Below are 57671 nucleotides of genomic sequence, written 5' to 3'. Positions count from 1 at the left end.
CGGACTCCGGCCCGGGCACGCCGGCCGTCTCCTGCCCGGTGACCACCCTGGCCCCGGGCGCGTCCACGACCTGCACCGCGACGTACTCCACCGCCGAGTCCGACGTGCAGGCCGGGAAGATCACCGACACCTCTACCGTCACCGGCACCACCCCCGACGGCACCCCGGTGACGGCGACCAGCAACACCGTCACCATCGTCGCCACCCCCTGCGAGGACCAGGACCACGGCGGCTGCGACGGCCACAACCCGGGCGGCCACGGCGGCTGGGGCGACCACCCCAACGGCGGGATCGCCCTCGCCCACGCCGGCACCCAGGTGCGGACCGCCGGCATCGCCGGAGGCTGGCTCCTGGCCGTGGGGGCACTACTGACCTGGTTCGTCCAGACCCGCAAGCGCCGGAGCAACGGCACCAGGTAAGCCCGGAACACGGCACCGGCCAGGACGACCCACGGCCGAACACCGGATGCCGGATGCCGGATGCCGACGGAACACGCGGCCCGGGAACCCCAGGTTCCCGGGCCGCACCACCACCCGCGACGAACACCGGACCACGCCGCCACAGCCACCCCGCACCACCCCTGTCAGGGCGCAGCGGCTCCCGGAGCGGCCTGCTCCAGCACGTGGGCCACCGCCGCGGACAGTGCGCTACGCACGGCCTGGGGCGCGGTGAAACGGCTGCGGTTCGTCGCGCCGTGGTGCAGGATCATCAGCGTGGCGGCCCCGAGGTGCGTGTCGGGGTGGCCGGCGGTGGCCGGCAGGCTGCGCGACCTCTCAGCTTCAACGCCCAGGGGATCAAGGCCGAATGGAGCAGTTCGGCGGGCAGCTGTGTCTGGCCGAGTCCTAGCGTGAGACTCCAGGAAGCATGCACAGAGATGGAGATCACTATGGGATCGCTGAAGACTGCCACCGGTTTGATGGCCGGCGCCCTCGCTTTCGCGGGACTCTGCGCTCCCACGGCTCAGGCCGCGGCCGCGACCCCGTTCCCGGTCACCATCGATATCTTTCCCCTCGTCACTTATGTGGGGAACGCTGCCGGCGTGGGGTTCACCTACAACTGCTCGGTGTCGGTGGGGAAGCTGCGCATCGTGGCCTCGTTGACGCAGCCGAGCGGCGCAACTGGTTCCAACTTCGCCACCAAGTACACCTGCACCGGTCAGCCGAAGACGGTGGTCATCTCCGTGAACCCGAACGGGGGCACCGGTAGCTGGGTGGTCGGGGCGGGAACCGCCTCAGTCAAGATCCAGGGAGCCGGTTACACCCCCACCACGGTCACCAGCCCTGTTGAGCTCCTCTGACGAGACCGGCTCGATCACGCGTCGTCAGCAGGGGTCTTTCGACCGCACGACCCGGGAACGGCACTGCCGCGGCCAGGGCACCGTGCACGCACAACCCGCGTCAAGCCGTAGTGGCCTCGCAGGTCACGCTGCCGACGGACGTGGATACCACCCCCGTGAGTGTCGTCCCGTACCGCTCGCCACCAGGGTGTCCCAGAGCGGGTCGGGCTGGCCGGGCACCGTCCTGTCCATCGCCCGCCACGCGGCGGCCAGCTCCGCGTAGATCGGTTCGCAGGACGGGGCCAGGGCCGTTTCGGCCGCAGGCTGTGCGCCGGCGGTGATCGACTTCCCGGTCGCGTCGTACCGGCCGGGTGCCGGCGCGGGGCGGTGACGGCCCGCTGGCGGCAGTGCTGTGCTCACCTGCGTTTCAACGAGCCGGCCGGGGCGCGGGTACGCGCCCCCGGCCATACAGGGGACGCGGGTCATGGGGTTTGGGCCGTTGGTGGCACGAGCGGATGCCTGCCGTCCCGGTGCGCCTGCCCCCACGCTCTGCGGCGTGGCCGAGTTCGTGAGTGAGCGACAGCGCGGGCTGGCGGACGCGTCCTCGGGAGCGGGTTGTGCGCGAAAGGTTCCGTGTGCGGGCCGAGGGTTGCTGAATTGAAAGACATCTCCCGCCCGGGGGCCTGGTGCGCGGGTGTGGGCGGTCGTGCTGAACACGACCGCCCACACCCCGGGGTGCCGGAACCGGGTCCGCATCGCGGCGCGATCGTCGCGGTGCGGACCCGGTGGGCCTGTCGGTCCTAGCTCAGGATCGCGGTGATCCTGACGAAGCCGTTGCCGCCCGCCGCGCCTGCCACGCCCGCACCGGCGGCCGCGGCGGCGCCACCCTTTGTGGGGTCGATGCCGGAGGTTCCACCGGCACCTGCTGATCCACCGGTGGTGCCGGTCCCGCCGGTGCCGCCGTTACCGCCGATACCGACTCCCGGTACCGGAGCGGCGGGGCCGGTCGGCACCCCGCCGGCCGTGCTGCCCGGCCCGCCCGCGCCGGTTGTCACCCTGTTGTTTCCGCCCGTGCCGTCCGTGCCGCCGCCACCGGCGGTGCCGCCGAAGAACGTCGTCGCGGAACCCTCGGGGCACACTGCTCCCGGCCGGGTGGCGGGTGCTCCGCCCGTCCCGCCCGTCCCACCGTTGCCGTTGGCGCCGCTCGCGCCGGGTGTGCCGTTCGAACTGGTCAGGATGCTGCCTCCACCGCCTCCGCCGCCCGCGCCGCCGGGCCGCCCTCCGGTGCCCTGGTGGCCGCCGCCGCCAGGGCCGGCGAACGCCAGTTCCAGGGTGTGAGGCGGAACACCTCCCCGGAAGAACACGCGTGACTCGCCGCCGTCCCCGCCGAAGACGCCTTGCGTGCCGCCGGCGCCGGTAGTGCCGTTGCCGCCGTTGACGCCGAGGTTGTTGGTTCCCTCTGTCCCCCCGGTGCCTCCCGTCCCACCGGGGCCGCCGGCGCCGTCACGTGCGGCGACCCGCCCGGATCCGACGTGCACCGTCACGGTGAGGGGCTGGGTCTCGTCCAGCGGGAACACGCACTTGGTGTAGGCGCCGCCCCCGCCGGCCCCACCCCCGCCGCCGCCCCCGGCATTGCCGCCGCGGCCCCCGTCGCCGCCGTCGGTGCGGGTGGTGATGGACAGGCCGGTACCACCCCCGCCTCCTCCTCCGCCGCCACCGGCCCCGCCGCCGCCGCCCGCGCCGCCGCCACCCGCGCCCCATGCCTCGATCTGCAGGGAGGTGACGTTCGGCGTGATCACGTACGAGCTGTCACCCGGCGTCGAGAAGTCGGTGACCTGCTGGTTCTGCCGGGGTGTCGCCTGGGCGGGCGTCGGCGCGATCGCCCCGGCGGTCAGCACGCCGCCCAGCGACAGCGCGGCACCGACCCGCACCCACCCCCGCTGTCCGTTCTTCGACAGCCCGCCTGCGGGGCAGACGGCGGGTGCCTGCGGCAGCGCGATCATGCCACCGGTCCGTTCCTTGCGCTTCCTGATCATCTGTGGCCAGCACTCCGTTCATGGTTCTTCGAACCGCTGCCACCCGGCAGCGCAGACCATCCCTACCTCCAGGGAGCCCGCGCCGCGGCACACCGAGATCCGAACACCGCCCGCCGTCCACCCGGATGACGCAGCGGCATCGACCGAACGCCCATTCCCCTGCTGCGTCCGGGTCTTCGGGCGGCCGTCCAACCGTGAGGCCGACGTGCCTGGGCCGGTGAGGGACGGGTGTTGGCAGGTGAGCGGTGACAGGGGCCGGGCGAAGCGGAAGGGGGCGCGGCCGAATCGCTGGAGGTCGTCGCGGAGCCTGCCGGGGTAGGTGATGTCCTCGATCGCTTTCCAGTGGACGCTCATCGGCGACACGTTGAAGACGGTGAACCTCCGGGCCGCCACGTCCTTCCCCGCGACATCGACGCTGACGAAGATCAGGTAACCCTCTGCTGCGCAGGACAGCGCGGTCGGCGAATTCCCGGGAGGGGACCTTGTCGGAGGGGGCGCTGTCGAAGGGAGCGTTTCCGGAAGAACCACCCTGTGCGGGGAATCGACGGCGTCACCGGGTGATCGGGGTGGGACGACAAGCGTGTGACACTCGCGGACAGCGGGCTGATATGAAGATCGGCGACATCGGCAACATCGGCGACATTGGCAACATCGGCGGCAACCCGGCCCGGCCTGGCGATGCACCGGCCCGGCGGCCAGGGGCTTGTATTCGACGTCGACGCGGTGGGGACCATCCACCAGCAGGTTCCCGGAACCCGTGGTCTCGCGTGAACAAGTATGGTTCGCAGCAGCAGAGTTGAATCGATCGCCGAGAGCGGGACCGCCTCCCTCGGCTCTTACCCTGCGGAGGGGGCAAAAATGATCGAAAATCCCGGTACGGACGCGCCACCGCCGACCGCCCAGGCCCAGGTGGGCTGGCTTGTGGACGCCTCGGCCCGGGTGCCGATGACGGACACCGAGATCCACGACCACATAGCGGCGCCACTCCTGGCTGCCAGCGGTGGTCTGAACGCTTTCAACGCAGTGCTGCACCAACTGGGTCCGCTCACCCTGAACAAGATCGTCGAGTCGGGTCGGGATCACGCGCAGGCGGCGGTCAGTGGCCGTGACGGTGACTACCTTCTACGGGTGTGTGTGGCTCCCTCGGGCCTGGTGAATGATGTGAGCCTCACTCCCGACGCGGCGCCGCTCTCTTCGTGGACCCAAGTCGACGACATGCTGGCCGAGTTGGGAGCCCGCGTGTCGTTCGCAGCATCGCGGATCGGCCCGGATGGGCGCTGCGAGCTGGTGCACGGTGTGCGCGCCGACACCCAGCGGCCGATCGGCTCGGCGTTCAAACTGTATGTGCTGGGCGCGCTCGCGCAGGCCGTCAGCGAACAACGAGCGTCCTGGGACGAATCGCTGGTCATCCGCGATGACCACAAGAGCCTGCCCTCGGGCCGACTGCAGGACTACCCGGCCGGCACCGCGGTCACGATGGCCGAGTCCGCCGACTGCATGATCTCCCTCAGCGACAACACCGCGACCGACCACCTCATCCACCGGCTCGGCCATGACGCGGTGGCGCACCAAATGGACCTGTTCGGCCACCAGCAGCCCCGAGCGAACATTCCGTGCCTGACCACCAAGGCGTTCTTCCAACTCAAGGCCAACCAGTACCCGGCCCGCGCGGACGAGTACCTGGCACTGCCCGAACACCACCGCTCCGCCGCGCTGCGGGAGCTTGAACGACTCCCCCTGCCCGACGTTCGCGAGACCTGGCCCCAGCCGAGGAAGATCGACCAGATCGAATGGTTCGCCTCACCGATCGACATCTGCAACGCCTACGCGGCGCTGTGGCGGTTCGACCAGCCCGAGATCGAGCACGCACTCACCCTTAACGACGACGGACTGAATCTGGCCCCGTCCCGATTCCCGACCGTCTGGTACAAAGGCGGCAGCGAACCCGGCGTCATCACGCTGAACTACCTGGCACACACGAGCGACGACCGCACTCTGGTCACCAGCCTGATGGTCTCGGACGCCGGTACAGCCCCTGACAAGGTCGCCATGGCGCTGAAAGGCCAGGCCATCATCCGAGGCGCATTCGACTTGCTGACCTCACAGGATTGAACCCTGTCTGTCCCGGGCCTTGATGCCTTGTGTGAGCCACGGTCGCTGCGGCACCGCCGAACCGCCACCCGGCTCCTGCTGAGGGCCTCACTTGGGGCACGCCTGCCGACCTGGACATCCGCCGTACCGCCGCGTACGGGACTGTGGGGCGCCACGCTCGAACCGCCGTATCCACTGCCGTTGGAGATTGACGATTGCTCTGTCGACTTCACCGCGGGCCGGACCTCGCCCAGGACCTCACGGCTCAGCGATGGGTCGATCCGCATGCGGCAGCGGACGAGTCACAGGTCGTCGGACCATGAAGAGGCCGGTCGAGCCGACATGACGTCGGATCGACCGGCCTCTTCGCTGTCCGGAGGCCCCGGGGGGCCTCCTCGTGGTTTCGAGGGGCCCTCGGGGATGGCGCTGCCCCGGCGGGGCCGGCTCCCGGCGGCTGAGGGTCAGCCCTTGGTTCCTCCCCGCAGGCCGTCCAGCACAATGTCCGTCAAGCGCTCCGGCAGATCCGGCTCGATCGGGCGGTGGCCGAGCAGGCAGCGGGTCTGGAGCGGGGCGCAGAGCAGTTCCAGTGCCAGGGCCGTGTCGGTGTCCGTCGGGAGTTCCCCGCGTTCGACGGCTCGGCTGACGATGACGCCGGCCTGGTCGAGGCGGGACTGCCAGAAGGTCTGCCAGGCCTCGGCGAGGTCGGGGTCGTCGGAGCTGAGTGCGGCCGCCCGGGCGACGGACCGGCCGGTCGGGGTGGCGAGGTACCCGGCCAGCGCGCGGGCGAAGGCGGCCAGGTCGGTGCGGACGGCTCCGGTGTCGGGGACGGGGATGCCTTCGTTGCTGCCGGTGAGCATGGCGTCCAGTACGAGCTTCTCCCGACTGCCCCAACGCCGGTACACCGTGGTCTCGTTGACCCCTGCGCGGGCCGCGACCCCGGCGATGCTGAGCCGGTCGATGCCCTCCTCGGCCAGCACCTCCGTGGCGGCGGCCAGGACGGCCTGGCGGACGCGCGCGGCACGGCCGCCCGGGCGGCGGCGGATCGGCTCCGGCGTCGGCTCCGGCCCTTCTTCGGTCATGTGTCGATCACCTCGGCCACCACATTAACGCAAGAGTGCTTGCATTAGGCGCCGCTCGGGCGCATAGTCACTAATGCAAGCGTCCCGGCTTTAAGCGCAGCAGGAGGCACCACTATGTCCTTCACCTGGCCCCTGGACCCGCAGGACCTGTTCGTCGAGCGCTACCCGCAGATGACCCTCGGCCTCCCCGCCGACGAGGTGGACGCGGTCCGCGCCGCCGTCACCGAGATGTGGCCCGACCGGCCCGGCGGCTGGGTGTACGAGTGGTCCGCCCTCGCCGCCCGGCACGCCGAGGCCGGGCGCCACCGCCTGGCCGCGCAGGCGTACGGCTGGGCCAAGTTCCCCTCGCTCGCCGACGAGCCGAAGCGCACCGCGCTCGCCCGCCAGGTCGAGCAGTACGTCCTCGCGGCACCCGGCTTCCCGGTGCAGTTCGAGCGCCGCACGCTCACCGTCCCGTACCGCGGCGGCGACGCCACCCTGCCGATCCACCTGATGGCCGCCCCCGGCCTGCCCGCCGACGCGCCGGTCGTGCTGGCCAGCGGCGGCGTGGACTCCTGGAAGACCGACCTGCACGGCATGTGGGAGCAGCTCGCGTTCACCCTGCCGGCGCGGCTGCTGCTGTTCGACCTCCCCGGCACCGGCGAGACCGCCCACCTGCCGATGACCCTGGACGGCGGGGCCGAGGTGATCGCCGGACTGGTCTCCTTCGCCCGCGCGGCCGGCAACGGGAAGGTCGGCCACTTCGGCATCTCGATGGGCGGCTACTACTCCGCCCGGACCGGACTGACGGGATCGGTGGACGCCTCCGTGGTGCTCGGCGGCCCGGTGGAGCGCTCCTTCGCTCCCGGTCGCGGCTTCGCCTTCGGCATGGACGGCATCGTCGGCAACGCCCTGGGCTTCGACGCCGCGCCGAGCAGGGCCGAGCTCGACGCGGCCTTCGCGGCCTTCGACCTGCGCCCGCTGCTGGACCAGGACGCCAACGGGCCGATGCTGGTGGTCAACGGCACCGAGGACGTCCACGTCCCCCTGGACGACACCCTGGTGTTCCAGGGCCGCCGGGACACCCGGGTCGAACTGATCACGGACACCGGCCACTGCGCCATCTCGCGCTTCGGCGAGGCGATGGCCGTGATCGCCCCCTGGCTGAAGGGCGCCCTGGGCGGCTGATCCGGTGCGGTGGTGGATCGCTGCTGGTCCAGGGCTCGGGTAGATCGCTGCTGGCCTGGCGCTCGGGTGGATCGCTGCTGGTCAAAGGATTGTGCCGATTCGCCGCAGCAGAACGGCCGGTCGACTCGACAGCCGACCGGCCGTTCTGGTTCCACAGTGGCGACTGGGTGTCGATCGCGCCGACATCCGGAGCCGACCGCCGATCAGGCGGGGATGGGGCGGCAGTTCTGGCCGTTCACCCACAGGGAGCCCTCGGCCCAGCCGGTCTGACACTGGTACGCCGCGCGCGTCGTCCGGTCCATGACGACGAAGTCGCTCAGCGGGCCCCAGGTGGTGCTGTCGCAGGAGCGGCCGAACACGTTCGGCGGCTCGCTGCTCACCTCATCGCACCGGATCACTCCACCGACCCGCTTGCCCGGGGCGCCGTGCACGCCCCCGTCGGCCCCGTCGGCCGCGCCGGCGGCGCCGACACCGGTCAGGCTCAGGACGGCGGTGGCCATGCCGGCGGCGAGGAGCAGTCGTTTCATGAGGGGACCTCCTGGGTGGGGGACGGGACTCCGCAGACAGTTCCCCTGCGATCCACCTGCGTATCGGCCCATTCGCATGAACACGTCATGATGTCGCCGCCCCGGTGACGACGGGAGCGAACCGAGGAGGCCGGTCGACCCGGCATCACGTCGGGTCGACCGGCCTCGTTGCGTGTCCGGAAGGGTCAGTCGATTTTCACGCTCGCGCCGAATTCGAACGTCCCGCTCTCGCCCGGCGGTACTACAGCGATGACGGACCCCGCGCAGCCCGGCTGGTCGTAGACCTGGGCGGACTTGTCGGTGCGGTTCTCGACGATGAGGGGCCAGATGTCGCTGCCGTAGCAACCCGAGGGGTTGTTGTAGGACTTGAAGCCGACCCGGAGCTGACCGGTGGCCGCCTGGGCCGAGCCGGGCACCGCCACTGCCACCACCGCGGCCAGGGCCACCGCGCCGAGCGCCTTGCTGATCCGTCGCATGTCGTCACTCCAGAGTGTCCGGGGAACCGCCGCGGATGGCGGCTGCGCCGGAGGACTGCCCCGATTCGCCGCAGGTCACGGCCCTGCGGCGGCCGAATCACCTGATCGGGTGCCCCGGCCCGCCGCGCGGTTTGCGGCCCACCCGCCACCCGCCACCCGCCATTTGCCACTCGCTAATCGCCACTTGCTACTTGGCGAAGCGAACCTCCGGGAAGGCCGTCGAGGGCCCGTCCAGCAGTCGGCTCGGGCGGTTGAGCAGGTGCCGGTCGAAGAACGCGCCGAGGTACGCCCGGGTGGCGGCGAGCGCGCGGTCGCCCTTGATGGTGCCGTACTGCTCCGGGGTGGTGTCGGGCGGCAGCTGGTCACGGACGCCGAGGGAGTCCACCAGCCAGTGCATGTCGCAGAACGACAGGTGGCCGGCCTCCGGCAGGTCCAGCCAGCGCTTCCAGCCGGTCAGGCGCTGCCAGGTCTCGTCCCAGTTGGCCGTCGCGGGCCTGCCGGCGTGCCGCTGGGCGCCGAGCAGCAGCACCGGGCGGGCGAGGCCGTCGGCGGGCAGCGGGGCGAAGAAGTCGCCGTCCAGGTTGGCGGCGGCGCGGATCCGCCGGTCCTCGCTCATCGCCTCGACGGCGCTCGCGCCGCCGATCGAGTGGCCGGCCGCGCCGATCCGGGAGCGGTCGACCTGCAACCCGCGGACCAGCCCCGGCCCGGGCGCGGTCAGTTTGTCGATCAGGAAACTGATGTCCTTCGCCCGACTGCGGGTGACCTCGGCCGCCCGCCGGTCGTCCACCTGATCGCAGATCAGGCAGGTCTCCACCCGCCCGTCGGGGAACTGCACGACCGTCTCGTACGTGTGGTCCAGCGCGGCCACCACGTAGCCCCGGGCCGCGAGGTCCTCGGCGAGGGCGGTGAGCGAGGTGCGGCTGTAGCCGTAACCGGGGGAGAGCACCACCACGGGGTGCCGCCCGGGCGCGGGCACCGTACGGGCCTTCACGCCCGTCCGCACCTCGCTGACAGCCGGAGTGCCGAACAGGGCGGACGACACCTCTGGCGAGACGTAAGGCAGTTGCTCCCCGTGCTCCCCGCGCGCGGACTGCGCCGGGTACCAGAGGGTGGCCATCAGTTCACGGCTGGCGACGTCCGCCCGCCAGGGGTCGTGCCGGGCCTTGTCCACCAAGTGGACGGACGTGGCACCGATCGCCCGTCGCGTCGTCGGCGCGGGCACCTGCGGTACCTGTGGCACCTCGGCCGCCGCACTCAACGAGAGCGTTCCGACCGTCGGGGAAGCCGCCAGCGCGGCCTGCGGACCGGCCAGCGAAACCAGGACGGCAATGGGCACGGCGAGCAGAACAGCATTCCGCCACCGAGAAGTTGTCGACATACCGCCACGCTAGGCCCGCCCCCACCCCCACCGCGTCCTGCCCGCGACGTAACCCCCTCCACCCCAGGTCGCACCCGCCACACCGCCCACGCCCCCCACCCGGACGACCCCACCTCCACCTGCCCGCCCTTGCGTAAATCGCCCATCTTTGCGCACAGTTGGCAGCCCCGCCGGCCCCACCCACCCTGCGGCACATCGGAGCTCGCATCGGCCGCGCCTCCGACTCCGGGCGCCTGCTGGCGGTCCCCTCGACGCTGTAGACACACGAACCCTGAACCTCGCCCGGGCTGACTGCTGGACCGTGACCCTGGATTGCACCCATCTCGCGGGGACAACTCGGCACCACCTGCCAGTGCTGCACCTGCGGCCTCGCTTCCGCCTGCGACCAGCCCCGCTGCTGCACCACCGGCACGTGCTGCGGCAAGCGGCTCTCCCCGCCGACCCTCGCCTACATCCACTCCGTGCTCAAGTCCGCTCTGGAACGCGCTGTCAGGGAGGAGGAGATCCCGCGCAACGTCGCCCGCGCCCTCCTCACCGCTGCCCAGGGCCACCGCCTCCACGCGCTGTTCGTCGCCCTTGCGCACCGGGCTGCGCAAGGGCGAACTCCTTGGCTTGCGCTGGGAAGACCTCGACCAGGGCAGCGGAACCGCCAGCATCCGCCGCACCCTCCAGCGCACCCGCACCGGCGGCCTCACCACCCTCCCCGCCAAGACAGTCAGCTCCGAACGCCGCATCGCCCTCCCGGCCCCCTGCCTGCTCTCACTCCGCGCCCACAGGAAGCAGCAGGCCCAGGAGAAGGAGAAGGCCGGCGCGGGCTGGGTGGATAGCGGCCACGTCTTCACCCGACCCGACGGCCACCCCATCGAACCAGCCACCCTCACCCGGCACTTCAACGCGCTCCTCCACCGCGCAGGACTCCGCCAGATCCGCTTCCACGACCTTCGACACTCGACCGCGACCCTCCTCCTGGAACAAGGCGTCGAACTCGTCGTCATCAAAGAACTCCTCGGCCACGCCCACATCGGCGTCACCGCCACCGTCTACGCAAACCCTCGGGAATTGCATCAGATGGGCGAGAAACCGCAGGCTGCGAGGTCAGAGCACTGTCTGACGGGGGCTCGATCCTCCTTCAGTTTGGCTGCCTGAGCTGGGAGTTTGGCAGCCCGATCCCATCTGATGCAGGATTTGCCCTCTGGAAGGGAGGGCGGAAGTGGGTCTTCAGCGACGTGCCGACCTGGCAGGGGCGGCGCATCTGGAGCTGGTCTCCGGGGTGGTCCAGCTGCGTCTGCAGGACGCGATGGTCGAGGCGATGCTGCGGGGCTGGCGGGCCCAGCAGGCCGCCCGCGGGCTGCGCGAGGACACGGTCACGCCTCGGGAACGGCTCGTGCGCCGGTTTCTGGAGCACACCAACGAGTACCCGTGGGCCTGGACGCCGGGGCATGTGGACGAGTGGTCACTGTGGTTGACCAGCGAGAAGCACCTGGCGCCGTCCACGATCCGCAGCTACCAGGGCAGTCTGCGGCTGTTCAGCGAGTTCCTGATCGATGGCCGCTACGGCTGGGCGGTGGCCTGCGAGGACGCCTTCGGCACCCATCCGGTGGCGATCTGCCATGAGTGGAAGTGCGCCACGAGGCGCTGTTGTTTCCGAATGGAGGTGCAAGACCATCCATCTTCTCGCCGTCGTAGCGGCGGGATGAAGCTGGAGGCAGCCTGACCCGGGGATCACCGGGGAGGGTGGGAGCAGCCTCGACAAAGTCGCGTCGGTTCGGAACTGCCGGATGAGCCGAGCGCGGTGAGCGAGACGGGAAGGTATACGCGAGGAACCGGTGTCGTTACACCTCTTGACGTGGCACCAGCTCAAACCCGGTGGATATGGGCTGGTTAGCGGTGCGCACTCGTCTTTCGTTGGGCGAGGAACTCCTGGTCGGGTCTTTCCAGTTCGGGTCAGGAGGCCACGGTGAATGTCTACGGCGTAGCCGTGGCGATGCCGCAGGGGTAGAGCCGGGTACCTAACCCGTCGATCGGACAGCAGTGAACGTGGGAACCATGCGGGACCGTTCCACGTCATCGGCCGGCAGCCAGCGGCCGGGATGGGGATAGGCGTGATGCCTGCCGAAGGCTCGTATGGGGCGGAGCCGCCGTAGTACTCCGACCCGGGGAAAGCCCGGAGCATGGGGAAGGGCGGCAGCGTGCCAGTTGAGGAGAGTATGTAATGTCCGAAGATGCGCTGGTGAATGCTAGCGCCGTGCAGTGGCCGGATGAAGATTCGGCGCACTTCGCGGTACGGAGGATGCAGATCAAATTGCACCAGTGGGCGGGTGAGGACTCTACCCGCCGATTCGGTGATCTGTTCAACCTTGTTTACGATCCGGCGTTCCTGATGCACGCGTGGGAACGCGTGTCGAGCAACGTCGGAGCGCGGACTCCAGGGATCGACCGGGCGACCGTTGCCCAGATCAAGACCTGGATCGGGGTGGAGGTTTTCCTGGAGAGTATCCGGGACTCGTTGAAGTCCGGCGTGTTCCGGCCGGTCGAGGTGCGACAGGTGATGATTCCGAAGGCGGGCGGGAAACTGCGCAAACTCGGTATCCCCACCGTCGCTGACCGGGTAGTCCAGGCAAGCCTCAAAGCAGTGTTGGAACCCATTTTCGAGGCAGATTTCAAGCCTTGTTCGTATGGGTTCCGCCCGAATCGACGGGCACACGACGCCATCTCCGAGATTCACTTCTTCACCTCTAACCCGCGTCGATACGAGTGGGTATTGGAGGCGGACATCAAAGCCTGCTTCGATGAAATCGATCACACGGCATTGATGGACCGTCTGCGGAGAAGAGTCAAGGACAAGGGCGTTTGCGCTCTCGTGAAGGCGTTCCTGAAGTCGGGGGTCATGACGACCGCTGGCGACAGGGAAGAAACACTCGCAGGAACCCCGCAGGGCGGGATTCTCTCGCCGTTGCTCGCCAACATCGCCCTGTCTGCGCTGGACGAACATTTCGACCAGCAATGGCAGCAGGAGATGGGGACGGACGGAAAACGGCGCACGCGCAGGAGGCACGGCCTCGGGATCTGGAAGCTCATCCGCTACGCGGATGACTTTGTCCTGGTCGTGTCGGGGCAGCGGCATCATGCCGAGGCCCTGCGCGAGGTAGTGGCAGACGTGCTCGCGCCATTGGGGCTGCGCCTGTCGCAGGAGAAGACACGCGTTGTCCACATTGACGAGGGCTTTGACTTCCTCGGCTTCCACATCCGGAGACGGCAGAAGCGAGGCACGTCGAAGCAATACGTCTACACCACCCCATCCAAGAAGGCCGTTCAGGCCATCAAGGACAAGGTGAAAGAGAAGACGTACAGATCGACCCGGCATATGGACCTGGACGAGCTGCTTAGCAGCCTCAACCGGACTCTGCGCGGGTGGGCAAACTATTTCCGATACGCGGTGTCCAAGCACGTGTTCGGCGCTGTTGACAGCCTCGCTTGGGGCCGGATCATGCGCTGGATTCGTAGCAAGTACGAGAGTGGGCGCAATGCGATCGGGATGAACGAACTCCGTCGTCGCTTCTGTGATCAGGGGTGGCGGTTCGCCTACCGGGGAGTCGTATTCAGCGGCGCATCCAGCGTCGCGGTGACCCGTTACCGCTATCGCGGCAACACCATCGCGACCCCTTGGACTCTGAATGAGGTGGCCGCCGCGTGCGGCTGACCACTGGGCAAGGCACGTGGAGAGCCCGATGCCGGGAGATCGGCACGTCGGGTTCGGGTAGGCGGTCCGGGGAGACGGGCCGGTGGCAACACCGGTACCGCGCCCTGGGCCGACCTCACCACCATCGCCCACTTGAACGACTACGAGGGCAAGCCGGAGGCGAGGCCGTTCACCTGGGAAGAGATCCAGCGGTTCCTCGACTACGCCGACGACCAGGTCGACCGGGCGGTGCGCGCGAAGCGCAAGGGAGCCCTCGCCGCCTACCGGGATGCCACCCTGTTCAAGGTCATCTACGGGTGGGGCCTGCGCCGCACCGAGGCGGCCAAGCTTGATCTGGTGGACTTCGGCCGCAATGCCTCGGCTCCTCAGTTCGGCCGGTACGGCACGCTCAACGTCCGTTACGGCAAAGCGAAGAAGGGTCAGCCGCCCAGGCGTCGGAACGTGCTGTCGGTGATGGACTGGGTGGTGGAGGCCGTCGCCGACTACGTCGAGAACGTCCAGCCGCGGTTCGGCTGCGAGGAACACCCCGCGCTGTGGGTGACCGAGCGGGGTGGCCGGATCAAGCCGGCGGAGATCAACGCCCGGTTCGTCGCCTATCGAGACGCGCTGAAGCTCCCGAAGGAGTTGGTCGCCCACTCCGCCCGTCACGCCTATGTCACCCACCTCACCGAGGACGGTGTCGACCGCCGCTTCATCCAGCAGCAGGTCGGTCACGAGAACGACAGCTCGACCGCCATCTACACCCACGTCAGCGACGACTTCATGAACACCATGCTCCATAAGGCGCTCGCGCCCGTGCTCGCGCCGACCACCTCCGCAGACAAGGACCGCTGATGGCCGCCAAGCTCGACTACCACTGGCACCTGCGCAAGGTCATGGCCGACCGAGGGCTGTTCTCCACCACCGACCTCATCCCGCTGCTGGACAAACGCGGCATCACCTTGTCCTCCAGTCAGGTCTACCGACTCGTCGTCGAGCGCCCTGAACGGCTCAGCCTGAGGATCCTCATGGCCCTGCTCGACATCTTGGACTGCACCATGGACGACCTCATCGAACCCGTGGCCGCGGCCGGTGCCGGAGCAACCAGCCGAACAAAGAAGGCAGTCGGCGCCGAGGCCGGTGTTGGTGATCTTCGGCCCAAGCGGGCCCGCATCCGTGGTGTCGAGCGACCGTGACTACCACGGGACACCCTGATCGGGCGGTCTCCGATCCGATCGGAACGATCGTGGACTTGGTCGCGGCCATCGAACCTCAGCTGGGGACCGAGCAGATCCGCACCGTGGTCACCGGCATCGCGGGCGGCCGGGCGAAGGCCCGCCGTCTCGCGTCCCACTTGGCTGGGCGTCCCGGCGTGTTGACCGACGGCCGCTCGCCGGCGCCCCGGGCCGTCGGTGACCTGCTCATCGCGCTCCGCGAGGCAGGCGCCTCGCACATCTCGCCTCCCTGTTGCGCCGACTGCGGCAAGTCGATGCGAACCCTCCAGCGCCGTGGGCAGGACTGGTACTGCTGGATCTGCGGACCGCAGCCCGAGCCCTGCGGCGCCTGCGGAAACACCCGGCGTGTCGCGACGCGGGATCGCGCCGGGCGGCCGCGCTGCAAGATGTGTCCGGACCTCGACGACCGGGATCCGATCACGGTCATCCAGACGCTGGTCAGCGCTCTGGACCCGGCCGCCGATCGCGGGGCGATAGCCGACGCGGTCCGCCGCTCGGCACCACGCCCCTCCTACCAGCAGAAACTCGCCTGGGCCCTGGAAACCGATCCCGGCCTGCTGACCGGGGACGGGCACCTCGCACCCCTTCGCGCCATTCTGCGGCTGATCGACCTCCTGCACACCGCGGGCATCGCCGGAGTCGTCCAACCCGCCTGTCCCCGCTGCTGCAGAGTCGTCCGCATCGACAAGCCACTCGATGGTCAGCGGGTCTGCCGCACCTGCATCGCCCACAGCCGCCTCCAGGACTGCTCGCGCTGTGGGGCCCACCGTGAACCCGCCACCCGCGACGACCAGGGCCGACCGCTGTGTCCGAACTGCCTGATCACCGACCCCGCGAACCTCGAAACCCGCATCAACTGCGGCCGCCTACGTCTGGTGAACACCCACACGCCAGACGGTCCGATCTGCCCGAGCTGCCCCGCTCTGCGCACCGCGACCTGCTCCATCTGCGGCGAGAACAGACCCTGCGGCACCTCCCGCACCACCGGTCGCCCCTGGTGTCCTACCTGTCAACGCCGCACCGCCTCCTGCTCGGCCTGCGGCCGCCTCTCAGCGGTGATCTCCGGGACCCTCGCCGAACCCCTCTGCGCCGACTGCACCGCCCCCGAGGTCTGGCACACCTGCCCCACCTGCACCGATCCCGACCATCCGCACCCGGGCCAGTGCGCCCGCTGCCTGATCAACCAGCGCCTCAACGAGCTGCTGGGGCCTCCAACAGCGACCCTCCACCCCGGGCTCCAGGCCCTCCGGCACAACATCGCCACCGCCGAATACCCCATCACCGCCAGGCGCTGGCTGAACAAGCCCTCCGTCGCCCCGGTCCTCGCCGACCTTGCCGCAGGCCGACGTCCACTCACCCACCAAGCCCTCGACGAACTGCCCGACACCCAGCCCCTCGCGCACCTGCGTCAGGTACTCGTCAGCGCCGGCGCCCTGCCCGAACGCGACGAACACATGGCCCGCACCGAACGCTTCCTCGCCGACCTGATCACCTCCCAACAGGACCCCGACCAGCGCAGACTCCTCCACCGCTATACGACCCGACACCTCGTCAGGCGACTGCGCGCCAAGAACAACGGCCAACCCGCCACGCTGCAGCAGTTCAACTCCATCCGCCAGCGCACCCACGCGGCCGTCGCCTTCCTGAGCTGGCTCTCCACCCACAACCTTGCCCTGGCCACCTGCGGACAAAGTGACCTCGACCGCTGGCTCACCGACGACTCCGCCACCTACCGCAAGACCGCCGGCCACTTCATCCGCTGGGCCCGCACCAACAAGCTGACCACCATCCACGCCCCCGCCCACCGCTGGAGCGGCCCGACCCAGCCCCTGGACGACCAGCACCGATGGGACACCGCACGCCGACTCCTGCACGACGGCGCTCTCAAAGCCGAAGACCGCCTCGCCGGACTGCTTCTCCTCCTCTACGCCCAAAGACCCGCAGCGATCAGCCGCCTCACCACCACGGACGTCGAAGCCGACGCTCAAGGAGTGCGCCTCCACCTCGGCCAAGCCCCTATCCAGCTGCCCGAACCAGTAGCCGCGCTCGCCCGCGCCGTCACCGCGAACCGCAAAGGTCACGCGACCATCGGGGCACTGACGCCATCGCCCTGGCTCTTCCCCGGCGGCCAACCCGGACGCCCGATCAGCACCACACAACTGGCCCAACGGCTCAACAACCTCGGAATCCACCCCAACCAGGCCCGCAGCACCGCACTCTTCCAACTCGCCACCGAGATCCCCGCCGCGATCCTCGCCCGCACCCTCGGCATCCACACAGACGTCGCCGTCACCTGGCAGCGACTCTCCGCCGGCGACTGGACCAACTACGCCGCCGAAGTCAGCCACCGCATCAACCACACCCACCAACACGGAGACGATGATCATGCCCCTCGATGACCAGCACATCTGGGCTCTGCTGAGGGACCTCGACGATCCCGACCACATGGAGTTCCCTCAGAACTACGACCACGCCGCGACCCGGGCCCGATTCGACCAGCTCGCAGCCAGGCTGAATCAACGGTTCCAGTGCACCTGCTCCGTCGATCGAGGCGTCCAGGACGCCAGCCACCACGGGACGATCGTCATTCCCACCACGGCGACGGCCAGCGGCGACCACATCGCCATCCGTGTCAGCAACTTCGGCGCCCTCGTCACCGTGACGCTGGGGAACCCTGGCAGCTACGACGAGGAAGAAGAGAACCTCCTCTTCGAGACCGCCGACCGGCGCCGCATCAAGGACGAAGTGGAAGCGCTCGGCTACATCGCGGTCTCCGAGCACCTGCTCTGGACCCGATACAACGGCACCAGCAATCTCGCCGCCTACTACCCACCCGAGCACCCACCAACCTGGTGGACCCGCTTCTTCGACTACCTGTGAGCCCGCTCCACCCAACTCTGCACGCAGGCATTCGGACAGTTCCAATACCCGACGTCACCATTACACGTCCGACTCCACCTCCAGCGCGACGCCATCGACCTCCTCGGCCGCGTCCTCCACAACCCCTCAGAGGCCACCGCCGGGCCCGACGACGGCGATGACCCACCACTCTGTGCAGCACCCGTCCGCTGACGTTGCCGTCAACTACTGCCGTCAAGACGCCTAGAAGCCCCGCCGATGATTTTTCGGCGGGGCTTCTAGCATGGGATCTAGTTCGACTGAACTTAAGACTGGGACGCCGAGGCAATTCTCCGGATAGCCGAATCGCTGGCGATTACCCATTCAGGCCACCCCACCGACCGATCCATGTTCAGCTTGCCGGCATAAGAGGATTCTCGGCCTCAAATTCAAACGTTTCTATCGCGGCGCCGATCGGAAACTCCGAATGGTCTCGCCAGATTTTAGCGACAGAGACCAGAAGGTTCCATGAGGCAGTCGCGTGAACCTCAGATACCGCAGCAGTTTCAGGCGGAGAGGCGCGGTAGTAGCGAATAGCCGCAACCTGCTTGTCTGTAATCAGACGGAGCGCAGTGGCCGTGCGGTGGGCTTCATCTTCTCGAAGTGAATCGGCACCGAGGATTCGAGCATATACAAACTTGACCAGTTGCGAAATCTGCCCATCAGTAATCCGCTCCATTTCAGCCTCTCAAGCACTCGATTTTGCACGAAAATAATAACTAGCTCCCCCACCATCAACCCGCAGGGTTGCAGCAGCTGAAACGCGGCACTCGCAGGAAATCTGATTGACCATCAGATTTGCGGCTGCAACCCGTGATCGCCCAACCGCTACTGGATAATATCAACCCGTCACCACGCATCAGAAAACATGACGGCCGCCGCGCCCTGAGAGCAAGTCGCCCGAGGGCCCTTGAATTACCGCCGCGCAAGAGGCCGACCGGAATCACCCGGCCGGCCTCATGCAAGATTACGACGATTCATTCACTCGGTCAGGCCGCGCGGGATCTCTTTGCGCTAGCAGCCCGGCGTGTATAGCTTTATGTTCTTGTAGTTGTGATTGTCCACCCAGCCAATATCACCATACCTGTTCACGAGAATCCGATACTTATTTTTCCCATCACCCATGTCGTAGATCAACGCCGAGTCGTTAGCCCCGGGCGCCGAAGGTCCCCACTTTCGCGCGTGCGCGCCAGGGGTGGGGTTATTTCCTGTTCTGACCTCGAACCTGTCAGGACCGGTGCCAGCACCATTCGGCCTTGGTTGCGCTTGCCCAGCCAGGATTTCCTGAATTCGCTGCTGGACAATGTTCGGAATTGCCGGGTCATCGCCGCCAGCGTTATGCACCAGCACCGGAGTCTCGCCCGCCAGCACATAGTACGTGTGGAGGTTGGCGACGGTGAGGTTGTAGGCCGATTGGGGATTGGTGTGGTACGTGCTGACCTGGAGAACGGAGACGGTCTTTCTGTCTGCAGTCAGCAGTTGCTCGCTGGTCTTGACGTCTCCTGCTTCGGTCCAGCGCCGTGTGGTTTCATCCCAGTAAGGGTGCCCTTGGGTGGAGGTGATGGTTGAGGTCTTGGTGGGATCGGCCAGATCTGCGACTGTCAGATCAGTGAAGTCACGGTCGTCTGATCCTGTGATGGTGTTGGTTACCGGTTCGGCGTTTGTGCTCCCGGATTCCGGATCGGTGGCGACGACCTTGTCCCCGGGTTTTACTTCGCTGATGGGCTTGGAAGTTCCGTCGGCGAGGAGAACTGGTGTGTCGGGTGTGAAGCTGTTTCGACCGCCGCAAGCCAGCATCCGCGCCGCTGTTGCGGTTGTGGCTATTCCCGCGCCGGCGAGGGCCGTGCTGCCTGCCGCAGCTTCTCCCGAAGCAACGTCAGCAACCAGGGCGCCGCACTCGATGATGGCTGCGAGGCAAGCCGGGGCCGCTTCGACGGCAATAGGAGCGGCGATGAATGCGAGGCTGATGATCCCGACTGCGCCGACGAAGACCTTCTGCCAGCTTTCCAGTTTTCCCCTGTCGACCTTCATGTAGGTCGACGGGTAGTTCCAGTTCGTCGACCCCGTGGACACGCCTGACCCGCAGTTGTACTTGGCCCCCATGGCGTAGTAACAGGTGGGCTTGGCCTCTTTCGGCTTCGCGACCCGGTCCTGGGCAATGGCGGATGCGGCCGGGTGGCTGAAGTTGATGTACTGGGTGGTGATGACGTAGTCGTCGTTGTCCTCCGCCACCTTGATGTTGGCGTATTGGTAGTTGCCGGGGCCGCCTGCCCAGAGGTCGACGCTGCCGTCGACGTTGGCGCAGTTTCCGCTGCACTTGCCCTCAGGGCGAAGGCCGCTGGGGTCGGAGAGGTTGACGGGGTTGTTGTTGCTGTAGGCGTAGCCGTTCCACTGCTGGGGGTCGGCTGTGTCGAAGATGGGGTCGGGGCTGATGAAGCGTCCGCGGACGGGGTCGTACTGGCGAGCGCCGAGGTTGGTGAGTCCGGTGGTGTCGTCCTTTGTGCCGCCGACGAAGCCCTTGGTGCCGGCCCACTGGTTGGTGCCAGGCTGGGTGCCGCGGGGGTTGCCGAAGGGGTCGGTGGGGCGGCGGGTGACGGTCTGGGTCGCGTTGGTGTTGACCTGGACGCCGTTGGTGCCGTGCGGGTCGGCGGCCTGGATCAGGACGGTGCCTCCGCCGATGGCGGCGGTGACGCGTGTGTAGGTCAGTCCGCCCGGGGCGGTGATGGAGCGGACGTTGCTCGTGGAGCCGCTGGCCGTGTCGAGGGTGAGCTCGTCGGTGGGCAGGTTGAGCGTGGTCTTGCCGGGGTTGCGGCGGATGAGCTGGTTGCCGTCGGCGTCGTAGAGGTAGGTGGTGGCAGCGGCCTGGCCGGTCTTGGCGAGCGAGTCGAGCCTGTCCTCGCCGTTCCAGGCCAGGGTGGTGGTGCCGCCGGTGTCGGTGATGGCGGTGGTGTTGCCCTTGGCGTCGTACTGGTAACTGACGGCCTTGGTGCCCGCTGGCCCGCTGGTGGTGGAGGTGAGCAGGGCATGGGGCCCGCCGGTTCCGCCGCCGGTGTTGGGGGCGCTGGTGAGGGAGTTGGTGCTCTTGGCGGCTCCGAAGGTCTGGGTCGTGGTGATGTCGTTGAGGCTGTTGCCGGTGATGTCGTGCTGCACGAGGCCGGTGCGGTTGCCGGTCGCGTCGTAGGTGTAGGTGTTCCAGTAAGGTGCCGGGCCGCCGATGGTCCGTCCACCGGGGTTGACGGTGGCCGGGCCGTTCGCGTTGTTGCAGCCGCCGACACCGGGCACGGTGGTGGAGCTGCCGGTGCCGTGGACCTCGCCCGAGGAGTCGGTCCAGTCGGCGGTGGTGAAGGTGCCTGCGGTGTCGGTCCAGGCGCCGGTCAGCCGGCGGAGGTGGTCATAGGTGAAGCACTGGGTGTCGGTCGCCGAGGCGTCCTGGATGGTGGTGGCCGAGGTGATCTGGCCGGACTGGGTGTAGGTGTAGCTGGTCTGGTCGACCGAGACGGTTCCGACCTGACGGTCGGTGAAGCTGTTGATGACCCGTCCGGTGGCCCAGTCGTACTGCTGGGTGGAGACGACCTGCTTGCCGTACTGGCCGACCGTCGTACGCACGGGGCGCGCGAGCGCGTCGTACTCGACCTTGGCGATGACGGCCTTGCTGAGGCTGGCGGCCGCGGTGAGCAGGCCGGTGATGGTCCGGCCGTAGCTGACGGTTTCTGCCGGCAGGCCGCCGGCGGCGGGGACACTGACCGTCTTCAGGGAGCCGATGACCGGGCTGTAGGTGTTGGTCGTCGTGTAGGTACCGGCGAGTGCGCCCTCGGCGGACGGGATGGTGATCGATGAGCCGAGAGGACGGTAGGCGGTGTCGTAGTCGGTGACGGCCTTGGTGTAGGCCGTGCCGCCGGCTCCGCCGACGTAGCGGGTCGAGGAGGTGGGCTGGCCCTTGACGAGGGTGTCGTAGCTCCAGGAGGCCAGCTGGTTCGCGGGTGCCACGGCACCGTTGAACGTGCCGGTCTTACGGTTGAGCAGATCGTAGGTGTAGGAAAGTGTGTTGTTCTTGGCGTCGACGATATGGTCGACGCGCGAGTTGACGTCGTAGAACGTCCGGGTCACACCGGTGTCCGGGTCGGAGGCCGAGGTCTGACGCCCAAGCAGATCGTAGGAGTAGTTCCAGGCGTTGCCGCTGCTGTCGGTCCGGGACGCGGTGAGACCGGTCGGCGTGTATCCGTAGCTGGTGACGTCCGCGTCGGCCAGGTCCCCGGTTGCAGTTGCCGTCCGGTACTGCCCCAGAGCGGTGGTGCGGCCTCGGGCATCCGTCACGGTCGAGGTTGGCGTGGAGCCCGAGGGAGGGGTGACGTCGGTGCGGTCAGCGCCAGGGTAGGCGGTGCTGGTGGCCCACTGGAGGTTCCCGTAGGAGCGGAACTCCGAGCGCACGACGCGCCCGTTTCCGTCGTAGGTGTTCCACGTCTGGCCCGGGACCTGGCCGTCTGCTGCCGGGACGAAGACGGAGTTGGTGGGGAATGACCCCTGTTCGTAGTACGGGTCCGAGGTCTTGATCACCCAGCCGTGGGTGTCGTAGACGGTGTCGGTGATCAGGCGCCCGGTCGGCTTGGCGGCGCTGGTGCTCTGGGTCTGCCGAGGCCGTGCCAGGCCGTCGTAGATGTCGATGCTCGCGGAGTAGGTGACCGCGTCGTCGTTGATCGATTCGGTCTTGACGGTGGACGGTGCCTTGGAGCCGTTCAGGAGGTAGGTGAACTTCCGGCTCGGCAGTTCCTCGGTCGGCCGGTCGGGCTCCCAGACTGCGGTGATGCGGCCGAGGGCGTCGTACTGGGCAGTGGTGACCCGGCCGTTGATGTCCTTGCTGACCAGAAGTGAGCCGCGGGCCGGATCCTGGGTGACGGAGGTGGTCCAAGCCGCTCCCATCGGTCCGGTGGTGCGGATCTCCGTCGGCAGCTGTCCGGCGGCCGGGGTGCGGGCGAGCGACGTGATGGCAGGCGTGACCGACGGCCCGCTCAGCTGGGCCCCGTTGCGGTCATAGGTCGAGCCTTCGGTCGTCGCAGTCGTGACGGAACGTCCGTAGGCATCGAAAGCTGAACTACCGTCATGAATATAGATGGGGTTGCCCGCTTGGTCGAAATGGTCGAGGACCTGGGCGCTGGTCGGGTCGCCGGCTGGACCGGCCTGTTTGAAGTCCTTGCCGTCATAGATGATGCGGCTGCTGGATAGGGTGTTGGAAGCCGTGGCCGTCGCGCCGCAGGACCCCTGGAAGGTGGTCGTTTCCGACGCCAGGGTCAGGAGCTGGGGGTTGTCACTGACCGCGTAGCCGGTGGTCGTGCAGGTCTCGGGAGTGGCGGCGGTGCCGTCGCCCTTGTCGTCGACCTTGACGACGCGGTTGCCGTTGGCCGGCTCGCTGGTGGTGACCGTCGTGGTCGTGCGCCAGCTGCCGTCGGCGAGCCTGGCCTTGGTGATCGCGGTGGTCTCGGAGTCCTTCCGCCAGGCGAGGATCTTCGGCGCACCCGCAGTTTGGGCATGCGTCGCGGAGCTCGTCTGCCCGTTGTAGGTCTTCCCGGCCACCGCCGTGACCGTCCCGCCGGCCTGGTCGTAGACCTCGGTGGCGACGACGCGGCCGGACAGCTGGGCGCTGTCGGTGACGGTGCCGCCGAGCGGGCTGGGGACCTGGACGCTGCGTTGGGTCTTGCCGTTGGCGAGGTAGTCGTCGTTCATGCCCCGCAGGTAGGTGACCTTCTGCTGGGTCTTGGGGGCCTCGCTGGAGCCACCGCTGCCGGTGGTGGTGGTGACGGACTGGTAGCCGCGGAACTGGTCCCAGGTCCGGGTCTTGGAGTCGGTGAACTCCGCGTCGTTGCGGTGCCAGGCGGCCTCACCGTTGTAGGTGTACTCGGTGGTCTTGCCAACATTGGGTGTGCTGACGAGGTCCAGCTCGACGATGGTCTTGACGAGGGGCTTGTCGAACCAGTCGTTGACCGGGTCCTTCGAGGACAGGAACGTCGGGTACCACTTGACGGGCATGCAGGCCATCGTGTTGCTGTCCTCGGAGGACGGCATGTGGTTGTTCACCCGGGAGCATTCGGGGTCGGCGTAGATGACGCCGATCCGCCCGCCGGTCTCGGTGGTGATCTCCTGGATGCGCGGGCGCATGTACATCTTTTCGCCCAAGTCCAGGCCGTCGACGCGGTTGGCGCGCATCGTGTACTTGAACTGGACGGCGGGCAGGTCCTCGATCGCCGCCTGTCCGTTGCTCGGCACCCGCTGGACGGAGTCCAGCTGCAGGATTCGCTTGGTGGCGTCCCCGGGATCGGCAAGTTCCTGGTTGAGGTTCCAGGTGTCGACGGTGCGGTAGGCGGAGCCGACCATGACCTGTGTCGAGATCCCGGTCAGGCGCTTGGTCGTGAAGAAGGTGGGCGCCGAGTTCACGCACGAGCCGTCGGTGCAGATCTGGTCGATCGGCGTATCGGGCCAGGCGTCCGCGTTGGCCGCGGTGCGCTGGGCCTCGGAGCAGGTGATCGCACCGCTGGGTATGCAGCGCTCCGCGACGGTGAACAGGACCTTCGCCGCCGGGTTCGCGCCGCCCTTGGCCGCCTTCTGCTCGTCCAGGCGCTGGCCGTAGGCGATCTCCTTGAGGTAACCGGCCCGCTGGTAGTCGGAGAGGGTGCCGGTGCCGCCGTTCTGGACGCGGCCGCGGTTGTACTTGTTGCCCTCGGCGGCGTACTTGTACGTGGTCAGGTTGCCGTGCGGGTCGACCACGTAGTCGAGCTGCCAGCGCCAGGCCATCTGGCACCAGGAGTTGTTACCACTGCCGGAGTTGTAGCAGGGGTCGCCGCTGTTGGGCGAGTACACCGGCAGGGTCAGGACGGAGTTCGCGGCAGGATCGCTGCCGTCACCGCCCGGCAGGTGGTTGAGGCCGTAGTAGTACTGGACACCGTCGGGTGTGGTGATCCGCCAGTACTCCATGCCCTGGTAGTCGACATCACCCGCCGCCTTCGGAGCACCGGTGAGCTGCTCGACCTTGGTGCCGTCATCACTCTCCAGGTGCCAGACGTGGGTGTCGTCGTCGCGCACGATCGCACCGGCCCGGCCGCCGAGGGAGAAGGTGGCGTTCTGCCCGCCCCAGCACTGGTCGCCCGAGCCGGTGATGCCAGCCTTGTCGCAGCTGCGGTAGGACCGCTCGATGTAGCCGGGCTCGTAGCCCCAGCCGTCGCCGATCCACGAGGGCTGCGCGTTCGTGGACGACGTCTTGCCGTCCACGTTCGCCGAGTTGTAGCTCAGCGCAACGGTGGGTGCGGCGCCGCCGAGGGCCGGCGGTGTCTGGATCGGGTAGCTGTAGGTGAAGCTGCCCGTGTTGGAGCCTGCGGACCAGGCCACCGACGACGACAGTGGTGTCGCGGTGAAGTTGCCCAGGGGACCGGACGGGGAGGCCGCGGGGGCCAGGACCACGGAGCCACCGGTTCCCCCGGCGCTGCCGACGGTCAGGGCCTGCGCAGGCGCCTGGGCGGACGAATTCGCGGTGGTGAACGACGCCTTCACCGCACCGCCCTGGGCGTTGCCAGGTGCCGCAGGGGGAAGGGTGACATCCGCAGTGATCGTGCCGGAGCCGTCGTTCTTCACCGGAACCGGGGTCTGCGTACGGCACTCGGGGCGTTCCGGCGTGGTCAGTGAACAGGCCGGGAGCGAGACGAGGCCGGCACGGTCCGACCACCCGCCCGCCTGCAGGGCCTTCAGGTCCAGGGCGACGCTCGCCTGCCGCCCGTCGCCACCGACCGACGCCTTGGCGTCGGCCAGCGCCACCAGCGGGCCGCTGACGCCTGCGGCCTTGCCCTTGTCCTGTCCGGCCACTTCGACGGTGACGGCGTGCGCGCTCTCACCCTGGCCGGTTCCCGGTGCGACCCGGACAGCCAGATCTCCGGCCTTGGTTCCGGTCATGCCACCGGAGGCGGGCGAAGCCCCACCGGTCGCCCTGCGGGCAGCCTCGGCCTCGGCGCTGTCGGAGCCGAGCACGACCGTCGCGGTGCCGGTGACGATCGGCGGAGCGGTCTCCGGCTTCCAGTTCGCCGCCTTGCCCTCCGACTTGGCGCCTGGCGGCTGGGCATCGTGTCCCTTGACGGAGGGGGTCGCGCTTCCCAGGGGCGTGTTAGGAGGAGCCCAGACCTCCCCTTCGGGCTCGGGGTAGGTCCATGCCACCGCCGGCGGCACGCTCACCCCGGTCAGTGTCAGGGCGACCAGGGCCGCCACAGCCGGCGACCGCCATCGGCCGCCTATTCGTCTTCCGGCCCGTTTCCGGGCAGGCCAAACCACCACAGTGGTTTCTCCTCACTCATTGTCGACACAACGTCATATGGACAGGGATGTGCCAGGATCGAGGTGACGATATGTGCACCCACTGACACACCACCAGGTCGCACGAGTGCCGCACATGAGATGTTTATGAAGTCTTGATCTCTTGATCTGCGGCTTATCTGGACACATCGGCACGAACCGACAAAGGGTTTGACCGATCCGTCGGCCAGCACGCATCGTTCCCACCCGAACGCACCCCATCGAGGGTGCGGCCCGACCGGGAGGGACCCCGCAATCCGCATGACCAGCACTCCGCGCACAATCGCGCACACGCGACCAACACCGTCCATACGCAGGCGCATACTCGCGCTGACCGCCCTCGGCACCGGCTGCGCCCTGAGCCTGGCCCTGCTCAGCGCGCCGGCGGCGCTCGCGGCCGACACCGTCCCCGCCCCGCCGACCCACGGCCCGGTGGGTGGACTGCCGCCGATCGTCCCCTCGTCACCGGCACCTGCCCGCACCCCCGCGCAGCAGGCCATGCTGGACGCGCTCGCCAAGGCCAAGACGACCGGCAAGCCGGTCACCGTCGAGACCTTGACCAATGAGGCCTCCAGAACCATCGCCAACCCCGACGGCACGCTGACCAGCACCGACAACGCCCAGGCCGTACGGACCAAGCGCGGAGGTGCGTGGGCGGACATCGACTCGACGTTGCGGGCCAACGCCGACGGCACGTTCAGCCCGGCCGTCGCGACGACCGGGCTGAAGTTCTCCGGCGGCGGGGCGGGCCCGATGGCCACCGTGACGACCGACGACGGCAAGAGCCTCGCGGTGAACGCCCCGTTCGCCCTGCCCAAGCCGTCCGTGACCGGCGCCAACGCCACCTACTCCGACGTCCTCCCCGGTGTGGACCTGCAGCTGACCGCGCTGTCCCAGGGCGGCTGGCGGGACGCCATCATCGTGCGGACCAAGGAGGCCGCCGAGAGCGCGGCGCTCAAGTCGCTGACCTTCCCCGTCTCCGCGCAGGGCCTGTCCATGGCCAAGGACCAGTCCGGCGGCATCACCGTCGTCGACGACAGCGGTGTCACGCGCTTCCGCGCGCCCGTACCGCTGCAGTGGGACTCCAGCAAGCCCGCGCCTTCGACCGCCACCGCCGACCGGGCTTCCAGGGACTCGGTGCGTGCGGCGTTGGCGGCCGCCCCGACGCCCGCGCCCACGGGGAGTGCGAGCGGGATTCCGTCGACCGCCGAGGAACCGGGTGACGGCGCGAACGTGGCCGCCATCACCACCAAGATCACGCCCGCGGCGATCGAACTGACGCCGGACCACGACGCCCTCGGATCCGGTGACGGCCCCTGGTACCTCGACCCGTCCCTGGTGGCGGCGACGAGCTCGGTCCAGGGCTCGGTGGAGGTCCAGGAGAACCACAAGACGGCCGAGAACTTCAACAAGAAGAACAATCTGGCCACCGGCTACTGCGGCTACCACAGCAGCGACCCGAGCCTGGACTGCGGTGACCTGGGCCGCCAGCGCGCCTACTTCCAGTTCGGCATCAACCCGGTGCTCTACACCAAGCCGGGCGGTGCGGAGAGCCCGCCGACCATCTTCAACTCCACCCTCAACTTCCAGGTCACCGGCGCCTCCAGCCCGGGCACGAACTCGCCGCTCGTGGTGTACTCGGCTCCCAAGCCCATCCACGAGCACACCAGTTGGAACGACCAGCCCTGTGGGGACAGCAAGACCGTCGTCATGGAGAACTGCCCGACGGTCAACGGTCAGTGGATCACCGGCACCGGCCCGCTGGCCGTCGACGTGACCGACATGATGAAGCAGGCGATCGCCGGCCAGTGGCCCTGGTGGACCGCCGCCATCGCCCCGATGGGCAACGAGTGGGAGAAGCTGTACCGGCACTACATCGCCAACAATCCCTCCATCACCACCACTTACGACATCACTCCGACCGTCTGGTACCCGCGCACCAGCCCCGCCCCCGGCTTCGCCTGGAACAACAGCGCCGCCGAGTGCACCACCGGGGGCGCGCACCCCTGGGACAACCCCGGCTGGATCGGCGCCAACCAGAACATCAACCTGACGGCCAACAGCTACTCGCCCGCCGGGCAGACCCTCCACACCGACTACCAGATGTGGGACGACAACGACGCCAACTTCAGCTGGTCCCAGGGACGTTGGGGGGCCAGTTACAACGACCCCGGCCCCTCCGTGAGCGTGGGATCACTGTCGGACGGCCACCAGTACGGCTGGACCGCCCGCGCCACCGACGAGATCCTCACCTCGCCCATGACCCCGTGGTGCTACTTCCGCGTCGACAGGACCAACCCCCGCGTCAGCATCAGCTCGACTGACTTCCCGCCGTCGGGCACCCCCAACCCCACCCCGGCCAAGTACATGAACGACCCGGGTGCCTTCACCATCAACGCCGAGGACCCCGCCCCCGGCGCCGGGCTCCAGGCCTCCGGCGTCGCCTGCGTGCGCGTGAGCACGGACCCTACCCCGGTCGTCGGCTGGCGCTGCGGCCAGAACGGAACCCTGCCCCCCGGCCAGCCGTACACCTACAAGCCCAGGGACTGGGGCACCAACACCCTGTACGCCTGGGCCATGGACAACGCCGGCAACTACAGCCAGCCGGCCGTCTACAACTTCTACGTCCCCTGGAAGCCCGACACCCAGCCCCTGTTCGGCGACGTCGACAACGACCAGAAGCCCGACGTCATCACCGTCGACAGGAACGGTGACCTGCGCGTCATCGGCGGCACCATCGACCCCACCACGTCCCTGGCCGCCCCCGCCGCCGCTGCCCCGGGAAACCGGGACTACGGCGCCACCTGGTCCGACTACCAGGTCAGCCACCACGGCACCTTCGCCGTCGGACAGGCCGTCGACGAGATCCTCGCCCACTACACCAAGGACACGACCTCCAAGCTGCGCGAGGCCCTCTACCTGATCCCCAACAACGGCACCGGGCGCTTCGACACCCTGACCCCGATCGCCCTCAACCGGCCCGCCTGCACGACCTACGAGACCGGCAAGCCCTGCTCCGGCTACAACCAGAAGAACTGGAGCGGCGCCTCGCAGGTCATCGCGATCGGCACGCCCGACGGCGAGGCCGTGGGAGGTGAGCCGGGCAACGAAGCGCGCAAGGTCATCATGACCCAGACCTCCATCCTCTCCCTGGAGAACAACAACCTCTACCTCTTCCAGCCCAACGGTCTCGCCGACTCCCTCGACGCGGCCACCTACATCCCGGCCGTCTCCGGCAGCTGGGCCGACCTGGAACTGCTCAACCCGGGTGCGGCCAACGGGGCGACCGCCGTCCCCGGCACCACCGACCCCACCTACCAGACCACCATCTGGGCGCGGAACCGCACGACGGGTGACCTCTTCGCCTACCCGCTCGGCTACAAGGCCGACGGAACGGTCGACTACTCCGCCCTCACCAAGCCCGGCCAGGGGATCAAGCTGGACGTCGGCCAGCCGGTCAAGGCGGGCGACTACCCCCGGATCGGCGCCGGAGACCTCAACAACGACGGCACCCCCGACCTCTGGGTCATGGACAACAGCAACGCGATCGCCATCTTCGCGGGCAAGAGCAACGCCGGCACCAAGGGCAAGGTCGACGGCTTCGTCCCGCCGGCCTTCGCCGGCTTCTCCGACTCCAGCGTCACCATCCACTCCCAGCTGGTGAACTGGCTGTGCGCCGACTCCATCGGCGGCCCCAACGAAGGCACCGAGGTCGCCGCCTACGCCTGCTGGCAGACCATCAACCAGCGGTTCAACTTCGCCACCGACGGCACCATCCGTTCCGGCAGCTGGTGCGTCTCCACCAAGGGCAACGCCCTCGGTAACGGAACCGGCCTGATCCTGTCCCGCTGCGTGGGCAACACCGGCCAGAAGTGGGCCGTACGCCCGGACGGCCGGATCTACCTCCCCGCCACCGTCACTGCGGACAACCCCGGCGGCCGCTGCCTCGAACTGCCCGGATGGGCCACCGACCAGGGCACCCGGCTCGGGATCTGGAACTGCCCCGGTCTGCAGGCCAACCAGCAGTGGAGCCTCAACTACGAGCAGCACGCGCCCTGATGGCGCTCTCCGTGGGGCGAGCTGAACCGATCTGAACAACGTGAACAGCCTGTAGGCAGGCCGGTGGGCCTCGACGCCGCGTCGAGGCCCACCGGCCTGTGGTGGCCCATCTGGCGCGGGCGCTCTGCGACGGCTGGGGCTGCGCGTAGCGGGGGTTGTGGGGGGAGGTGAAACTCCGTTGTCCGGGGGTGGGGCTCGCGGCGATGATTTCGGGTGTGGCTGACACCAGGTTCGAAGGCTCCGCGTTGCGGCCGTACCCCAAGATCTCGGCGAGGGGGCGGCTCTCCGCGTCCGGGAACCGGGAGTGGGTTGCCGTGGAGAAGGTGCACGGGGCGCACTTCGCGGTGGTCTGTGAGGGGGGTGCGGTCCGTCCGGCCAAGCGGCGGGAGCTCCTGGGGGAGGACGCGCTGGACGGCTTCTTCGGCGTCAGCCGGGTCTGGCCGGCGCTGGCGGTGGCGGCCGCCCGGTTCGCCTCGGCGGTGCGCGAGGCGGCGGGCGGGGGCGCGGGCGGGGGCGCAGGTGGGGGCGCTGTGGTGACTGTTTACGGTGAACTGGCCGGCGGGTGCTACCCGCACCCCGATGTGCCCGCCGTCGCCGGAGTCGAGCCCGTACAGACCGGCGTCTGGTACGCGCCGGGGCTGGAGTGGCTGCTCTTCGATGCCGCCGTCGACACCGCCGAGGGCCGGTCCTGGATCTCCGACCGTGACCTGCGTGACGCCGCGGGCACCGCCGGACTCGCCTGCGCCCCCTCGATCGGGCGCGGTGCGCTCACCGTGCTCCAGGAACTTCCGGCCGCCTTCCCCACCCTGGTCCCCGCGCTCCTCGGGCTCCCCGAACTCGCCGACAACCTCGGCGAGGGCTACGTTCTCAAACCCGCCGGTACCTGGCGGGAGACGGGTCCCGAGGGGGTCGGCGCGCGTCCGGTGGTGAAGGTGAAGCAGCGGGCCTTCGCCGAGGACGAGCGCTACGACGGTGCCCGCCCGTACCTGCCGCCGCCGCAGGGCGCGGCCGGGGTCCCCGCCTGGCTCCTGGTCCAGGCCGCGGCACTCCTCACCCCCGCCCGCGCCGCCGCCGCCGTCAGCAAGCTCGGTCCGCGTGCGCCCGAGGGCGTCGTGGCGGCGGAGCTCACCCGGGACGTGGCGGAGGAACTCGCCGAGGCGGTGGGGGGATTGGACGGTGACGTCCTGCGCGCGCTGGAAGCCGCCCTCGGGCCCGGAGCGCGCTCCCTGGCGGCGTTCGACGCCGAGGACCGGCGCTCGCCGACGAGCCGGGCCGGGCTGACGGGCTGAGGGGCCGAGGGGCTGACAGGCTGAGCGGTCGGGCTGGTCAGGCCGGTCGGGCGCGGAAGGATTCCTGAAGAACGTCGCCCGCCCATGCGGAGGGCCCGTCGCCGGCTCCGACCGAAGGGTGACAGCGCAAGGGTGGGTGGGGCGTGGAAGTGGGAGGGGTGTTCGGGAAGAATATGTCGGTCGGTCTACTGATTCCTTGCCGCCGCCCGGGTGGTGCGCGCAGGAAGTCGGCCTGGTCGACTTCCTGCGCGGATGGAGGCGGTGGAAGTGGCGGCGATGGAGAAACTGTAGACCGGTCTACATATTTCTTGCCGGAGAGGGCGTCGGCGGTCGAGGGTGGGTGAAGGGGGCGTCGAGAGGGGCTTCCGCCCGGGGTGGGCCGGGCCCATCATGGGCTCCCGGCCCCAGCCCCCGGTCGAGGGCTCCGGGTGAGGCTCCAGGAGGCAAGTAGAGATGGCGATTCCCTTCCCTGTCCGGATCCAGTCCGCCGTCGTCCGGGGCGCGTACGCGCTGCCGGAGGGGCTGCGGCGGGCGATCGCGGGCGCGCCGGTGGTGCGGGACGGTCAAGTGCTCTCGCTGGACGCGCAGTTGATCCTCAAGTTGCAGCGCCTGTCGAAGGCCGCCCTGGTGCTGCCCGCCGGGGTCGGGCCGTCGCGGGAGGCGATGGAGCACGCGCGGTACCTGGTGGGCGGGGCGACGATCCAGCCGGTAGCCGTCCGGAGCGTCGGAATCCCGCAGGAGTACGGCGAGTTGGCGGCCACGTTGTACACGCCGGGCGGGCTGGCGGCGGGTTCCGGGCTGCTGGTGTACCTGCACGGCGGGGGCTGGGTGGTCGGCAGTCGGGCCAGCCACGACCACGTGGTGCGGTTCCTGGCGCAGCGGGCGCAGGTGCGGGTGCTGTCGGTGGAGTACCGGCGCGCGCCCGAGCACGCGTTCCCGGCGGCTGCGGACGACGCGCTGGCCGCGTTCGACTTCGCGTACGCCAAGGCGGCGGACCTGGGCGCGGATCCGGAGCGGATCGCGATCGGCGGCGACAGCGCGGGCGGGAACCTGGCGGCTGTCACCACACAGGCGGCGGTGCGGCGGGGCGGTCCGGCGCCGGCGTTCCAGTTGCTGCTGTACCCGGCGGTCGACGCCTCCGTCCGGCGGCCCTCGCGCGACCTGTTCACCGACGGGTTCTTCCTGACCAGCGCGGACATGGACTGGTTCCTGGACCGCTACGCGCCCGCGCCGGCCGACCGGACCGATCCGCGTCTGTCGCCCCTGCTCGCCGCCGACCTGTCCGGGCTTCCGCCCACGTACGTCGGCACCGCGGGCTTCGACCCGCTGCGGGACGAGGGCGAGGCCTACGCCGAGGCGCTGAAAGCGGCCGGGGTGACGGTGCGCCTGAGCCGCCAGCCGGACCTCATCCACGGTTACGCCAGCTACCTCGGCATCGGCCGCCGCTTCCGGGAGGCGACGGCGGAGGCGGCCGAGGCGCTGCGGCAGGCGCTGGGCGCCGCGTAGCGCGCAACCAGGGGCGGTACGGCTCGGCGCAGCACCGGGCGGGGGCCCGTTCGGAGGAATCAACGGCCCCTGCCCGGCTGCTCGTTCAGGCCGGGATCCGCCGTGCCTCGGCGAGCTCCGACGCCTGCGCGCCGTGCGCGAGGAGGTACTCCGCCACCGATCCGTGGTGACTCCGGATCGACAGCAGCGCGCGCCGCAGATGCACTTCGCGTACGGGCAGGGCGTTGTGCGCGGCCCCGGCCGGCGGCGGTTTGGCCAGGCCCAGTTCGTCGTTCGAGCGCAGGAAGTCCTGGAGGACCTCCGCCTCGGAGGCGCCCAGCAGCGTCTGCAGGACGGCGACGACGACTCCCGTGCGGTCCTTGCCCGAGGCGCAGTGGACCAGGACCGGCGCGGCCCCGCCCCCGCCGACGAGCAGTCGGCGCAGGACGGCCACTGCCGCCGCGCCGGCGCGTTCGGCCATCAGCGGGTACAGCTCCAACTGGTCGGCAGGCCAGCGTCGTTCGGTGAAGATCGGTGCGTGCAGGTACCGGGCGTCGACGAGGTCGACGGCATCCGGGCGCTCCGCCACCTCCGGGTCGCTGCGCAGGTCGACGACCGTCCGCAGGCCGAGGCGCCGCAGCGTGTCCGCGCCCTCCGCCGCGAGGCCGTGCAAGCTGTGCAGGGCTGCGGAGCGGTACAGCACGCCGCGCGGCAGGGAGCCGACGCCGCCGGCGTCGCGGAAGTTCCGTACGCCGGTGGGGGCGACGCGCTCCGGACCCGCCTCGGGCTGGTTGGCGATCACGTCTCACTGTATCCGGGGGACGGAGAGGGGCGGAGGGGGCGGCTGGGGGAGGCCACGGACGGGAAGGGGCGCGGGAGTTGTGGTCGTGCGCCGTCCGGCGCTGCGCAAGGGGTTCTCGGCGGCGGGCTCTTATTGTACTGTCCGTCTAATAAGCGGGTGAGCGGGCACCCGTAGGGGCAGGCATCTGGAGGCATCCATGGCTCTCACCAACGCGGCGGCAGGGCGGGCGGTGGGTGCGCACGGCCACACCGCGGCCGACGACGACGTCTCGAAGCGGCTGCTGGAGTCCGCCGCGACCCTCTCCTACGACCCCTCGACCGAGATCGACTGGGACGCACCGCTTCCAGCCGACCACTACGGCCTCAACCCGGAGTGGAGCACCCTCTACGGCACCCGGCTGTGGGACGAGATGACCGAGCACCAGCGGGTCACCCTCACCCGGCACGAGGTCTGCTCGATCATGAACACCGGGATATGGTTCGAGATGATCCTCCAGCAGATGGTGCTGCGCGATCAGTACCTGAAGAACCCCGCCAACGCCGAGTTCCAGTTCGCGCTCACAGAGATCGCCGACGAGTGCCGCCACTCGATCATGTTCGCCCGCGCCTGCGAGAAGATGGGCGTCCCCGCGTACCGGCCGAACAAGGTCATCGCCCAGGCCGGGCGCGCGTTCAAGGCCCTGGCGAAGGGTGAACTCGCCTACGGCGGCATCCTGGTGGCCGAAGAGGTGCTCGACGTCATGCAGCGTGACTGGATGCGCGGCGAGAACGTCCTGGACATCGTCCGCGGCACATCCCGGATCCACGTCGTCGAGGAGTCGCGGCACATGAAGTTCGCCCGGCAGGAGATCCGCGAACGGGTGCGCCACGCCGGCCCCGCCCGCCGCCGCACCTCGGCCACCGGCATCGCCGTCGGCGCGTACGTCATCGTCTCCAGCATGGTGCACCCCGGGGTCTACCGGGCCGCCGGGCTCGACACCCAGCGGGCGATCGCCGAAGTGCGGGCCAACGAGCACCGCAAGGCGATGATGCGCACCAGTTCCCGGCACCTGATCGCGTTCCTCGCCGAGACTGGATTGCTCACCAGCCGCTCGGCCGCCATCTACCGGCGCATCCACATGCTCTGACGACACGTCAAAGGCGGACACGTCAAAGCGACACGTCAAACGCGACACGTCAACAAAGGCTCCGACTCCCGCACTTCACCACCTGTAGCGAGGGACCCCACCCCGGCCATGGCCTACGCGATCACCCGGACCTGCTGCAACGACGCCTCGTGCGTGTCCGTCTGCCCGGTCAACTGCATCCACCCGACCCCGGACGAACCGGAGTTCGGCACCACCGACATGCTGTACATCGACCCGGCCGCCTGCATCGACTGCGGCGCCTGCGCCGATGCCTGCCCTGTGGACGCGGTGTTCCCCGTCGACCGGCTGCGCGGGCCCGACACCGTGTTCGGCGACCTCAACCGCGACTGGTACCGCGACCACCCCAACGACCACGCCTGGCGCGCTCCCACCTTCCCGCGCAGCCTGCCCGGCGGGATCGGCACGCTGCGCGTCGCCATCGTCGGCACCGGCCCGTCCGCCGGGTACACCGCGCAGGAACTGCTGCGCAGCACCGGCGCCGAGATCACCATGATCGACCGGCTGCCCGTCACCGGCGGCCTGCTGCGGCACGGGGTCGCGCCCGACCACCAGTCCACCAAGCGCATCGCGGACAGCTTCGCCGGCGTCTTCCACGACCCCAGGCTGCGGATGCACCTCAACGTGGACATCGGTACCGACCTCACCCACGAGGAACTCGCCGCCCACCACCACGCCGTCGTGTACGCCGTCGGCGCGGCCGCCGACCGGCGGCTCGGCATCCCCGGCGAGGACCTTCCGGGCAGCCTTCCCGCGACCACCTTCGTCGGCTGGTACAACGCCCAACCGACCGTGCCCGCCGACGCGGTGGAGCTGTCCGGGCCCGGCGCCGAACGGGTGGTCGTCATCGGCAACGGCAACGTCGCCGTCGACATCGCGCGCATCCTGCTCACCGACCCCGACCGGCTCGCCACCACCGACATCGCCGACCACGCCCTCGCCGCACTGCGTCGCAGCCGGGTGCGGGAAGTCGTGCTGCTCGCCCGGCGCGGGCCCGCCGAAGCCGCCTGGACCAAGGCGGAGTTCCTGGCGCTGCGGCAACTGCCGGGCGTCGAGGTGGTGGTCGAGGACCACCCGGAGGTGCGGGCGGCGATCGAGGCGGCCACCAGGGCGATCGCCGCGCCGGCCGACGGGACGGAGGACGGGGCGGCCGCTGCGCCGACCGCCGGAACGGCCGCTGCGCCGACCGCGTCGGACGCGCGGGCCGCACTGCTCGCCGGGCTGCCGCTGGTGCCGTTCGACGGGGGTGCCGGGCCGGCGCCGGGCCGGCGGATCGTGCTGCGCTTCCTGTCCGCGCCGACCGCGCTCACCGCGTTCACCCCGCCAGGCGAACCCGGCGAACCCGGTGAACCCGGCGGGCCCAGCGCGTCCACCGGGGGCGGGCGGGTGACGGGCCTGACCGTCGCCCGGACCACCCTCGCGGGCGGCCGGGCAGCCGAGCCGACCGGGGAGGCGGACACGCTGCTGGCCGGCCTGGTGGTGCGCTCCATAGGGCACCGGGGCGTACCGGTGCCCGGGCTGCCCTTCGACGAGCGGGCGGCGACGGTCGCGCACCGGGGCGGGCGGGTCGTGGACCCGGCGACGGGGCGGCCGCTGCCCGGTACGTACGTGGTGGGATGGGCCAAGCGCGGGCCGTCCGGCGGGATCGGCGCCAACCGGGCGTGCGCCCGCGAGACCGTGGACGCGCTCCTGGACGACGCGGCGGCCCACGCGCTGGCCGCCCCGGCGGCGAGCCGTACGGACTTCGACCGCCTCATCCGCCACCGTCGCCCGGACGCCGTCGGGCTCAAGGGACTGCGTGCTGTGGAGCGGGCGGAGCGCGCCCGGGGCGAGGCCGAGGGCCGCCCCCGCGTCAAGCTCGCCACCGTCCCCGCCCTGCTGGCGGCTGCCCGTCGGCGGTAGGCGGGCAGCGGGTTGGCGCTGGTCGGCGCGAAAGAATATGTCGCTCGGTCTACTTAATCCTGGCGCGCCGCGCACAGGAAGTCGGCCTGTCCGACTTCCTGTGCGCAGTTCCAGCAAACAGTTAAATGTAGACCGGTCTACATATTTTTTTGACTCGCTTCGGCCGGCGATCCGATCAGCTGCCCAGCCGGATCGTCGGCCACCCGGTCGGACGGTGCCGCTCGCAGTGTCGGACCCGTTGCCTAGGCTGCCCCCGGTGGCTCACGGGATGGGCGGAATGTACGAGTACGAGGACGACGAGTACAGCGACCTGCGGTGGTTCGTGGACCAGGCGGTCGAGGCCCTGGAGCGGTGGCTCTCGTACGAGCGGGACCGTGACCGGTTCGACGACCGGTACCGCAGTGAGTCGATGGTGCTCGTCCGGCACACCGTCGGCGCGAAGGGGTTCCGGCGGTCGCTCCGCGACACCGTCGATCTGATCGAGACGGTGATCGACACCGTGGACCTGATCGAGCGGGCGGCTGTGCGGGCCGAGGAGCTCAGCCTCTTTCCGGCGCCCCCGGACCTGGACCAGTGGTTGGGATCGCTGGCGCTGCGGATCCACGGGTGGCAGCGCGACCTGTGCGGCCTGCGGAGGACTCTCGGCGGCCTCGAGCGCCACTACTGGGCCGGACGCCTGGGTGAGGCGGCGGCGGAGAGCGGTGGCGAGGCCGCGCCCCCGGGGGATGCGGACGGCCTCGGCCTCGGTGAGATCGACCGGCAGGCGCGGACCGTCGCTGTCGAGGTGGTCGCGAAGCTCGGCCGCCGTCAGTGGCACCGGGACGATGACGGGACGGTGGACGGACGGACGTTCGACGAGAGGATGCTCGACGAAAGGATGTCCACCGAGGCGTTCTCCAAGCGCAGCACGATCACCCTGGGGCAGATCGACGACGGTCACTTCACGACCTTCGAGCACACCGTCGCGGCGCTGCTGGAACGGGACGGGTTCACCGTCACGCGGGTGCAGGGCGGCGCCGGTGACATGGGCGGCGACGTCCTCGGGGTCACCGACCTGAACGTCCCGTTCATGGTGCAGTGCAAGCACTCCGGTGACCCGAGGGCGACGGTCGGCCAGCCGGTCGTGCAGCACGCGCTCGGCGGCGCCAGGGCGGTGTTCCAGGCCGGGATCATCCTCATCGTGACGAACCGCGGGTTCTCGAAGCCGGCGCGCGAGTTCGCCGCCCTGCCGACGGTGGGCGCGACCTTGATCGACCGCGAGATGCTGGTGTCCTGGGCGGAGCGGCGGACCCCGCTGGCCAAGGTGTTGGCCCCCCAGCGCGACTCCGAGGCGTCGACCCCCCAGCGCGACGCCGAGGCGTCGACCCCGTAGCGCGGCGCCGAGGGGTCGAACCGGCCGCTGACGCGGGGAGCGCCGCCGGGCGCGTCACCCCCGCCACGTGCGCTTGAGCTCCTCCCAGCGGGTGGCCTGGGCGGGGGTGAGGCCGCCTCGGAGTTCGGCCAGCTTCAGCAGTTGTGCTTCGGCGTCGGCGCCGAGGGGCTGGGCTTCGGCGCGGTAGTGGTCGGTGAGGAGGGCGTCGAGTTCGGGGCGGGTGAGGGCCGGGTCGAGGCGCTGGGCGAGTTTGGCCATGTTGCGGTAGGAGCCCTGGAGGAGGAACGGGGGTTCGGTGCGGGTGCGGTCGTCCTGGGCGGCGGAGGCCAGGTAGGCCCGGTTGACGGCGAGGACGGTGCCGCGCAGGTGGAGCAGTCCGGCGAGGACGGCGGTCATCCGTTCGGCCTCGGCGGCGGGCCAGGCGCCCGCGAGGGTGCCGCCCGGGGTGCCAGTGGCGCGGGCCAGCAGGGTGTCCAGGTCGGCGCGGTCGGCGGTGGCGAGCGGGGCCAGGTGCGGGTTGGCGGGCAGCGTGTTCTCGACGAAGCTGAGCGCGAAGAGGTCCTCGCGCCCGGCGATGACGTCGCCGAGGTTCCAGACGTCGGCGCGGTTGGCGAGCATGTCGGGCAGTCGGAAGAGGCGGCCGGACTCGGTGTACGGGTTGGCGGCCATGACGACGGCGAAGCGCTTGCCGCGCAGGTCCCACTCGCGGGCCTCGCCGTCCCACACCCCGTCGATCCGGCGCTGGGCGTCGCAGAGCGGGATGAAGCGCTGGAGGAGCTCGGGCGAGGTGTGCTGGACGTCGTCGAGGTAGAGCAGCACGTTGTCGCCCGCGTGCAGGGCGAAGTTGAGCTTCTCGATCTCGCGGCGGGAGGTGGCGTCGGGGGCCTCGGCGGGGTCGAGGGAGGTGACCCGGTGGCCGAGCGCGGGGCCGCTGACGGTGACCAGCAGCAGGCCGAGCCGTTCGGCCAGGTACTCGACGAGGGTGGTCTTGCCGTAGCCGGGCGGGGAGACCAGGAGCAGCAGGCCGCTGCGGTCGACCGGTCCGCCGGCGTCGGCGGTGCCGAGCTGTTTGGCGAGGTTGTCGCCGACCAGCGGCAGGTAGACCTGGTCGATGAGCTGGTTGCGGACGAAGCCGTTGAGCGGGGCCGGCCGGTACTGGTCGAGTCGTAGCCGGGTGTGCTCGGCGGCCAGCAGGTCGGCGCGCAGCCGCTGGTAGGCGCGGTGTCCGGGGGCCTCGGTGGCGGCGAACTCGGCGACGCGGGTCAGGAGTTCGTCGAGGCGAAGGTCGAGTGCGCCGCCCGGGAGCCGGGGGTGGTCGCCGAGCAGTCCGGTGAGGCGGGTGGTGGCGGCGCCTTCGGCGGGCCGGCGTGGCAGGGACGGGCAGAGGAGCGCGGCGGCGGCCTCGGCGAGGTCTCCGGGGTTGGCGTCGACGGCGCTCGACTCCAGCCAGGCCTGGGCGAGTTGACGCCGGGCGGGCAGCAGGGCGGGTTCGGCGGGCAGTGCGGCCAGCGCTTCGGTGAGGCCGACGGATTCGGGTGCGGCGTGGAACTTGTCGAGCAGCGCGGCGGCCCCCGGCGCGTACGCGAACGTGGGTGTGGCGGCGGCGAGTTCGGCCACCAGGTACGGGCCGGCGGGCTGCGGGCACGAGGTGAACTCCGTGACGGCGGAGCTCAGTTCGTCGGACAGGACGGAAAGCGCGGCCAGGGCCGCGGGTGCGGCCGGGTCCGGCGCGGTGGGGTCCGGCGCGGTCGGGTCCGATGCTGTCGGGTCCGATGCTGTCGGGTCCGGCGCGGTCGGGTCCGGTGCGGTCGGCTTCGGTGCGGCGACGAAGGCCTGTCGGGCGAGGGTGAGAGCGAGGGCGAGCGAGCGGGCCCGGGTGTGCCAGACCAGTCGCTGCCGCTCGTCGGCGCCGTGCGCCCAGTACAGCTGCGCGGCCGCCCGGGCGGCCGCCGGGTGGCGCAACAGGCCTGCCTCGGCATGGAGTTCGAGCAGGGCGCGGAGCAGTAGCGCCGCGTCGTGGTCGTGGACGCCGCGCTGGTAGCCCTCGTCCGGGCGCTGTTCGGCGGCGCGGCGGACGAACTCCAGCAGGTCGTCCTCGGTGCGCAGGGTGTCGCGCAGGGCGTCCAGCCCGTCCGGTTCGGCGGCCAGCAGCAGGCTGGCGGCGAGGTATTCGGACCGGTAGAGCGCGGGGGTCTCGGAGGGCAGCGGTCGGCCCCAGTAGCGCTCGGTGGCGGCGAACGCCGGGTCGGTGACGGGGGAGCGGTAGTCGGTGCCGGTGAGGGTGAAGGCGGGGCGGCCGTGCCAGGGGACGAGGGTGAGTTCGGGTCGCTGGGTGGTGGCGGCGAACAGGTGGCGGCCCAGCCGCAGGGTGCCGGGGCCGTCGCCGGCGAGTTCGGCGCGGTCGCGCCGGGCCCGGTGGGCGCGGCTGCGGGCGGCACGCAGCCGTCCGGTCAGCTCCTCGGCCCGGACCCGGTCGCCGAGTGAGGTCAACTGGGCGGCGAGGTCGCGGAGTTTGACGGCGGTCGGGTCGGCGGCGAGGGCGGCGTCGATCTCGGCCGCGGTGTCGAGGGCGGTGAGCCGCCGGTGCAGGGTGTCGAGGATGCGTGCGGCGGAGGCGGCGATCCGGTCGGCGCGGCGGGCCCGTTCCTCCAGCAGGTGCTGGCGGCGGGCGGTGAGGGCGTCGTGGATTCCGGTGCGCCGGTCGGCGAGTTGTTCGCCCAGCGCCGGGTCGGCGTCGGCGAAGCGGGTCTCCAACTGTTCGATCCGCAGCAGGAGTCGGCCGAGCTGGTCGTCGCAGGCCTCGGGGGTGTCGGCGGCGGCGAGCGCGGCGGTGGTGGCCTGGGCGAGCAGGGCGGTTTCGGCGGCGAACTCGGCGGCGGCCTCGCGGGTGCGCAGGCCGCGGCGGCGGACGGTGAGGGCGGCGCGGGCGCGGTTGAGCAGCCCGAGGACGTCGGCGAGCCGGTCGAGGATGGCGGTGCGGGTGGTGGCGTCGGCCAGGTCGAGGGTGCCGACGAGCTCCGAGACGGTCTGCAACGCCTCACTCTGCTCGGAGATCTGGAGACCCAGCGGCTCGGCTTCGGCGGCGGTGGCGAGGGCGGCGCAGCGGTCGGCGAGTTCGCCTGCGCGCCGGCGGTGCGGGGCGAAGGCCTCGGGTTCGGCGAGGTGTCCGACGGCGCGGGCGGCGGCCTCGGTCAGGCCCTCGGCGAGGTGGGCGGCGAGCGCGTCGATCCGGGCGGGGTCGGCGCGCGGCAGGTCGCGCAGCGCCTCGATCCGGCCCTGGGCGCGGCGCAGCCCGGCGAGCCGGTCGACCCATTCGGCGGCGTCGGCGAGGGTCTCGCCGCGGGCGGTGCGCAGCAGGCCTTCGACGTGCTCGGTGGCCTGTTCGGTCTGCCGGGCGGCGTGCGCGGTGAGTTCGGCGACGGCCTCGTACTCGGCGATGACCTGCCGGGCGGTGTCGCGGATCTCGGCGAGCGGGGCGGCGAGGTCGCCGAGGCCGGGCTGGCCCAGCCAGTGGTGCCGGTCGGCGGTGCGGGTGCAGGCGGCGAGGACGGCCTGGTGGCCGGCCGGGGTGTCGGCGCCGGCGGCGGCGAGCCGGGCCAGGGAGAGGCAGTCGGCGAGGCCGCGGACGAGGTCGGCGTTGCCGATCCGGGCGAGCGGGCCGGTGCCGGGCGGCTGCGCGGCCGCGTGGCGCTCGCTGGTGAACGGGGTCTGCCATAGCTGGACGGGGTGCAGCCGGGTGGGCCCGTCCTCGGCCGGGCGGAGGGCGATCAGGGTGCCGTCGGCGAGCAGCGCGTAGCCCTGGCAGGGCAGCGGGGCGGCGGCCTCCTGGCGGACGCTGTTGTACGGCTGGAGCAGGGCGCGGCCGTCGGCGGGGGAGCGGAACTCGTACAGCACGTCCTCGCCGTTGGGCGAGACGAGGGTGCGCTCGTAGGCCAGGCCGTCCACCGGCTGGTCGTAGCTGCGCACGGTGCCGTCGGCGAGGTGGCAGCCGCCGGGGAAGGCCACGCCCTGGTCGGCGGGCAGCCGCAGGCAGGCCTGGCCGAGTGCGTCGATCCGGGTGACCCGGCCGGTGGGCAGGTGGCAGACCAGGTGCCGGACGGTCTCCTCCTGGTACGGGCGCACGCGCACCAGCAGCAGGGTGCCGAGCCGGGCGTGGGCGATCTGGGCGTCGGCGAGGGTCTGCAGGGCCTCGGCGAGGGGTTCGTGGTGCAGCTCGCGGCCGTCGGGGGCGGTGACGGTCAGCCGGCCGCCGTCGATGCCGAGCCGGAGTTCGCCGCCGAGGTCGGCGCGCGGTGGGCTGTCGGGGGCGGCGGGCAGCTGGTCGTCCCGGGTGAGGGTGGTCCAGGCGAGCTGCTGGCCGTCGGCGGCGGTGTGGTCGCGTTCGCCGCGCCCGTCCTGGTAGGCGGGGTGCCCGTCGTCGGCGAGGTCGTCGACGGGGCGCCAGCGCAGCACCCGGACGTCGGCGGCGGCGGGGCCGGTGCGGAAGACGGCGAGCAGGCGGCCGCCGATGGGGCGCAGCCGTTCCAGCCGGGCGTCGCGGAAGTAGCGGTGCAGGTCGGCGAGGTCCTGGCGCAGGCGCGGGTCGTCCAGCAGCGTGCCCTCGGTGGGGGCGGGGGTGAGGTCGGGGTGGTGGACGCTCAGGACCTCGCCGAGCGGCCCGGCGCCCGGGGAGCCCTCGGACGGGGCGCCGGCGGAAACGGAGGCGGAGACGGAGCCGGAGGCGGAGATGGTGGCGGAGACGGTGGAAGCGGAGACGGCGGTGTCGGGCGCGCTGCCCGGGCGGGTGCCGAGCAGCAGCAGCCCGCCGGCGGCGGTGAGGTCCTGCGGGAGGCAGGCCCGGCCGGTGGTGAGCCGGCCGGTGCCGACCAGCCGCAGCTCCCCGCCGCCGAACTCCTCGACCCGGTGGGCGTTCAACGCCTGCGCGCGGTCGGCGAGTTCGGCGGCGGACCGGGCGAGTCGGCCGCGCAGGACCTCGTAGGTGCCGGCGTCGAGCCGGGCGTCGAGGGCGTCCACCACGTCAGTTCCTCAACTACTCGGTTTCTCAACTGCTCAGGAGATCGGGTACTCAGGCGACTCAGGCGACTCAGGCGCTCACTTGGAGCCGTTGACCGACGCCAGCGCCCCGATCGACGTCTCGGCGATCCCCAACTTCTGGGCTGAGGTGAGCAGTTGCCGCAGCTGCCCGGCCTGCTCGCCGCCTCCGGCGCCGATCATCCGCATCAGCAGCGCGGACACCGTCAGGTTCTGCACGTCCGCGGTGGACACCGAGGACAGCACCCGGGTGAGGTCCTCGGTGAAGCTGGCGCTGCCGTCGAGCCAGGGCCCGGCCAGGGCCTGGGCGGTCTGCGAGTGCCCGACGAAGGCGTCGACGCTCTTGGCGGCCGTCACCGACTGCACCAGGCGGTCGAAGAACACCCCGTCCCCGCCGACGATGTCGATCTTCGCCTTCTCCAGCCCGGCCGCGACCAGCGCGGCCTGCGCCTCGGCGATCTGCCGCTGGGTGTCCAGCCCGGCCAGCCGGACGTCCTTCTCGGCGGCCAGCCGCAGCCGGTACTCCTCGTGCCCGCGCGAGGCCTCGTCCAGCTTCGCCATCGCCGCGGCCTTCTCGGTGAGGCCCTCGGCCTCGGCCTTCAGCTTGGCGCCGATCTCCAGCGCGGCGGCCTTCGCCTTCTCGGCCTGGACGGCGGCCTCGGCGCGGCCGACCTTCTCCACCGCCGCGGCCTCCTGCTCGCGCACCTGCACCTGGGCCAGCCCCTCGGCGGCGGCCTCCGCCCGGATGCCCTCGGCCATCCGGATCTTGGCGGTGGCGTCCAGTTCGGCGGCCTGCTGGCGGGCCTCGGCCAGCACCAGCGACTCGCGGGCCTTGTGCGAGGCGGCCTGCTCCGCGGCCTCGGCGGCCTTGATGTCCTTGACGAGCTTCTCCTGCGCCTGCGCCTCGGCCTGGATGATCACCGCGCGGCGGGTGCGCTCGGCGTCCTCGGTGGCGCGCAGCGTCTTGACGGCCTCCTCCTGCTCGGCGACGGTCCGCTCCACCGCCACCCGCTCGCGGACCACGTCGGCGACCTCCCGCCGGCGGGACTCGACCTCCTTCTGCTTGGCCATGGTGGCGAGTTCGGTCTCCCGGTCGCGGCCGATGACCTCCAGCAGGCGGTCCTTCTCGATCCGCTCGTTCTCCACCGCGATCACCCGCTCGCGGTTCTTCTGGGCCACCGCGACCTCGCGGGCCTGGTTCTCGCGCTGCACGCCGAGCAGTTCCTCGGTCCGGAGGAAGGCGGTCTGGGCGTTCAGCCGCTCCTCCTCCTGGACCCGGGCGATCACCGCGTCCTCCGTGGCCCGCAGGGTCTCGATCTCGCGGCGCTGGCGGATCTCGGCGTCGGCCTGGCGGCGCTGGAGTTCGAGGACGGCCTCCCGGGCGTCCACGTTCTGCCGGGTGATCTCCTTCTCCTCGGTGCGCTGGTACTCGTTGGTGCGCACGTGCTCGATCGCCGTCAGCTCGGTGATCTTGCGGATGCCCTGGGCGTCGAGGATGTTGTCGGAGTCCAGCTGGTTCATCGGGGTCTGTTCGAGGTGGTCGATGGCCGCGTCCTCAAGGGTGTAGCCGTTGAGGTCGGTGCCGATGACCGCGATGATCTGGTCCCGGAACTCGTGCCGGTGCGTGTAGAGGTCGGTGAAGTCGAGCTGCTTGCCGACGGTCTTCAGCGCCTCGGCGAACTTGGCCGCGAAGAACTCCTGGATCGCGGACGGGTCGCTGGCGCGGGCGGTGCCGATGGCCTGCGCGACCTTGATGACGTCCTCGACGGTCTTGTTCACCCGCACGAAGAAGGAGATCCGGATGTCCGCCCGGATGTTGTCCCGGCAGATCAGCCCGTCCCGGCCGGCGCGGTGGATCTCCACCGTCTTCACCGAGATGTCCATCAACTCGGCCTTGTGCAGCACCGGGAGGACGATCGCGCCGGTGAAGGTGACGTCCACCTTCTTGGTGCGGGAGACGATCAGCGCCTTGCCCTGCTCGACCTTCTGGAACAAGCGGCCCACGAACAGCAGCATGGCGAGCACGATGAGCAGTACGACGGCGACGAGAATGCCGAAACCCACGGCGATGGTGTCCATCACGGAGTCCTTTGACGAGATGACGAGATGGTGCGAAGTCGAGCGGACGAAAGCGGAACGATCGAGACAAAGGGGGTGAAAGGGGGTAAGGGGACGCCCGGGGGAGTCAGCCGCCCGGTAGCGCCGGGTCGAACGGCGCCACCAGGAAGTGCTCGCCGTCGGCGTCGTAGTCGAAGATCAGGGCGGTGCGGCCGGCCGCCAGCCCGGGCTCCTCGGTGAGCGTGCGGACCTGGACGGTCGCGGTGGAGCCGTCCTCGGCGGTGACCTCCGCCTGCCCGAAGTCGGCCGTCACCCGGCCGGTGCGGATCACGCAGACGCGGCCGACGAAGTCCCCCCGGGTCGCCGGACGGTCCTCGGGGAACAGCCGGGACAGCGGCCGGACCAGCAGTCGGGTGCCCGCCCAGGAGGCGACCAGCGCGACGGCGAACACGCCGCCGCGCGCCGGTGCCCCCGAGGTGAGGACGGTGCCGGCCAGGCTGACGAACCAGGCGAGCGCGACCAGCAGCGACACCGCCACCGTCACGGGCACCCCGCCCAGCCCCAGCGCGCCCAGCACGCCTCCGTGGTGGTGGGCGCCCCCGCCGTCGGCGCCGTGCCCGTCTTGGGCCTCGTGTCCCCCGTGCCCCCCGTGGGTCGCGTGCCCCCCGGCACCGTGGCCCAGGTCGCCCGCGTGACCGGCGTGGCCGACGTGACCGGCATGCCCGACGCCGTGTCCCCCGTGCAGGGCGTCGAACCCCAGGCCGCCGACCAGCATCAGCAGCCAGTACCCGACCACCACCACCAGCGCGAAGCTGAAGAGCGCCGTCGGAAAAGCCAGCGCGGCCGCGACGAATCCCCCCATCCCGGCCACGCTCCCCCGCTGTTCCCACGGCACCGCACCTCGGCGCCATGGAGATCGTGACAGCGGAGGGGTCGTTCGCACATTGCCAGGATCCGGCAATCTTTACGGCCCTTTGACACCCTGGAACGCACCGCCCGGGGGCGTTTGGCCGCCGCCTACAGCGGCTGCTCCGGCCAGTTCAGCAACCGGGCCCCCATCGCCGCCGTCTCCAGGGTGAACCGTTGCAGGGCGTCCGACGGGTCGTAGCCGGTCAGCGCCTTGATCCGCTCCAGCCGGTAGCCGAGCGTGCGGACGCTCAGCCCCAGCCGCCGGGCCGCCTCCGCGTTCACGTACGCGGCCTCCGCCTGCACCGCGATGGTGTCCAGCAGGGGGCGGGCGCCGCCGCGCGCCTCGGTCAGCGGGCCCAGCACGCTGCGCACCAGGTCGGCCATCGCCGCCCGGTCGCGCATCAACACGGGGAAGACCAGCAGTTCCTCGGCCTTCAGCTGCCGCGCCGGCAGGTCCAGCCGGTCCGCGTAGTCCAGCGCGCCCAGCGCCTCCTCGTAGCTGCGCAGCACCCCGGTGGCCCCCGAGTGCCGGCGACCGGTGGCCACCCGCAGCACCGGGCGGTAGCCGGGGCCGGGGCGCAGCGCCAGGTCGGCGAAGGCCTCCAGGACGGCGCGTTCGGTGTCCGGGGCGATGCACACCAGCCGGCCGTCCTTGCCGGCGAGCAGGACGTCCCGCTCGCCGAACCGCCCGACCAGCTCCCGTTCCACCCGGTGCACCAGCGGGTGGACGTCCGCGTACGGCGTGTCGCCGACGGCCACCGCCACCGCGTACGAGCCCGCCAGCCGCAGCCCGAACCGCTCGGCGCGCTCCGCCAGCAGGCCCAGGTCGCTGCGGCCGTACAGCAGGTCGTCGATGAACTCGCGCCGCGCGGACTCCTGTTGGCGGACCGCCATGCGCTGCGCGCGCTCGTGTCCCTCGCCGAGCGCGGCCAGTGCGGCCTCGGTCGCCGCGAGCACGGCGTCGCCGATCCGGCGCAGTTCCCCGACGCCGCCCGCCGCCGTGATGCCCGGCAGCACCTGCCAGGCCCGCCGGGTGGCCGCCAGGCAGTGCGCGACGACGTCGCGCAGCCCGTACCCGGCCTCGGCGCAGTGCTCGCCCAGCGTGCGCAGGCACTCCAGTTCGTCCCGGCGCAGCAGCCTCCCGGTGCGGGAGGCGTCGGCGAGCAGCCCGAGGTAGACCTCGGCGAGTTCGGTGGGTATGTCGTGCTCGGTCCCCTCGGACACCGCGGTACTCCGCCCCCCGTGACGCGTGATGATCCGGCGCGGAACTTTAGCAGGATCGATACGACGCCGAACGGTGCGGGGTGGGCGGCTGACCTGGCGCTATCGCGGGCCGGGCGGAGGTCCGGGCGGCAGGTCGGCCGCAGGGTCGGCAGGCGGCTCCGGCCGGGGCTCGCGGAAGTTCAGGACGAAGCGCGCGCTGCTGCCGTCGATCCGCCGCCGGACGTACAGCGCCGGGGCGCCGTCCGGGGTGCAGCTGACCCCCTCGCGGACCAGCAGCGGGGTGCCCGGCGGGACGCCCAGCAGCTCGGCGTCGGCCAGATCCGCGCCGATCGCGCCGAACGCCCGCCAGTCGTACTCCAGCTCCACCCCGGCCGCGCGGGCCAGGTCCAGCACCAGGTTCCCGGGCCGGCCGGGCCGCACCAGGGCGTCCGGCAGCGGGCCGAACGGCACCCAGTAGCTGCACGCGGCCCGGGCCCGCCCGCCGAGCCGGATCACCGTGTCCACCCGGGACAGCTCGGCCGGCGCCCGGCCCAGTTGCCGGGCCGCCTCCTCGTCCTCCGTCGACCCGGCCACCGGCGGGGTGCCCAGCACGAACTCGCCGTCGCCGGTGTCGGGGAGCGCGGCGTGCACGCTGCCCAGGTCGAAGCGCTGGCTGCGCGGGTCCACCGCGATCGAGACGCGGACGGCCGGCGGGCGGACGAACGTGCCCACGCCCCGCCGGATCTCCACCACGGCGGCCCGCTCCAGCTCCGCCACCGCCTGCCGGACGGTCAGCCGGTTCACCCCGAACTCGGCGCTCAGCTCGGGCTCGCTCGGCAGCCGGGCGCCCGCCGGGTACGCGCCGGCGTCGATCCGTTCCTGGAGCCGCCGGGCCAGCCGTCGGTAGAGCGGGGTGTTGGGAGGGTTCGTCGCCACATGCCCGATCCTACGAACCCCGAGCCCGCCGCCGCCCGCAGCCCGCCCACGGCCGGGCCCGCAGCCAGCCCACGGCCGGGCCCCGCGGCCCGTCCACCGCGGGGCCCGCCGCCCGCCCGCCCCGTCCCCTCCCTCCGGTCGACGGGACCGGTCGGCGGGGGTGGGATGGAGGGGTGCGGGCGACCGTGGTTTGCCCCGCACCCCGGGGAGGGACTAGACATCTAGATGTCTTGATGCACGTCTGGATGCCCGGCCCCTCCCCACGGCCCCACCGAAAGGCCCCGCGCATGTCCCTGGTCAACTTCCGCGACTCCGCCGTCCTCGGCGACCCCGAGGGCCGGCGGATCCGCCCCGGCGTGCTGTACCGCTCCGCCCAGCCGTTCCCGGCCGCCGACGAGGCCACCGTCGCCCAGCTGCGCGCCTGCGACATCCGCACCATCGTCGACCTGCGCGACACCCGTGAGACCGACCCCGCCGACTGGGCCGCCGCCGAGGCCGCCGGGATAGCCGTCGTCGCCGCCCCGGTGAACCCCACCGGCGACGGCCTCGCCGCCCGGATGCGCACCATGGCCACCGCCGCCGACCTCGGCGACTACTACGTGCTGCTGGCCGAGTCCGCGCCCGAGGCCGTCACCGCCGCCGTCGAGGCCGCCGCCCGCCCGGGCGCCGTCCTCCTGCACTGCGCCGCCGGCAAGGACCGCACCGGCCTGCTGACCGCCCTGCTGCTGGACCTCCTCGGCGTGCCCGCCGAGCGGATCGTCGCCGACTACGCCCGCACCGCCGACGCCCTGCCGCAGATCTTCGCCGGCCTCTCCGAGCGCCACCGCACCGCGCTCAACGCCCGCGGCGCCCGGGTCACCGACTCCGAGGGCCGCGAACTCACCATCCCCGCCCCGCTCCTCGACGCCCCGGCGGAGGCCATGGCCGTCTTCCTCGACCGCGTCCGCACCCGCCACGGCGGCGCCGAGGCCTTCCTCCCGGCCTGCGGCGTCCCCGCCGCCACCCTCGGCGCCTTCCGCGCCAAGGCGGCCGCCGCGGCGGCCTCGGCCGTCTGACACCCGGCTTCCGTCCGGCTCAGACGTCCCGCCGCCGCATCAGGACCACCGTCGCCGCCAGCGCGACGGCCGCCCAGGCGCCCAGGGTGATCCAGGAGTCGAGCACGCTCGGCGCGTACTTGCCCATCGTCGTCGAGGAGTTGGGGTTGATCGTCAGCCTCCCCTCGGCGGCGAGCGGCAGGTGGTTGCCGATCTCCTTCAGCCAGCGGTAGCGGTCGCCGCCGAACAGCATCGGCACGATGAACAGCAGCATGACCAGCGAGACGATCGAAGCGGTGGCGTGCCGCAGCAGGGCGCCGAGGGCCATCCCGATCAGCGCGCAGACGGGCACGATCGCCGCGTAGCCGAGGACGGCCCGCAGGCAACCCTCGTCGGTGATGGAGAGCCCGACGTGCCGGGAGGCCAGCATGGCGTTGCTGCCGAAGAAGGACACCGCGGACACCACCGCCCCGGCGAGCGAGGTGAGGCCGGCGACCAGCACCACCTTGGCCACGGCCACGCCCCGCCGGTCGGGCACCGCGGCGAAGGTGGTGCGGATCATGCCGGTGGTGTACTCGCCGAACACGGTGATCGCGCCGAGGCTGCCGGCCGCGACGGCCATCAGGGCGCCGGAGATGCTGCTGAGGCCGTGGAAGAGCGGGTCGTACCGGTACGGCGGGAAGCCGGGCACCGGCGGGCGGGGGTGGTCGATGTAGGTGAGGTCGGTGTGGACGGCGTTCAGGTTGACCACGATCGCGGCCAGCGAGGCGAGCGCCAGCACCCAGTACGTGGACCGCAGCGAGCGCAGTTTGATCCACTCGGCGGCGAGCAGGTCGCCGAACCGGGGCCGCGGTTCGGCCGGGCGGGTGCGGGGGCGGGCGGGGGCGAGGGCGGCGGTACTCATCGGGCATCTCCTGCCGGGTATTCGACGCTGTCGGCGGTCAGGGACATGAACGCCGACTCCAGGGACGAGGTGCGGGTGGCGAGCTCGTGCAGCACCAGGCCGTGCCGCAGGGCGAGTTCGCCGATCCGGGCCGCGGGCAGCCCGGTCACCACCGCTCCGTCCGGCTCCTGCGCCTGCCGTACGGCCGCCCCTTCGGTCCGCAACACCTCGGCGAGCGAAGGCAGTTCGGGCGTCCGGACGGCCACGCTGGTGACGGCGTTGCGGGCGGAGAACTCCGCCAGGCTCTCGTCCGCGATCAGCCGGCCCCGGCCGATCACCACCAGCCGGTCGGCGGTGTGCTCCATCTCGGCCATCATGTGGCTGGAGACGAAGACCGTCCGCCCCTCCTCGGCGAGGCGGCGGAACAGGCCGCGCACCCACAGCACGCCCTCCGGGTCGAGGCCGTTGAGCGGCTCGTCGAACAGCAGCACCGGCGGGTCGCCGAGCAGCGCGCCGGCGATGCCGAGCCGCTGCTTCATGCCCAGCGAGTAGCCGCCGATCCGGCGCCCGGCGGCCTTGCCGAGGCCTACCTCGGCGAGCACCTCGTCCACCCGCCGGAGCGGGATGCGGTTGCCGCGGGCGAGCGCCGACAGGTGGGCCCGGGCGCTGCGCCCGCCGTGCACGTCCTGGGCGTCCAGCAGGGCGCCGACGTGGCGCAGTCCGCGCGGCCGGTCCGCGAAGGGCGCGCCGTCCACGGTGACGGACCCCTCGGTCGGGGTGTGCAGCCCCAGGATCATCCGCAGCGTGGTGGACTTGCCGGCGCCGTTGGGGCCGAGGAAGCCGGTGACGGTGCCCGGCCGGACGGTGAAGGTCAACTGGTCGACGGCCGTGGTGGCGCCGTACCGCTTGGTCAGTCGCTCGATCTCGATCACGGGGACAACGGTGCCGTCCGAGGCCCCGGCTGGGCATCGGGCCGCGGGCCACAACGCCGGCCGCCGCACTGGCCCGGGGGATTACGCCCTCGGGCCGATGTGCCGCCGCGCGGGCCGCCGCTACCATCGGGCGATGATCACCAACCCTCGTCCGCCCCTGCTCAGGCGCCTGCCGCCGGGCGTCTGGGTGGCGGCGTTCTGGGTGGCCGTCATCACGTTCCGAGGCTTCCAGCGGAGCGACGAGCTGGCCCACCTGTTCCGCTACAACGGCAACTTCGAGGACATGCCGTTGCTGGTCACCGCGGTGGTCACGGTCCTGATGGCGTCGCTGCTGGTCCGGCTGCCGCTGCTGGCGGTGGCGATCCCGCTGGCGGCGTGCGTCTTCACGATCGGCATGCGGATCCAGGAGACGGCCGTGGTGCAACTGCTGCTCGCCGAGGTGGCGATCGGCTACTGCACGGCCACCCGCTCCCGGGCCGTGTCGCTGTGCGCCGCCGCGATGCCGGTCGCCATGGTGGCCGTCCTGGCGGTCTGGCGGGTGGCGAACGACTACCACACCGACTTCGTCGCCCAGGCCGCGTTCGCCTCGACCGCCGCGATCGCCTGGCTGGTCGGCAACACCGTCCGGCAGAACCGCGTGCACGCCGAGGCCCTGCGCAGCCGCGCCACCGAGCAGGCGATCACCGCCGAACGGCTGCGGATCGCCCGCGAGTTGCACGACATGGTCGCCCACAGCATCGGCATCATCGCGATCCAGGCCGGGATGGGCAGCCGGGTCATGGACACCCAGCCCGCCGAGACCCGCAACGCGCTGAACGCCATCGAGGCGACCAGCCGGGAGACCCTGGCCGGGCTGCGCCGGATGCTCGGCGCGCTGCGCCAGGGCGAACCGGAGTCCGCGCCGATGGAGGTCGCCCCGGGGCTGGGCGAGCTGGACCGGCTGGTCGAGCAGACGGCCGGCGCGGGCGTGCGGGTCGCGCTCACCCGCCTCGGCGAGCCCCGCCCGCTGCCGCCCGAGGTGGACCTCGCCGCCTACCGCATTGTGCAGGAGGCGGTCACCAACGTGGTCAGGCACTCCGGCACCCGGGACTGCCGGGTCACCGTCGACTACGGCCCCGAGGAGGTCGCCGTCACCGTCGTCGACCTCGGCGCCGGAGTTGCCGGGCCGTCCGCCGGCTCCGGTTACGGCATCGCCGGCATGCGCGAGCGGGTCGGCCTGCTGCACGGCGAGTTCAGCGCCGGCCCGCGCCCCGCGGGCGGCTTCCAGGTCGCCGCCCGACTGCCGCTCCCCGTGGAGGTCTCCCCGTGATCCGTGTCGTCCTGGTCGACGACCAGCCGCTCATCCGCACCGGTCTGCGCGTGCTCATCGCCGACACCCCGGACCTGGAGGTCGTCGGCGAGGCCGGCAACGGCGCCGAGGCGGTGGAACTGGTCGGCCGGCTGCGCCCCGACGTCGCCGTGATGGACATCCGGATGCCCGGCATGGACGGCATCGAGGCCACCCGCCGGATCACCGCCGACCCCGACCTGCCCACCCACGTCCTCGTCCTCACCACCTTCGACGACGACGACTACGTGTACGGCGCGCTGCGGGCCGGGGCGGCCGGCTTCCTGGTCAAGGACCTCGCCCTGGAGACCATCCTCGACGGCGTCCGGGTGGTCGCCGCCGGGGACGCCCTGATCGCGCCGAGCATCACCCGCCGGTTGATCGGTGAGTTCGCCGCCCGCCCGCAGCCCGCCGCCGCCCGGTCAGGCCGGGCGACGGTCGACGGGATCACCGACCGTGAGCGCGAGGTGCTGACGCTGGTCGGCCGCGGGCTGTCCAACGGCGAGATCGCCGAGGAGCTGACCATCAGCGTGGCCACCGCCAAGGCGCACGTGGCCCGGCTGTTCACCAAGCTGGACGCCCGGGACCGGGTCCACCTGGTCATCCAGGCTTACGAGTTCGGCCTCGTCGCCCCGTCCTGAGCCGGTCCCGAGCCGGTCCCGAGCCGATCTTGAGTCAGTTCCGAGCCGGTCCCGAGCCGATCCTGACCCGGTCCCGAGCCCAGCCGGTCCACGGCGGGATCACGGTTCGACCAGCTCCCCGATCCGCATGATCCGCCCGTGCGAGTCCAGCACCACGTCGTACACGTTGCCGTAGCACCCGTACGGCGCGTCGTCGGGTTCGTGCTCGGCCAGGCAGTCCTCCAGGTGCCCGAGCACGTCCTCCAGCCGGACGGTTCTGGTCGGGTCGCCGTGCGGGCGGTCGACGAGCGTGGCCTCGACCCCGGCGGTCGCGAAGCCGTAGCGGGCCGGCGTCCCCGTCCCCTCGTAGCGGGCCTCGTCGCAGGAGTAGCGGGCGGGCTGGGCGGTGACGTCGCCGTCCTCGGTGGCGAGGACCACGAGGACGGTGTGTCCGGGGCGTTCGGTCGGGGTCGGGGTGGCGCAGTCGGCGGTGGGGACGGGGGAGGTGTCCATGCTGGGCTCGGGGTCGGCGAGGTCGTCGTCCAGCAGGTCGTCCTCGTCGTCGTACGCCCCGTCGGCGGCGGCCGCGGCGGAGGCGGCGGCGACGGTGGGCGCGGAGTCGGCGGGAGTGCAGGCGGCGAGGGCGGCTGCGGCGGTGCAGCAGAGCAGCGCGGCGAGGAGGGTTCGGGGCACGGCCATGGCACTAGTCTCCCCGGACAGCGGCGGAACTCGTCACGCAGGTACACGACTGGTGCACGGGCTGTGGTTCCCGCCGCCGCCGGATGTGCGGATCCGGCGGCGGCGGGAGTCTTGAGGGGCGGCGTAACGGTCAGGCGGCGACGGGCCGTTGCGCCTCGTACGCCTCGCGCAGCCGGGCCTGGGCCTCGGGGCCCGCCCCGAGGTGGTCGAGTCCGAGCAGCGCCGCGCCCAGGACGGGCGGCGCGACGACGACCCGCGGTTCGGCGAGCGGCGCGGCCTCGGCCAGACGGGCGGTCAGGTTGTCGAGCAGCAGCGGCTGCCGGGAGGAGATCACGCCGCCGCCGAGCACCAGCGGGGTCCGCGTTTCGAGCAGTTCCAGCCGCCGCAGGGCGACGACGGCGAGCCGGACGATCTCGTCGGCCTGGCGGTCGATCAGCCCCAGGGCGACCTCGTCGCCCTGCTCCGCGACGGCGAACAGCACCCGGACGATCTCGTGCAGCCGGCTGGTCGGCAGGTGCCCGAGGTGGACGGCCTCGGCGACGGCGCCGGCGCTGGGCAGGCCGAAGTGCTCGGCGATGGCGCGGGAGAGCCCGGTGGGGCCGCCGCGGCCGTCCTCGTGGCGGACGGCGTGCCACATGCTGGTGACGGCCAGGCCCCCGCCGCCGCCCCAGTCGCCGGTGAGCTCGCCGAGGGCGGGGAAGCGGGCGGTGCGGCCGTCGGGCAGCAGGCCCACGCAGTTGATGCCGGCGCCGCAGACGACGGCGACGCCGCGCGGGCCGTCGGTGCCGGCCCGCAGCAGGCCGAAGGTGTCGTTGACGACGGTGTTGCTGGCGCCCCAGGGGTGGGATTCCAGCGCGGCGCGCAGGGCCTCCTCCTCGACGGGCAGGTCGGCGTTGGCCAGGCAGGCGCTGACGTGGCTGGTGAGGACGCCGCTCCAGGCGGGGTGGCCGGCCGCGGCGGCGGCCTGCTCGACGAGCGGGGCGAGGCCGGCGACGGCGGCGGCGCCGCCGATCTTCTGGGGTGCGAAGCCGCCGCCGCGGGCGGTGCCGTGGACGGTGCCGTCGGCGCCGATCAGGGCGACGTCGGTCTTGGAGTTGCCGGCGTCGATGGCGAGGACGCCGGGCAGGATCGGTTCGGGCTGGTGGGTCATCAGGTCCCCGCGGCTCGTACGTGGCCCGGCCGTGGCGTTGTCCCCGGCCGGGGGTGATCGGTCTCCTCGCAGTGCCCGGCCCGCGACACCCTCATATCGCGGGCCGGGCTGCTTTCCGGACGGGGCCCGGGTGCGAAGCCGGGCCCCGGGCCGTCAGGCCCAGGCGAGGTGCTCGCGGTTGTGGGCGAGCAGCCGATCGGTGAGCTGGTCGGCGAGTTCGAGCTGGCCGACCAGCGGGTGGGCGAGCAGGGCGTCGAAGACCCGGTCACGGCCGCCGTGCAGGGCGGCGTCGAGGGCGAGGTGCTCGTACGCGGTGACGGCGGCGATGAGGCCGGCGTACAGCGGCTCGACGGCCCGCTGGGGGAGCGGCCGGACGCCGTTCGCGTCGACCTCGGCCGGGACCTCGATGACGGCGTCGTCGGGCAGGAACGGCAGCACGCCGTTGTTCGGCGCGTTGACGACCTGCACGGACGTCCCGCCGCCGGTGCCGAGCAGCGCGGCGATCAGCTGGACCGCCGCCTCGGAGTAGAACGCGCCGCCGCGCTGGCCGAGGAGTTCCGGCTTGGTGTCGAGGGCCGGGTCGGCGTACATCTCCAGCAGCTGCCGCTCGATCTCGGCGACCTGGGCGGCCCGCGAGCCCTGCACCCTGAGTTCCTCGACGACGGCGTCGTGCTGGTAGAAGTAGCGCAGGTAGTAGGACGGCACGACGCCGAGCCGCTCGATGACGGGCTGCGGCAGGTGCAGGTCCTCGGCGATGGCCTTGCCGTGCGCGGCGAGCAGCTCCGGCAGCACCTCCCGGCCCGTCGCCGATCCCGGGGCGTCGAGCAGGGTGACGCCGCGCTCCCAGGTGAGGTGGTTGAGGCCGACGTGGTCGAGCCGGACCAGCTCCGGGTCGACACCGAGGTGGGTCGCGAACTTGCGCTGGAAGCCGATGGCGACGTTGCACAGGCCGACGGCCTTGTGGCCGGCGTTGCGCAGCGCGCGGGTGACGATGCCGACGGGGTTGGTGAAGTCGACGATCCAGGCGTCCGGGTTGGCGCGCCGGACCTTCTCGGCGATGTCGAGGACGACCGGGACGGTGCGCAGTGCCTTGGCGAGGCCGCCGGCGCCGGTGGTCTCCTGGCCGACGCAGCCGCACTCCAGCGGCCAGGTCTCGTCCCGGTTGCGGGCGGCCTGCCCGCCGACGCGCAGTTGCAGCAGCACGGCGTCGGCGTCGGCGACACCGGCCTCGACGTCGACGGTGGTGGTGACGACGGCACCGTGCCCCTGCTTGGCGAAGATCCGCCGGGCGAGCCCGCCGATCAGCTCCAGCCGGTCGGCGGCCGGGTCGATGAGCACCAGCTCACCGATCGGCAGGGTGTCGCGGAGCCGGGCGAAGCCGTCGATCAGCTCCGGGGTGTACGTCGAACCGCCGCCGACGATTGCCAACTTGAGTGCGGACATCAGCCCTTGACCCCTGTCAGTGTCACGCCTTCGATGAAGGCCTTCTGTGCGAAGAAGAAGAGGATGATCACCGGTGCCATCACGAGGAGGGTGGCGGCCATGGTGAGGTTCCAGTTGGTGTGGTGGGCGCCCTTGAACGACTCCAGGCCGTACGAGAGCGTCCAGGCCTCGTGGTTGTTGCTGGCGTAGATCTGCGGGCCGAAGTAGTCGTTCCAGCAGTAGAAGAACTGGAACAGGGCGACGGCGGCGATGGCCGGCTTGGCCATCGGCAGCACGACCTTCAGCAGGGTGCGCAGGTCGCCGCAGCCGTCGATCCGGGCGGCCTCGATGTACTCCTTGGGGATGGTCAGCAGGAACTGGCGCAGCAGGAAGATCGAGAACGCGTCGCCGAAGGCCATCGGGATGATGAGCGGCCAGAGCGAGCCGCCGAGGCCGAGCTGCTTGGCCCAGAACAGGTACATCGGGATGACGGTGACCTGCGGCGGGAGCATCATCATGGCGATGACGGCCATCAGCGCCAGGTTGCGGCCCCGGAAGCGGAACTTGGCGAGCGCGTAGGCGACCGGCAGGCTGGAGACGATGGTCAGCACGGTGCCGAGGCCCGCGTAGAGCAGGGTGTTGCGCCACCAGGTGAGGAAGCCGGGGGTGTCCCAGACCTTGCCGTAGTTGCCCCACTGCCAGGAGGTGGGCCAGTAGTCGGTGGTGAGCGCCTGCTGGTCGGTCATCACCGAGGTGAGGAAGGCGAAGACGAACGGCAGCAGGAAGAACAGGGCGGCGGCGATGGCCAGCGAGTGCACGGCCACCCAGTTGAGCATCGCGCGGCGGCGGGCCGCCCGGGCGGCCGGGCCGGAGGCGCGGGAGGTGCCGGCCGGGGCGGGCGCCTTGGTGAGTGTGGAGCTGAGAGTCATGATCGGGTCCTCATCGGTCCGCTGGGTCAGCAGCACACGGACTAGTCGTCGCTCGCCATGAAGCCGGACTTGCGGCGGAGCAGGAGCGAGGTGACGGCCATCGAGATGGCGAACAGCACCAGGGCGACGACGCACGCCGCGCCGTAGTTGAAGCGCTGGAAGCCGAGGTTGTAGACCATCTGCGGCAGGGTCCAGGTGGAGCCCTGCGGGAAGCCGGGCTCGAACTGCTGGCCGGAGTTGCCCGCGATGCCGCCGGCGACCTTCCCGGCGACGATCGCCTGGGTGTAGTACTGCATGGTCTGGATGACGCCGGTGACC

The 57671-nt window shown here is 71.1% G+C and carries 39 protein-coding genes and 1 pseudogene (2 of these 40 cut by a window edge); 20 read left to right on the top strand and 20 right to left on the bottom strand.

Annotation, left to right across the window (positions count from 1 at the left end):
- Nucleotides 1-419, top strand: the 3' portion of a protein-coding gene (locus AB0P03_RS06835; protein WP_363627992.1) for a hypothetical protein. The gene continues 328 nt to the left of window position 1, outside the view; only the last 419 of its 747 coding nucleotides appear in the window; its start codon lies off the left edge, out of view; it ends in the stop codon at nt 417-419.
- A gap of 467 nt (nt 420-886) precedes the next feature.
- On the top strand, nt 887-1297 hold the full coding sequence (locus AB0P03_RS06830; protein WP_363589150.1) for a hypothetical protein: 411 nt from the start codon (nt 887-889) through the stop codon (nt 1295-1297).
- Nucleotides 1298-2076: 779 nt separating this feature from the next.
- Here AB0P03_RS06830 and AB0P03_RS06825 read toward each other — a convergent pair.
- Nucleotides 2077-3312, bottom strand: a complete 1236-nt coding sequence (locus AB0P03_RS06825) for a hypothetical protein (protein WP_363589152.1) — start codon at nt 3310-3312, stop codon at nt 2077-2079.
- 858 nt (nt 3313-4170) lie between these two features.
- On the opposite strand from AB0P03_RS06825, the gene AB0P03_RS06820 reads away from it, so the two are divergent.
- The gene (locus tag AB0P03_RS06820; RefSeq protein ID WP_363627991.1) at nt 4171-5424 is read left to right on the top strand and encodes a serine hydrolase; all 1254 of its coding nucleotides are present in this window, start codon (nt 4171-4173) and stop codon (nt 5422-5424) included.
- Nucleotides 5425-5864: 440 nt separating this feature from the next.
- Here AB0P03_RS06820 and AB0P03_RS06815 read toward each other — a convergent pair whose 3' ends face one another.
- Nucleotides 5865-6482 carry a TetR/AcrR family transcriptional regulator gene (locus tag AB0P03_RS06815; protein ID WP_363627990.1) on the bottom strand — a complete coding sequence of 206 codons (618 nt, stop codon included), beginning with the start codon at nt 6480-6482 and terminating at the stop codon, nt 5865-5867.
- A gap of 114 nt (nt 6483-6596) precedes the next feature.
- On the opposite strand from AB0P03_RS06815, the gene AB0P03_RS06810 reads away from it, so the two are divergent.
- Nucleotides 6597-7649 carry an alpha/beta hydrolase family protein gene (locus AB0P03_RS06810; protein WP_363627989.1) on the top strand — a complete coding sequence of 351 codons (1053 nt, stop codon included), beginning with the start codon at nt 6597-6599 and terminating at the stop codon, nt 7647-7649.
- A gap of 203 nt (nt 7650-7852) precedes the next feature.
- Here the strand turns inward: AB0P03_RS06810 and AB0P03_RS06805 are convergent, their stop codons facing one another.
- The 3 genes from AB0P03_RS06805 to AB0P03_RS06795 form a co-directional block, all read right to left on the bottom strand.
- Nucleotides 7853-8176, bottom strand: a complete 324-nt coding sequence (locus AB0P03_RS06805; protein ID WP_363589160.1) for a hypothetical protein — start codon at nt 8174-8176, stop codon at nt 7853-7855.
- Between the two features lie 185 nt (nt 8177-8361).
- Nucleotides 8362-8652 (bottom strand): hypothetical protein, encoded by a 291-nt coding sequence (locus AB0P03_RS06800; RefSeq protein WP_363618786.1) that lies wholly within the window; start codon nt 8650-8652, stop codon nt 8362-8364.
- 187 nt (nt 8653-8839) lie between these two features.
- On the bottom strand, nt 8840-9988 hold the full coding sequence (locus AB0P03_RS06795; RefSeq protein WP_363627988.1) for an alpha/beta hydrolase: 1149 nt from the start codon (nt 9986-9988) through the stop codon (nt 8840-8842).
- Nucleotides 9989-10362: 374 nt separating this feature from the next.
- On the opposite strand from AB0P03_RS06795, the pseudogene AB0P03_RS06790 reads away from it, so the two are divergent.
- From AB0P03_RS06790 to AB0P03_RS06760, 7 genes and pseudogenes are all read left to right on the top strand, one after another.
- Nucleotides 10363-11176: pseudogene (locus AB0P03_RS06790) on the top strand (site-specific integrase); the annotation flags it as partial.
- 64 nt (nt 11177-11240) lie between these two features.
- Entirely contained in the window at nt 11241-11744 is a 504-nt protein-coding gene (locus AB0P03_RS06785) for a hypothetical protein (protein ID WP_363627987.1), read from the top strand.
- Nucleotides 11745-12242: 498 nt separating this feature from the next.
- Nucleotides 12243-13730: a group II intron reverse transcriptase/maturase gene (ltrA, locus tag AB0P03_RS06780; protein WP_363627986.1), complete on the top strand. Its 1488-nt coding sequence runs from the start codon at nt 12243-12245 to the stop codon at nt 13728-13730.
- 132 nt (nt 13731-13862) lie between these two features.
- Complete coding sequence (locus tag AB0P03_RS06775) at nt 13863-14564, top strand: tyrosine-type recombinase/integrase (protein WP_363627985.1); 702 nt, start codon at nt 13863-13865, stop codon at nt 14562-14564.
- Entirely contained in the window at nt 14564-14905 is a 342-nt protein-coding gene (locus AB0P03_RS06770) for a helix-turn-helix transcriptional regulator (protein WP_363580306.1), read from the top strand. The genes AB0P03_RS06775 and AB0P03_RS06770 overlap by 1 nt, the downstream gene beginning before the upstream one ends.
- A gap of 50 nt (nt 14906-14955) precedes the next feature.
- Entirely contained in the window at nt 14956-17343 is a 2388-nt protein-coding gene (locus AB0P03_RS06765; RefSeq protein ID WP_363627984.1) for a site-specific integrase, read from the top strand.
- On the top strand, nt 17330-17824 hold the full coding sequence (locus AB0P03_RS06760; RefSeq protein ID WP_363627983.1) for a hypothetical protein: 495 nt from the start codon (nt 17330-17332) through the stop codon (nt 17822-17824). The genes AB0P03_RS06765 and AB0P03_RS06760 overlap by 14 nt, the downstream gene beginning before the upstream one ends.
- A gap of 370 nt (nt 17825-18194) precedes the next feature.
- Here the strand turns inward: AB0P03_RS06760 and AB0P03_RS06755 are convergent, their stop codons facing one another.
- Both AB0P03_RS06755 and AB0P03_RS06750 read right to left on the bottom strand, forming a co-directional pair.
- Nucleotides 18195-18521 carry a hypothetical protein gene (locus AB0P03_RS06755; RefSeq protein WP_363627982.1) on the bottom strand — a complete coding sequence of 109 codons (327 nt, stop codon included), beginning with the start codon at nt 18519-18521 and terminating at the stop codon, nt 18195-18197.
- A 335-nt stretch (nt 18522-18856) separates the two neighbouring features.
- The gene (locus tag AB0P03_RS06750; RefSeq protein WP_363627981.1) at nt 18857-26050 is read right to left on the bottom strand and encodes a polymorphic toxin-type HINT domain-containing protein; all 7194 of its coding nucleotides are present in this window, start codon (nt 26048-26050) and stop codon (nt 18857-18859) included.
- A 378-nt stretch (nt 26051-26428) separates the two neighbouring features.
- On the opposite strand from AB0P03_RS06750, the gene AB0P03_RS06745 reads away from it, so the two are divergent.
- The 3 genes from AB0P03_RS06745 (at nt 26429) to AB0P03_RS06735 (ending at nt 33021) form a co-directional block, all read left to right on the top strand.
- Nucleotides 26429-30226: a ricin-type beta-trefoil lectin domain protein gene (locus AB0P03_RS06745; RefSeq protein WP_363627980.1), complete on the top strand. Its 3798-nt coding sequence runs from the start codon at nt 26429-26431 to the stop codon at nt 30224-30226.
- A 215-nt stretch (nt 30227-30441) separates the two neighbouring features.
- A complete protein-coding gene (locus AB0P03_RS06740; protein ID WP_363627979.1) occupies nt 30442-31515 on the top strand; it encodes an RNA ligase family protein in 1074 nt (357 codons plus the stop codon).
- A gap of 453 nt (nt 31516-31968) precedes the next feature.
- Entirely contained in the window at nt 31969-33021 is a 1053-nt protein-coding gene (locus AB0P03_RS06735; protein ID WP_363627978.1) for an alpha/beta hydrolase, read from the top strand.
- A gap of 85 nt (nt 33022-33106) precedes the next feature.
- On the opposite strand, the gene AB0P03_RS06730 is transcribed toward AB0P03_RS06735, so the two are convergent.
- Nucleotides 33107-33802: a tyrosine-protein phosphatase gene (locus AB0P03_RS06730; protein ID WP_363627977.1), complete on the bottom strand. Its 696-nt coding sequence runs from the start codon at nt 33800-33802 to the stop codon at nt 33107-33109.
- A 196-nt stretch (nt 33803-33998) separates the two neighbouring features.
- On the opposite strand from AB0P03_RS06730, the gene AB0P03_RS06725 reads away from it, so the two are divergent.
- The 3 genes from AB0P03_RS06725 (at nt 33999) to AB0P03_RS06715 (ending at nt 38220) form a co-directional block, all read left to right on the top strand.
- Entirely contained in the window at nt 33999-34928 is a 930-nt protein-coding gene (locus tag AB0P03_RS06725; RefSeq protein WP_363618774.1) for a diiron oxygenase, read from the top strand.
- A 108-nt stretch (nt 34929-35036) separates the two neighbouring features.
- A complete protein-coding gene (locus AB0P03_RS06720; RefSeq protein WP_363627976.1) occupies nt 35037-36848 on the top strand; it encodes an FAD-dependent oxidoreductase in 1812 nt (603 codons plus the stop codon).
- A 256-nt stretch (nt 36849-37104) separates the two neighbouring features.
- Nucleotides 37105-38220, top strand: coding sequence for a restriction endonuclease (locus tag AB0P03_RS06715; protein ID WP_363627975.1), 1116 nt, complete (start codon nt 37105-37107; stop codon nt 38218-38220).
- A 54-nt stretch (nt 38221-38274) separates the two neighbouring features.
- Here AB0P03_RS06715 and AB0P03_RS06710 read toward each other — a convergent pair whose 3' ends face one another.
- From AB0P03_RS06710 to AB0P03_RS06690, 5 genes are all read right to left on the bottom strand, one after another.
- Entirely contained in the window at nt 38275-43236 is a 4962-nt protein-coding gene (locus AB0P03_RS06710) for a DNA repair ATPase (protein ID WP_363627974.1), read from the bottom strand.
- A 75-nt stretch (nt 43237-43311) separates the two neighbouring features.
- Nucleotides 43312-45330, bottom strand: coding sequence for a flotillin family protein (locus tag AB0P03_RS06705; RefSeq protein ID WP_363580330.1), 2019 nt, complete (start codon nt 45328-45330; stop codon nt 43312-43314).
- A 106-nt stretch (nt 45331-45436) separates the two neighbouring features.
- Nucleotides 45437-46171 carry a hypothetical protein gene (locus AB0P03_RS06700; protein WP_363627973.1) on the bottom strand — a complete coding sequence of 245 codons (735 nt, stop codon included), beginning with the start codon at nt 46169-46171 and terminating at the stop codon, nt 45437-45439.
- 155 nt (nt 46172-46326) lie between these two features.
- Nucleotides 46327-47442 (bottom strand): helix-turn-helix domain-containing protein, encoded by a 1116-nt coding sequence (locus AB0P03_RS06695; protein ID WP_363580334.1) that lies wholly within the window; start codon nt 47440-47442, stop codon nt 46327-46329.
- A gap of 99 nt (nt 47443-47541) precedes the next feature.
- A complete protein-coding gene (locus AB0P03_RS06690) occupies nt 47542-48357 on the bottom strand; it encodes a GntR family transcriptional regulator (protein ID WP_363627972.1) in 816 nt (271 codons plus the stop codon).
- Nucleotides 48358-48644: 287 nt separating this feature from the next.
- On the opposite strand from AB0P03_RS06690, the gene AB0P03_RS06685 reads away from it, so the two are divergent.
- Complete coding sequence (locus tag AB0P03_RS06685; RefSeq protein ID WP_363580338.1) at nt 48645-49412, top strand: tyrosine-protein phosphatase; 768 nt, start codon at nt 48645-48647, stop codon at nt 49410-49412.
- Between the two features lie 19 nt (nt 49413-49431).
- On the opposite strand, the gene AB0P03_RS06680 is transcribed toward AB0P03_RS06685, so the two are convergent.
- Both AB0P03_RS06680 and AB0P03_RS06675 read right to left on the bottom strand, forming a co-directional pair.
- Complete coding sequence (locus AB0P03_RS06680; RefSeq protein WP_363627971.1) at nt 49432-50295, bottom strand: ABC transporter permease; 864 nt, start codon at nt 50293-50295, stop codon at nt 49432-49434.
- On the bottom strand, nt 50292-51206 hold the full coding sequence (locus tag AB0P03_RS06675; RefSeq protein ID WP_363580342.1) for an ATP-binding cassette domain-containing protein: 915 nt from the start codon (nt 51204-51206) through the stop codon (nt 50292-50294). Before AB0P03_RS06675 ends, AB0P03_RS06680 begins: the two co-directional genes overlap by 4 nt.
- Before the next feature lie 133 nt (nt 51207-51339).
- Between AB0P03_RS06675 and AB0P03_RS06670 the strand changes: the two genes are divergently transcribed.
- Entirely contained in the window at nt 51340-52515 is a 1176-nt protein-coding gene (locus tag AB0P03_RS06670; RefSeq protein ID WP_363627970.1) for a histidine kinase, read from the top strand.
- Complete coding sequence (locus AB0P03_RS06665; protein WP_363580346.1) at nt 52512-53174, top strand: response regulator transcription factor; 663 nt, start codon at nt 52512-52514, stop codon at nt 53172-53174. Before AB0P03_RS06670 ends, AB0P03_RS06665 begins: the two co-directional genes overlap by 4 nt.
- Before the next feature lie 99 nt (nt 53175-53273).
- On the opposite strand, the gene AB0P03_RS06660 is transcribed toward AB0P03_RS06665, so the two are convergent.
- The 5 genes from AB0P03_RS06660 to AB0P03_RS06640 form a co-directional block, all read right to left on the bottom strand.
- Nucleotides 53274-53852 carry a hypothetical protein gene (locus AB0P03_RS06660; RefSeq protein WP_363580348.1) on the bottom strand — a complete coding sequence of 193 codons (579 nt, stop codon included), beginning with the start codon at nt 53850-53852 and terminating at the stop codon, nt 53274-53276.
- Between the two features lie 130 nt (nt 53853-53982).
- On the bottom strand, nt 53983-55002 hold the full coding sequence (locus AB0P03_RS06655) for a BadF/BadG/BcrA/BcrD ATPase family protein (protein ID WP_363580350.1): 1020 nt from the start codon (nt 55000-55002) through the stop codon (nt 53983-53985).
- A gap of 153 nt (nt 55003-55155) precedes the next feature.
- Entirely contained in the window at nt 55156-56445 is a 1290-nt protein-coding gene (locus AB0P03_RS06650) for a 6-phospho-beta-glucosidase (RefSeq protein ID WP_363580352.1), read from the bottom strand.
- The gene (locus tag AB0P03_RS06645) at nt 56445-57353 is read right to left on the bottom strand and encodes a carbohydrate ABC transporter permease (RefSeq protein ID WP_363580354.1); all 909 of its coding nucleotides are present in this window, start codon (nt 57351-57353) and stop codon (nt 56445-56447) included. The genes AB0P03_RS06650 and AB0P03_RS06645 overlap by 1 nt, the downstream gene beginning before the upstream one ends.
- Nucleotides 57354-57394: 41 nt before the next feature.
- Nucleotides 57395-57671, bottom strand: partial view of a sugar ABC transporter permease gene (locus tag AB0P03_RS06640; RefSeq protein ID WP_363580356.1) — the 3' end only. Its footprint extends 722 nt past the window's final position; only the last 277 of its 999 coding nucleotides appear in the window; the start codon falls outside the window, past its right edge; it ends in the stop codon at nt 57395-57397.

It is taken from the genome of Kitasatospora sp. NPDC088779, from assembly GCF_040685395.1.
Lineage (GTDB): Bacteria > Actinomycetota > Actinomycetes > Streptomycetales > Streptomycetaceae > Kitasatospora.
The sequence above is the reverse complement of the archived record's forward strand: the minus strand, read 5'-3'. Positions and strand labels throughout refer to the sequence as shown.

What these genes read in the sequence shown, in the direction of transcription:
- AB0P03_RS06660 (WP_363580348.1), bottom strand. Translation starts at nt 53,852, where the DNA reads ATGGCCGTGCCCCGAACCCTCCTCGCCGCGCTGCTCTGCTGCACCGCC.
- AB0P03_RS06680 (WP_363627971.1), bottom strand. Translation starts at nt 50,295, where the DNA reads ATGAGTACCGCCGCCCTCGCCCCCGCCCGCCCCCGCACCCGCCCGGCC.
- AB0P03_RS06830 (WP_363589150.1), top strand. Translation starts at nt 887, where the DNA reads ATGGGATCGCTGAAGACTGCCACCGGTTTGATGGCCGGCGCCCTCGCT.
- AB0P03_RS06670 (WP_363627970.1), top strand. Translation starts at nt 51,340, where the DNA reads ATGATCACCAACCCTCGTCCGCCCCTGCTCAGGCGCCTGCCGCCGGGC.
- AB0P03_RS06650 (WP_363580352.1), bottom strand. Translation starts at nt 56,445, where the DNA reads ATGTCCGCACTCAAGTTGGCAATCGTCGGCGGCGGTTCGACGTACACC.
- AB0P03_RS06705 (WP_363580330.1), bottom strand. Translation starts at nt 45,330, where the DNA reads ATGGACACCATCGCCGTGGGTTTCGGCATTCTCGTCGCCGTCGTACTG.
- ltrA (WP_363627986.1), top strand. Translation starts at nt 12,243, where the DNA reads ATGTCCGAAGATGCGCTGGTGAATGCTAGCGCCGTGCAGTGGCCGGAT.
- AB0P03_RS06825 (WP_363589152.1), bottom strand. Translation starts at nt 3,312, where the DNA reads ATGATCAGGAAGCGCAAGGAACGGACCGGTGGCATGATCGCGCTGCCG.
- AB0P03_RS06735 (WP_363627978.1), top strand. Translation starts at nt 31,969, where the DNA reads ATGGCGATTCCCTTCCCTGTCCGGATCCAGTCCGCCGTCGTCCGGGGC.
- AB0P03_RS06770 (WP_363580306.1), top strand. Translation starts at nt 14,564, where the DNA reads ATGGCCGCCAAGCTCGACTACCACTGGCACCTGCGCAAGGTCATGGCC.
- AB0P03_RS06700 (WP_363627973.1), bottom strand. Translation starts at nt 46,171, where the DNA reads ATGGGGGGATTCGTCGCGGCCGCGCTGGCTTTTCCGACGGCGCTCTTC.
- AB0P03_RS06745 (WP_363627980.1), top strand. Translation starts at nt 26,429, where the DNA reads ATGACCAGCACTCCGCGCACAATCGCGCACACGCGACCAACACCGTCC.
- AB0P03_RS06725 (WP_363618774.1), top strand. Translation starts at nt 33,999, where the DNA reads ATGGCTCTCACCAACGCGGCGGCAGGGCGGGCGGTGGGTGCGCACGGC.
- AB0P03_RS06805 (WP_363589160.1), bottom strand. Translation starts at nt 8,176, where the DNA reads ATGAAACGACTGCTCCTCGCCGCCGGCATGGCCACCGCCGTCCTGAGC.
- AB0P03_RS06820 (WP_363627991.1), top strand. Translation starts at nt 4,171, where the DNA reads ATGATCGAAAATCCCGGTACGGACGCGCCACCGCCGACCGCCCAGGCC.
- AB0P03_RS06685 (WP_363580338.1), top strand. Translation starts at nt 48,645, where the DNA reads ATGTCCCTGGTCAACTTCCGCGACTCCGCCGTCCTCGGCGACCCCGAG.
- AB0P03_RS06815 (WP_363627990.1), bottom strand. Translation starts at nt 6,482, where the DNA reads ATGACCGAAGAAGGGCCGGAGCCGACGCCGGAGCCGATCCGCCGCCGC.
- AB0P03_RS06800 (WP_363618786.1), bottom strand. Translation starts at nt 8,652, where the DNA reads ATGCGACGGATCAGCAAGGCGCTCGGCGCGGTGGCCCTGGCCGCGGTG.
- AB0P03_RS06810 (WP_363627989.1), top strand. Translation starts at nt 6,597, where the DNA reads ATGTCCTTCACCTGGCCCCTGGACCCGCAGGACCTGTTCGTCGAGCGC.
- AB0P03_RS06755 (WP_363627982.1), bottom strand. Translation starts at nt 18,521, where the DNA reads ATGGAGCGGATTACTGATGGGCAGATTTCGCAACTGGTCAAGTTTGTA.
- AB0P03_RS06720 (WP_363627976.1), top strand. Translation starts at nt 35,037, where the DNA reads ATGGCCTACGCGATCACCCGGACCTGCTGCAACGACGCCTCGTGCGTG.
- AB0P03_RS06760 (WP_363627983.1), top strand. Translation starts at nt 17,330, where the DNA reads ATGCCCCTCGATGACCAGCACATCTGGGCTCTGCTGAGGGACCTCGAC.
- AB0P03_RS06655 (WP_363580350.1), bottom strand. Translation starts at nt 55,002, where the DNA reads ATGACCCACCAGCCCGAACCGATCCTGCCCGGCGTCCTCGCCATCGAC.
- AB0P03_RS06645 (WP_363580354.1), bottom strand. Translation starts at nt 57,353, where the DNA reads ATGACTCTCAGCTCCACACTCACCAAGGCGCCCGCCCCGGCCGGCACC.